The organism is Pseudomonas sp. GXZC (genome assembly GCF_026967615.1).
Lineage (GTDB): Bacteria > Pseudomonadota > Gammaproteobacteria > Pseudomonadales > Pseudomonadaceae > Aquipseudomonas > Aquipseudomonas azotoformans_A.
This window is the reverse complement of sequence record NZ_CP114115.1, coordinates 5,800,922-5,857,675: the sequence shown is the minus strand read 5'-3', so window position 1 is coordinate 5,857,675 and position 56,754 is coordinate 5,800,922. Positions and strand designations below refer to the sequence as shown.

The following is a 56,754-nucleotide window of genomic DNA, read 5'->3' as shown; positions in this document are numbered from 1 at the left end:
GATGAGTCTTGTTTGCAGTTGTCCGGAGAAAGTGCAATTCCTAAAATGTGCTCCACAATAAGTGACGAAATTAAAAAGAAATGGGGGGTTAAAGATGTCTAGCAGTCGAGAGTTAAGGTCAAGAAGCACAACTATATATATAGTGATTTCGATGCTCCTAGTTGCGCTGGGAATCGCCGCTACTCTTTGGGGTGGTGCAAGTGTGCCAGATGAAGTAATCGGTTCTACACTATTTGTTCAGCGATCAGTAGTTATGTTTTCTTTAGGTACCTCATTGTTGGCTGCAGGCGTGGTTAGCTTAGGTTTTGCTGTGACAAGGCATTACGATGATAAGGATTCAACAAAAATTCAGGATGGATTGACAAGATATGAAAGTCTTCTGCTGACATTTAAAGATTCCCTTGATAGCGTTGAAACGGTAAGTAGAGGTGCTGCAAAAAGGTGTGTATTTGAAAGTGCAATTAGTCCAGTTTTTCGAAAAGCTCTTGAGGCTGGCTGTCGTCGCGATGCTGCGAGTGTGGACGTTGTTGGACTTAAGTTGAGTCGATTTCTGATCGAGCAACTTGACTATCTTAAGCAATATTCTATTATTCATCCGGTGCAGGTAAGAATGTTGCTGCAAGAACCAGACACAAGTGAGTTTAAATTGTTATGCCAGCTTGAGTCTAAAAATGAAGTCGAAGTAAAAAAAGATATTGCTAAGAGTCTGCGGATGTTAACTAATCTGGATAACTCTGGGGCGGCACTAAACTTCCGTTTTGGAGGTTTGGCCATCTCTGTTAAGTTTTACTCAGGTTTTCAGCCCGTAGCCTTTTTTCGTGTGAACGATACAGTATCTGTGCGACCGCGCATTCGCGCTCAGGGAGCTGGAACTCTTTTTTATGAAACATATAAGCAGAGTGAAGGCAGAGAGTACTATGGTCTTTTTACCAATCATTTCGATAATTGTTGGGATGAATCGAAGGCTAAAGTGCCTGATTCTATTGAAGTGTTGCTTGAGCGTGTAAGAGATGAAAATGCAGGTATGGTATGAAGGAAGCTAAAGTAAATGCGTTTGGCAGATTGCATTTTGGTTTGGTCAATCTTTCGGAGGTTGGTGAGTATATGAACGGCGGGGCGGGCGCGATGATCTCGCCTCCGGTCTTCTCAGTGACTGCTTCTAATAGCTCTAAATTCATTGTTTCTCCTATTCAATATGAAGAGGAGGTACGTGATTTATGTCGTTGTTTAAATGTTACTTCTGGGCTTAATGTCCGTGTAGATCTAGATGCGCGCATGTGTCAACACGTGGGTTTAGGGTTCCATACGCAGTTAAGGTTAGCCATCGCGACGGCAATTCTATTTGCGCTAGATTTAAATATTGATACTGTGAGTTTATCCAAGACTGTGATGCGTGGAGGAACCTCAGGTATAGGCTCATTAGGTTTTTGGTTTGGAGGCTTAATATTTGATCGTGGTCGAAAAAGAACTGCAATTGATAATTTGTTTTTGCCATCATCAATGACCAAAGATTATGATATTTCTCCTCTGGTTTATCATAAAAATAAACTTCCATTCTGTCTGGTAATCGTTAAGCCTGCTTTTTGGGAGAATATTTATGGTGAAAAAGAAAAGGATTTATTCGAAAAGTTAACGCCTATACCAGAAAGTGAGGCTCATAAGTGTAGTGCATTGATATTTGGCGATCTGAAACAGGCGGTTGACCGTGAGGATTTTAATGGATTCTGCCAAACTCTAGATGGTATGTCCTTCGCCGGATTCAAAAAAAGAGAGATCGCTTATCGTGGGGAACGTCTTGCGGAGATTTTTGAATTAATGAGAAAGTCGGGCTTGAGTGGTGTAGGTATGAGCTCTTGGGGGCCCATATGTTTTGGTTTTATACTAAATCAAGAAGACGCTGAAAGCGTAGCTCAGCGGCTTAAGTGTCACACTCTAATTGAAGATGCATGGGTTGCCGAGTTTGCAACTGGTGCAACGGTTCAGATTGATAATGGTGATGTAGTATCTGTACTTGAAAAAGCAACTTTTAGAGGTTGTGAATTTTAATGCTTTTTTCGACGTTATATTGCACCCTGTTTGGGGCCGCCTAATTCATATAAATTTTCTAGGTCGCGCAGTTGAAGCTAACTTAAAACTGCACCTAGGTTGATGTGTCCACTTCGGAAAAATCACTGTTTTTTTAGATGGATAGCACACCAGTTTATGTCAGCTGCTCGCGAGATTACTGATCGCCTTAGCCAGCGCATTTTGCGCAGAGACTTAAGGATGCTCTGAAGTAGCAGCCTATTTTTCGGCTACTGAGCAATCGGCGCTTTCAAAAAAACGGCGTAACCGCTCCATGAACCCCACATTCGGGTTTCGGTCCTGCGTGGTATTTTTTATGGTTTTATCGATTCCATCAACTCTATATGCTTCGTTTTATAAGGTCTTGAGTGGTCGATTGATAATAGAGAGGGAGTGGTCCCGCAGCGCTGCATGAAAAAACCGGCTTAAGCCGGTTTTTTCATGCCCACGCGAATACCTGAAACAACACGTTGATCAAAAATCGTAACGCACGTTCGCCGTGAAGGTGTCAGCGTCGAAACCACTGCTGGTCAGGTAGTTGTACGTGCCTCCTACGCTCCAGGCGCCAACGCGGTAGTTTGCGCCCAGTCCCAGCTCGTAGCTGTCGCGCGCCGGCGTTGCGCCGGTGGTGGTGAAGGGGGTGCCGCCGAGCACAAAAGTGGAGGTGGTGTTGGCCTTGTCGCCGATGAAGTCGTGCCAGGCCATCAGCTTGGCTTCCGGTTCGAAGCTGCCCACACCCAGGTCAAACGCGGCAGCCAGGCGAGCGCCCAGGCCCATTTCGCCGATTTCATAGCGCTGGCTGCCGACGTTGAGGGCCGCTGAGCTGCCTTTTTCACGGTACGAATCAATCGAGATGTTGGCATAGCGCGCACCGACCTGTGGTTCCAGCAGCCACTGCTTGTCGAGCTGGAACGTATAGCCTGCCAGCGCGTTGACGCCGAAGATCTCACTGTCGTAGTCGGCCTTGGCACGGGTACCGGCGATGTAGCGTTTGGATTCGTTGTCGTTCCAGCCGTACATCAGCGAGGTGTCGACAAAGAAGTTGTCGCGGGCCCAGTTGCCGTACAAGGTCAGTGCGTGGCCGCTGACGTCGGTCTTGCTACCCAGGTCGGATTTGACGTCGCTGGTCATGTAGCTGTAAGCCAGGCCCACGGTTGTCTGGGCATTGAGCTTGCCGTCGGCACCCACGGCAATACCGTGGGTGTTGGCGTCGTAGCCGTCGATACCGTGGCGGCTGTCCTGGTTGGCATCGCTCGACAGCGCTTGCAGCCATACGCCTTGTTCTGCCAGGACGTCACCGGAGGACAGACCGCTACGCGCGTTGCTGGCGCGGCGGTTGATGGCACCTGCGACCAGGTTCTGGCTGTTGGTGGCGGCGTTGACCGCTCCACGGCTGACGTCCGGGCTCAGGGTTTCGGCCAGTTTGGCCAGCTCTTGGCTGGTGGCGGCGTTGGCGAACTGCTGGAATACCGGGTCGCTTTCGTCCATCAGGCCCATGACCGTGTTCTTGAACGGCTGGATGGTATTCACCGCGTTGCGCGAACCACGGGCAACCAGCAGGTCTTGCGTGATCGCCTCATCACTGCGGGTGGCCACCAGGGCTTTCACGTCCTGGCCTTCAATGCCGAAGTTCTTCACCTCGAGCAGCGCCGAGGAGGACACCACGGACAGGTTCTGCGGGGCTTCCCAGGTACCGGAATTGATGAGGGTGTAGCGGGTGCCCCCGGCCGAGGTGCGGAAGTCGTCGGAGCGTGCCTGCAATTCGATCTGGCTGCCGGGCGAGAAGAAGGTATTGCCGGTGACTTTCAGGATCGGCGTATTCGGCAGTGTGGTGTTATCCAGCAGCAGGCGCAGGCGCGCAGTGTTGCTGTCCATGTCGAGGTTGCCCACTATCGTGGTCTGCGGGCGAAGCAGTGTCAGGCGGCCACCGTCGATATCGACGAAGCCGGCGCGGATGGTCGAGCCATCGAACATCGCGTCCCCTTGCACCAGCACACCGCTCAGGCCCAGCAGGTCGCCCTTGACCTGACCACCCTGCCAGTAGAAATACGACGGGGAGCTATTGTCGTCCGCCAGAATGGCTGCGGTGCCGCCCTCGATCAGGCCACCTGTCTGCCTGATCGAGAAGATCCTGAAGCCGTCGGAGGTGTCGAGACTGCGAAAGCGGATACCGATCCCGTCGGCGGAGATAGTCCCGCTGTTGTTGATATCACTCAGGAAGGGCGCGCCTGTCATCTGGCCCGTAAAGAGTGCCTTCTCGATGTCGATCCCCTCAGAGTCGATACCCCGCGCGATGATAGTGCCCGAGTTATTGATGCGCGCCTGGGTCGAGGTGATCAGCATGCCTTCGGCATTTGCGCCCGTCACAGTGATGTTGCCGTTGTTGTTCACTTCACCCGCGATCTTCGCCTGGTACAGGTCCAGCCCGACGACGGCGTTGCCACTCACCGTAATGTCGCCGTTATTGATCAGGTCGCCACCGACGTTGGAGTTGAGGGTCATGGCGATACCCGACGGGAACTCGGTGGGGTTCGCAGCCGTTCGGTTGATGTGGCCCTGGTTGACCAGGTTGCCCGCCAAGGTCACGTTGGTCAGCTCCACACCTGCGTTTTGCGACGTTCCGGTGAAGGTGGCGTTATTGAAAACATCACCGAAGCTGCTGTAGGCCCCTGTGCTCAGGTCGTAGTTGAAGTCGGGTGCGGGTGCGGCATGGGCCGTGGCAGTGGTCGCCGCGACGGACAGCGCCAACAACGAGCGGCGCAGGTGGGAAGTGTTCAAGGCAGTATCCTTACAGGGCAGAAACTGGCAGGGAACAACCCACGCGTCAGCGTCTGTTTTAGGCATCCCTGCCAGCTTGTCAGTGAATGGCTGATTCAAGCGCGTGCAAACTTACACGATGCGTGTAGGACAATTCATTACAAAAAGGATCGGTGAAGAAAAAAAAGCATAAAAAATGCGACGTCGCCGTGATTTTTTGTAGTCGTACGGGGTGGTTCAGCGGGCCTGTTTACCCTCAGTCTCAGGATCTCCATGGGTTAATGGCGTTTTAACCCATCGGCTCCAAGCCGCTTCCCACCCTTTATCATGGCTTGCTCCCCGTATATGGACGTATTCGGAGAAGGGCGAACCAAGCGCCTGTTGGTACCTATCCGCCAGCCCACTTGGAATAATCGGGTCTGCTTCGCCGATGAGATGACGCTGGGGTAACAAGGCGAGCCGCTCACGGTAGTCCAGCGGATCCAGGGAGCCGTCGAGTGGCGACAATCCTTTCATCGTCGCCCACAAGCGTGGGCTGAGGTTGCCAGCCAGGGTTTGCACCTGGGTCACATCATTGCGCTGCGCCGCTAACAACAAGGCGAGAGCGGCGCCACCTGAATACCCCACGAGTTCAAACTCGCTATTCCCGTACCGTTGTTTTAATTGGTCCAGCGCCTTGCTGAGGCGAGTGACCACTTCCTGAGAAAATCGACGGTTGGTCCAGAGTGCCGACTGACAGGCTGCAGCCATGACGAACTGGCAGGGGCGTGCCAGGTACGCATTCGGCGTCGGGTCATCGACCGCCAGCCGTGGTACCAACAGATTGTGCGGGCTCGGATCCAGGCTGGGTTGGGTGGCCGTTGACCAGGCATGGCCATCGCCTTCCAGGTAGACCCGCAGGCGCGTTATCTTTTCTGCACTTTGCGGCGCAAGTATGAGGAGGGGAAAGTCGCGCCCCGGCAGGACCTCTACTTGCCGGCCGCGCTCTTGCGCCAGTTGTTGCAGTACCTCGCGCGGCGACTGGCAGGCGACAAGGAGCGTGCTGAACACCAGGAACCAGGTTTTGTAGAAACCAACCAATATCTGTCGATAGCGCAAGTGTCTATTCATCATAGGGAGCTGTCGGCATTGGCGGCGTAGTTCCAGGTTAAGTCTGAGCGGAGGCGGCGGCAGGTTTGTATTTCTGGTGTGTGAACGCTCAGCTAAGAACCCTGTGCGCATAAAGCGCTATTCACAATGAAGTGCATCATATATGGTGCATTCATGCGGAATTATTAATTTTTGCATTGTATTGGATGCAATTTGATATGAACGATTTAGGATTGCTGATCAAAAGCCTCCGCAAAGCCGCAGGCCTCTCACAAACCCAGCTCGCGCAACGGCATGGCATGAGTCGCGCCACTATCTCCGGGATTGAGAACAATACCATCCCGGAAGTGGGAATTCGCAAGGTCGCAGCCATTCTTGAGGGCTTGGGATATGAGTTGACCGCCATTCCCAAACGTCGGCGCATGACCCTTGATGAGCTGAAATCGGAGAACATCCATGACCCGTCAAAGTGAGCGGCTCTATATCGGTGCTGGCGGCGTGCCTGCTGGGACGCTCGGGCGGGGCGGGGAGAACCGGCGCGATACGGTTTTCTCGTATAACGAAACGGTCGGCGAAGAGAATGCCGTTTCTCTGACGATGCCGGTGCGCCTGGAGAGTTACAACTGGGAGTACGGGATCCATCCTCTGTTCGAGATGCACATCCCCGAGGGGCATCTCAAGGATGAGCTGGTGCGACGCTTCAGCAAATCAGTGCGCGGCTTTGACGACTTCGCTTTGCTTGGGATTGTAGGTCCACACCAGTTGGGACGTATCAGCGTTGCTCATGACGCGGGTGGTGAGTCATTGCCTGAGGTCAAGCTCTCCGAGCTGTTGGTCTATGACGGGGCGAAAGATCTGTTTGACGACCTTCTGAAAACCTACGCAGCCTACTCGGGAGTGTCGGGTGTTCAACCCAAGGTTTTGGTGCGCGATGTTGACGACATGGCCCCCGGTATTGAGCGTCTCACCCATCGGGGCGCGACTCACTTGGTGAAGGCGTTCAATGAATCTGACTTTCCACAGTTGGCGGCCAATGAGTTTTTCTGCATGCGGGCTGCATTCCATTGCGGCCTTGAGGTGCCTGAATTCCAGCTCAGCCAGCACGGGAAATTCCTGGTGGTGAAACGGTTCGACATCAGTGAAAACGACTACCTTGGATTTGAAGATATGTGCGTTTTATCGGGATGGGGAACTGCGAAGAAGTACGACGGAAGCTACCAGGGATGCGCGAAGCTGATCAGGTCATTTGTCACGCCAAGCCGTGTCACCAGAACGCTGGAAGACTTCTTCTTGATGGTGGCGCTTTCTGCCGGCATCCAGAACGGTGACGCACACCTGAAAAACTACGGCTTGTTGTACGAGAATTGCGCAGAGGACGCGGACGTTTGGCTGGCACCTGCTTACGATCTGGTGACCACTACCGTGTACAGCAGCAATGACATAATGGGCTTGCTGCTCGGCGGTTCGAAGGCCTGGCCGAAGCGCAAGATGCTGGTCCAGTTCGGACGCAGTGCGTGCAGTTTGACCGAAGCCCGCTGCAACGAACTGCTGGCCAGAGTGCAGGACGGAATGACCCGCGCGATGACGGAGCTTTCAGAATACCGAAGCACTCATCCAGCGTTCGAGGTGGTTGGGGAGAAGATGACCGCAGCCTGGTCGGCAGGGCTGGCGAAAAGCATCGCAGTGCAATGATCTTCCCGACGGATGCTTACCGTCGCGCAATATCCGAAAAGTAAAACTTATCCAACGTATGCCGCGACTCGGTGTATTCAAACTGCCGGCCATCCTGCAAAAACGTCTGGTTACTCACCACGATCACATGGCTCTGACCTTCGAGGTCGAGGTGTGTCTGGTCGTCCTTGCCGCGTGGCAGGGCCTCGATGGTGCGTTGGGCGTAGGCGATTTGCAGCTGCAACGTCTGTTCGATAAATGCGTAGATCGACTGTTCGGCAATCGAGCGGTCCAACCCCGGGATCACCTCCGCGACGAAGTGGTTGATGTCGAGGATCACCCGTTTGCCGCCGATGCGCCGTACCCGTTTGATGCGGGTGATCAGGGTGCCGGGTTCGGCTTCGATGTGTTGCAGCAGCGAACCTTCCAGCGGGAACTGCGTGAATTCGACCACTTCGGTGCGTACGTCATCACCCAGGTCGGCGTGGGTTTCGTGGAAGCTGACGATGCCGCCCAGTTGGAACTCGATTGGGTTGGGTGACAACACGAAGGTGCCCTTGCCGTGGATCTTTTGCGCAAACCCACGCTCCTGCAACTGCTCGATGGCCCGACGCACGGTGCCTCGGCTGGCCTGGTAGCTGTCCATCAGTTCGGTTTCGGAGGGAAGGCGTGTGCCGCGCTGCAGGCGTTCGGTGGTGATGCTGGCAAGCAGATCCGTGTAGATCTGGTTGTATTTGCTCATGGGGATGGCTCTGTGCCTTTGCGTTCAGGCAGGAACCTTAGTGGCATGGCTAGGGTTTGTCCATTCGACCTACAGTCAGCCAAGTCCTACACGGAATAAACTTTTTCAAACTCGTCTGTACGAGTTGTTGCTTTAACTCGTACAGACGAGTACTTTTGCCCTCGGCGTGCTGCCAATGACTGCCCCCCAAATAAAAAAATCAAAGTGGAAACCAAGCATGAGCCACGACTATTCGACTATCGCCCGCGAGATTCTCGAGAACCTCGGGGGCACAGACAACCTTGAGCAAGCTGCCCACTGCGTCACCCGCCTGCGCCTGGCGCTGAAGGACCCAAGCCTGGTCAACGGCAGCGCGTTGAACCAGGTGGATCTGGTCAAGGGCTCGTTCTTTACCGGCGGCCTGTTCCAGGTGGTCATCGGCCCCGGTGAAGTAGAGAAGGTCTACGCCGCCCTGCGCGAGCAGACCGGCCTCGCCGCCGCCACCATCGCCGACGTGAAGAAGAAGGGCGCCGACAAGACCAACGCCATGCAGCGTCTGGTGCGGGTGTTCTCCGACGTGTTCATGCCGATCCTGCCCGCGCTGATCATTGCCGGCCTGTTGATGGGCGTGAACAACCTGATGGGCGCCAAGGGTATGTTCATCGAGGGCCAGACGCTGCTCGAGGCCTATCCGAACCTGGATGGCCTGTGGAGCCTGATCAACCTGATGGCCAACACCTCGTTCGTGTTCCTGCCAGCGCTGGTGGGCTGGTCGGCGGCCAAGCGCTTTGGCGGCAGTGAAATCCTCGGCATCGTGCTTGGCCTGATGCTGGTGCATCCAGACCTGCTCAACGCCTGGAACTACGGCAAGGCGGTCGCCGGTCTCGACGGCCAGAGCCTGCCGTACTTCGATATTTTCGGTTGGTTCAAGATTGAGAAAGTGGGCTACCAGGGGCAGATCCTGCCGATCCTGATGGCCGCCTATGTGATGAGCGTGATCGAGAAATGGCTGCGGGCGCGAGTGCCCAACGCGATTCAATTGCTGGTCGTGCCGATCACCACCATCGTCGTCACCGGCGTGCTTGCGCTGGCGATCATCGGTCCGATAACGCGTCACCTGGGCATCCTGATCACCGAAGGGGTGGTCACCTTGTTCGACCTGGCACCGATGGTCGGCGGCGCGATTTTCGGTCTGCTGTATGCACCGCTGGTCATCACCGGCATGCACCACATGTTCCTCGCCGTGGACCTGCAGCTTATTTCTACTCAGGGCGGCACCTTCATCTGGCCGATGATCGTCATGTCCAACCTGGCCCAAGGCAGCGCCGCGCTCGGCGTGTTCTACATGACCCGCAACGCGCGGGACAAAAGCATGGCGTCCACTTCTGCGATTTCTGCGTACTTCGGCATCACCGAGCCGGCGATGTTCGGCGTGAACCTGCGCTTCAAGTTCCCGTTCTATGCCGCGCTGCTGGGCTCGGCACTGGGCAGCATTTTCCTCTCGCTGAACAAGGTGCAGGCCTCGGCCATTGGCGTCGGTGGCTTGCCTGGCTTCATCTCGATCATTCCGCAGTACATCCCGAGCTTTGTGATCGGGATGGTCATCGCGATCGTGGTGCCGTTTGTTCTGACCTGTGCGTTGAGCATGAAGATCGTGCGCCCTGGTTATCGCGTCGCCTGAACCAGCGCTTTCACATTGAAGGAGTCCACCATGCAAGACTGGCAACACTCGGTGATCTATCAGATCTACCCCAAAAGCTTCCACAGCCACGCGGGTAATGCCACCGGTGACCTGCTGGGCATCGTGGACAAACTCGACTACCTCAAATGGCTGGGCGTCGACTGCCTGTGGATCACCCCGTTCCTGCGCTCGCCGCAACGCGACAACGGCTACGACATCAGCGACTACTACGCCATCGATCCCAGCTACGGCACCATGGCCGATTGCGACCTGCTGATCAGCGAAGCCGGCAAGCGCGGCATCAAGTTGATGCTGGATATCGTGGTCAACCACACCTCCATCGAACACGAATGGTTCCAGCAAGCACGCAGTAGCCTCGACAACCCCTACCGCGACTTCTACATCTGGCGCGACCAGCCGAACAACTGGGAATCCAAGTTCGGCGGTTCGGCCTGGGAGTACGAGGCGCAAACCGGCCAGTACTTCCTGCACCTGTTCGACCACACCCAGGCCGACCTCAATTGGGACAACCCCAAGGTGCGCGCCGAAGTGTTCAAGCTGATGCGCTTCTGGCGCGACAAGGGCGTGGGGGGGTTCCGCCTGGATGTGATCAACCTGATCTCCAAACCCGCCGACTTCCCCGAAGACAACACCGACGGCCGCCGTTTCTACACCGACGGCCCGAACGTGCACCAATACCTGCAGGAAATGCACCGTGAAGTCTTCGAAGGACATGACCTGATCAACGTCGGCGAGATGTCATCCACCAGCCTGGAACACTGCATCCGCTACTCGCGGCCAGAGTCGAAAGAGCTGTCGATGACGTTCAACTTTCATCACCTGAAAGTCGATTACCCGAACCTGCAGAAGTGGGTGAAGGCCGACTTCGACTTCCTGCAACTCAAGCAGATCTTCTCTGACTGGCAGTTGGGCATGCAGGCCGGTGGCGGTTGGAACGCGCTGTTCTGGTGTAACCACGACCAGCCACGGGTGGTCTCGCGTTTCGGCAATGACGGCGAGCATCGGGTGGTCTCGGCCAAGATGCTCGCGACGGCGCTGCACTTCCTCCAGGGCACGCCATATGTGTACCAGGGCGAAGAGCTGGGCATGACCAATCCGGGCTTTGACAGCATCTCGCAGTACCGTGATGTGGAGACCTTGAACATCTTCCGTCTCAAGCGCGATGCGGGGGAGTCCGAGGCGTCGAGCATGGCGGCGATCATGCAGAAGTCCCGCGACAACGGCCGTACGCCGATGCAGTGGAGTGCCGGGGAAAACGCCGGTTTCAGCAGCGGTAAACCGTGGATCGGTATTCCGGCCAACGCGGCGCAGATCAACGTCGAAAGCCAATTGGATGACCCGGATTCAGTGCTGCATCACTACCGCGCGCTGATCGCCTTGCGTCGTCGCGAACCGCTGATCCAGGAAGGCGTGTATCGCCAACTGTTGCAAGACCATTTGCAAGTCTGGGCCTACCTGCGCGAGGGCCATGGCGAGCGCCTGCTGGTGCTGAACAACTTCTACGGCACGCCGTGCGAAATCCAGCTGCCGGACAACCTGATCAACCCGGCCTGCGAACAGCGCTTGCTGATCAGCAACTACCCCGACTGCCCGCAACGCACCGCCACGGTAACGCTGCGCCCCTACGAATCGTTTGTGCTGCACCTCAAGGACTGAGACCTGCTGCAACCCCGTGTGGGAGCACGGGGCGCTTCAAAAATCATAATAAAAATATCGGAGTGCTTCATGAAAACAACTATAAAGCTGGGCCTCGTTGCGTCTTGTCTGAGCCTGCCGTTTGGCGCTCAAGCCCTGGAATTTGCCGGTTACCTGCGCAGCGGCGCGGGCACCTCGACGGGCAGCGGTCCACAGCAATGTTTCCAACTGCCGGGGGCGCAATCCAAATACCGCCTGGGTAACGAATGCGAACAGTACGCCGAGCTGGAACTGCGCCAGGACCTGCTCACCCTCGATGACGGTTCGGTACTCAGCGTCGATGCCATGGCGTCGCTCTACAACAAGTACGACCGCGCGCTGAAGTTCCAGGGCGAGAACAACGGCTCGGCGCGCATGCCGCAGATGTATGCGCAGTGGTCCAACCTGCCCAGCCTCAATGGCGGTTCGCTGTGGGCCGGCCGGCGTTACTACAAACGAAACGACATCCATATCTCCGACTTCTACTACTGGAACCAGAGTGCCACGGGCGGCGGTATCGAGGACGTGCTGATCGGCGACCTCAAGTACAGCTACGCGATTTCCCGCAAGGACAACCTGTACCAGAAGGAATACGCCACCCGTCACGACTTCAACGTCGCGGGCTTCAAGACCAACCCCGGCGGCGAGCTGGAACTGGGCTTGAGCTATATCGAAAAAGCCGGCGGGCGTGATACCAACAGCGGTTGGGCGATCACCGCGCAGCACGTGCAAAAACCTTTCCTCGGTGGCAAGAACAAGTTCGCCTTGCAGTACGGCGAAGGCCCCGGCACCGGCCTGGGCTACACCGGCAACACCTTCCTCGACAACAGCAGCAAAAGTTACCGCGCCGTGGAGTTTTTCGATTGGCAGGTGACCCCGCGTTTCGGTGGTCAGGTCGAAGCGGTGTACCAGAAGGACATCCGTCCTGGCAGCCAGGACCAGACCTGGATGTCCATCGGCGTGCGCCCGGCGTATGCCATCAGCGAGCAATTCAAACTGGTCACCGAGCTTGGGCATGACCAGGTCGATGCCACGGGCGGCACCCGCAAGCTGAGCAAATTTACCTTCGCTCCCACATGGTCGCCCAAAGGCCCGGATTTCTGGGCACGGCCGGAAGTGCGCTTGTACTACACCTATGCAACCTGGAACGAAGCGGCCAAGCGTGCGGCGAATGAATTGGCGGCGGGGTCGGCGTTGTCCGATACCGGCTCCTATGGCACGGCGCGGCATGGGTCGAACGTTGGTGTGCAGGTTGAGTACTGGTGGAAGTAATCCTTCCTCCGCTCAATGATATCTACAGAACAAAACAGCAGGTGAAGTCATGACCACAACTCAACCCCTGGAATTGCTGGCGCCCTTGTCGGGTGTGCTGCTGGCGCTGGACAAGGTGCCGGACCCGGTGTTCTCCAGCCGCCTGATCGGCGATGGCCTGTGCATCGACCCCACGTCGCAGACGCTGTGCGCGCCGCTGGCGGGGGTGATCAGCAACATCCAGGACAGTGGGCATGCGGTCAGTGTCACCGCTGACAACGGCGTTCAGGTGCTGATGCATATCGGCCTGGACACCGTGAACCTGGCAGGCCAGGGCTTCACCCGGCTGGTGCAGGAAGGCCAGCGGGTGGAGGCCGGGCAGCCGTTGATCGAATTCGATGCCGACTACGTGGCGCTCAACGCACGCAGTTTGCTGACCTTGATGCTGGTGGTCAGCGGCGAGCCCTTCAGCCTGTTGGCGGATGGCCTGGTGGAAACGGGCCAGCCGCTGTTGCAGTTGTCCCCAGGTGAGGCCGTGCAAGCAGCGGACGAAGAGGAGGGCGATGCACTGTTCTCCAAGCCGCTGATCTTGCCCAACGCCAACGGCCTGCACGCGCGCCCGGCAGCGGTATTCGCGCAGGCGGCGAAAGGTTTCAACGCCAGCATCTACCTGCACAAGCAAACCCAGAGCGCCAACGCCAAATCGCTGGTGGCGATCATGGCGTTGCAAACCGTTCAGGGCGATACCTTGCAAGTGAGCGCGGCGGGCGAGGACGCCGAGGCGGCGATCAAGGCGCTGGTGGTCTTGTTGGCTGAAGGCTGTGGCGAGGTGGTAGCGAGTGTTGCCGAGCCAGCCGCAACGCAGTCGTCGGCGACCTTGCTGCGGGGCGTGTGTGCATCGCCGGGCTCGGCGTTTGGCCAGGTCGTTCAAGTGACCGAGCCCGAACTGGTCATCACGCAGCAAGGCGTGGGCGAAGCAGCGGAACGTGCGGCTTTGACCCGTGGCCTGCTCGCCGCCACTGAAGCGTTGCAGGTGTTGCAGGACAAAGCGGCTGGCAGCGCCCAGGCCGAGATTTTCCGCGCCCATCAGGAACTGCTCGAAGACCCGACCTTGCTGGAACACGCCCACCGCCTGCTGGCGGAAGGCAAGAGCGCGGCCTTTGCCTGGAACAGTGCGACGCTCGCGACCGTCAAGCTCTTCCAGGGATTGGGCAACGCGCTGATCGCTGAGCGTGCGGCAGACCTGACGGACGTCGGCCAGCGCGTGCTGAAACTGATCCTGGGTATCCAAGACAGCGCCTGGGACTTGCCGGAGCGCGCGATCCTCATCGCCGAACAACTGACCCCTTCACAGACCGCCAGTCTGGACACACGCAAGGTGCTGGGGTTTGTCACTGTCGGGGGCGGCGCGACCAGCCACGTCGCAATCCTCGCCCGCGCCCTGGGCCTGCCGGCTATTTGTGGTGTTCCGGCCCAGGTGTTGGCGGTGGCCAATGGCAAGCAGGTGCTGCTCGACGCCGACAAAGGCGAGCTGCACCTGGAGCCGAACCTGGCCGAAATCGAGCAACTGGAGGTTGCGCGTCAACAACAGGGGCTGCGCCATCAGCGCGATGTGGCGCAGGCCTCGTTACCCGCCACGACCCGTGACGGCCACCACGTTGAAGTCACTGCCAACGTGGCGTCGTTGCAGGAAGTCGAGCAGTCCCTGACCCTCGGTGGTGAAGGCGTCGGCCTGTTGCGCTCGGAGTTCCTCTACCTGGATCGCAACCGTGCCCCAAGTCCTGACGAACAGGCCGCGACCTACACCGCTATCGCCCGTGCCCTGGGTACCGAGCGCAACCTGGTGGTGCGCACCCTCGACGTCGGTGGCGACAAACCCTTGGCCTATGTGCCGATGGACGCCGAGACCAACCCCTTCCTAGGTCTGCGCGGCATTCGTTTGTGCTTGGAGCGTCCGGAACTGTTGCGCGAACAATTCCGCGCGATCCTCGCCAGCGCTGGTTTTGCGCGGCTGCATATCATGTTGCCGATGGTCAGCCTGCTCTCGGAGCTGCACCTGGCGCGAAAAATCCTTGAAGAGGAAGCGTTGGTGCTGGGGCTCACCGAGTTGCCAAAGCTGGGCATCATGATTGAAGTGCCGTCCGCCGCGCTGATGGCGGATGTGTTCGCGCCCCATGTGGATTTCTTCTCCATCGGCACCAACGACCTGACCCAGTACACGCTGGCGATGGACCGCGACCACCCGCGCCTGGCCAGCCAGGCCGACAGTTTCCACCCGGCGGTGCTGCGCCTGATTGCCACCACCGTCAAGGCGGCCCACGCCCATGGCAAGTGGGTGGGTGTGTGCGGCGCGTTGGCGTCCGAAGCGTTGGCCGTGCCCGTGCTGATCGGGTTGGGTGTGGACGAGTTGTCGGTCAGCGTGCCGTTGATCCCCACCATCAAGGCCACCGTGCGCGAGCTGGACCTGGCCGACTGCCAGATCATCGCCCGCCAGGTCCTGGGCCTGGAAGAAGCCGCCCAGGTGCGTGAGGCCTTGCGCCAGTATCACGCGGCTACCGTTGAAACCTCACCTGTCGTGGAGCACTGAATATGTTCGAGAAATTACAGCGGGCGTTCTGGAAAGCCCTGACACCGGATTTGATTGCCGAGACGGTCGTTGCGCCAACGCAGAACCTGCTGTCGGCCGAGGTGCTGAATGCGTTGGGTGGGGCGGATAACCTCAAGTCGCAGCAGCGTGTGGCGCTGACGCGGGTGAGGGTGCAGTTGCAGGATGCGGCGAAGGTGGATGTTGCGGCGTTGAAGGCGGCGGGTGTGCCGGGGGTGATGATGCTGACGGGCGGGATGGTGCATCTGCTCACCGGCCTCTAAACCAAATGAAGATCAAACTGTGAAGGGGCTTTATGTAGTGAACGGGCTTGTTGTGGTGAGCGGGCTTGCCCCGCGCTGGGCTGCGAAGCGGCCCCAATAGGATCGCTGTATTTTCTGATAAGGCTGGGTGGCAGGTTTTAGGGCGGCTTCGCCACCCAGCGCGGGGCAAGCCCGCTCACCACACAAGCCCGCACACATAGGTTCGGTCGTGTGCTTACAGTTTCGGGTTGTCTTCTGGCGGCTTGGTCTTATCCACACCCGGCACATGCAGATTGCCTTCGACCACCTGGTTGCCTTCCAGCTGCGGCTGGGTCACCCAGGTGAGAATGTCGTAGTAGCGCCGGATGTTCGCCACGAAGTGCACCGGCTCACCGCCGCGGGCGTAACCGTAGCGCGTCTTGCTGTACCACTGTTTCTGCGACAGACGCGGCAGCATCTTCTTCACGTCCAGCCACTTGTTCGGGTTCAGACCTTCGCGCTTGGCCAAGGTGCGCGCATCTTCCAGGTGACCGGTGCCGACGTTGTAGGCCGCCAGGGCAAACCAAGTGCGATCCGGCTCGGCGATGCTGTCGTCCAGTTCATCCTTGATCTTGGCCAGGTACTTGGCGCCGCCCATGATGCTTTGCTTGGGGTCCAGGCGGTTGGACACGCCCATCGCCTGGGCGGTGTTCTGGGTCAGCATCATCAGGCCGCGTACGCCGGTCTTGGAAGTGACGGCCGGTTGCCACAGCGATTCCTGATAGCCGATGGCAGCCAGCAGGCGCCAATCGACCTTTTCTTCCTTGGCATAGGCGCGGAAGTGTTTCTCGTACTTGGGCAAACGCTGCTGCAGGTGCTGGGCGAAGGTGTAGGCGCCTACATAGCCGAGAACATCGACATGCCCGTAGTAGCGGTCTTTCAGACGCTGCAACGTGCCGTTCTTCTCGACTTTATCCAGGTAACTGTTGATCTCGTTGAGCAGGCTGTTGTCTTCGCCGGCGGCCACGGCCCAGCTCTGGTTGCTGGCGTTGCCGAGGTCGAACGCCACGCGCACGTTGGGGAAGTACACCTGGTTCATCGCCACTTCGTTGGAGTCCACCAGGGTCAGGTCGATTTGCCCTTCGTCCACCATGCGCAACAGGTCGACCACCTCAACGGCGTCGGATTCTTCGTATTCAATCGCAGGGTTCTGCTTTTTAAGCTCTGCCAGTTGCTCGGCGTGAGTACTGCCCTTGAGCACCATGATCTTCTTGCCCACCAGATCGGCCGCGTTGGTCGGACGCGACTGGCCGTTGCGGTAGATGATCTGCGGGGTAACTTCTAGATAAGGGTGGGAGAAACGCACTTGCGTCTGGCGCTGCTCGCTGCTGACCAGGCCGGCGGCTGCGAGAACCGGGCCATTGGGTTTGCCCAGTTGGCCGAACAGGTCGTCGAGATTGTCGGCGGTCTCGATCTCAAGCTTCACGCCCAGGTCATCGGCAAAGCGCTTGACCAGTTCGTATTCGAAACCGGTTTCGCCGTTGCGGTCCTGGAAATAGGTCGCCGGACTGTTCCGGGTGACCACCCGCAATACGCCATCCTCCTTGATTCGCTCGAGCGTGCTGGGTTTATCAACACAGGCGCTGAGCATCAGGAAGAGTCCGGTGGCGATGAGCCATTTGGCGCATCGCGGGCGCAAAGCAGTTGGGGAGAACATCTGCGCAGTATACGCAAACGGCCCACGGCGCCATATCTCGACAGCGCGGGTCTTGTCTGCTAGCGCCGGCAAAACTGTGCTGCAGCCCGCAGAAACGGGGCTTGGCGCGCGATTGTGACGGTTAAAATAACTGCGCCGAATGCCGGGTATACCCCCTCGAAAGGGGTGTAATCCGGCCAACTGACGTCCGGCAGCAGCCACCGGTAGCGTTTCGGGTGCCGTTGGCGGCGGTTTACGCTAGAATGCACGGCCTCAAAGCACACCCCCTTCCCGAGGCTGTCCCGAAGATGTTGATCCTGCGCGGCGCTCCTGCCCTTTCTGCCTTTCGCCACAGCAAACTCCTTGAGCAACTGAGCCAAAAGGTTCCAGCTGTTACAGGCCTGTACGCTGAATTTGCTCACTTCGCCGACGTTACCGGCGTGTTGACCGCCGACGAACAGCAAGTGCTGGCACGCCTTCTGAAGTACGGCCCAAGCGTTCCGGTTCAAGAGCCTAATGGCCGCTTGTTCCTGGTTCTGCCGCGGTTCGGCACCATCTCGCCCTGGTCGAGCAAGGCCAGCGATATCGCCCGCAACTGCGGCCTGGAAAAAATCCAGCGCCTGGAGCGTGGTATCGCGTTCTACGTCGCCGGCCAGTTCAGCGATGCCGAAGCCGAGCTGATCGCCAGCAGCCTGCACGACCGCATGACCCAGATCATCGTCAGCCAGCTGGAACAGGCTGCCGGCCTGTTCAGCCACGCCGAACCCAAGCCGCTCACCGCGATTGACGTGCTCGGCGGTGGCCGCGCCGCCCTCGAGAAGGCCAACACCGAATTGGGCCTGGCCCTGGCCGAAGACGAGATCGACTACCTGGTCAACGCCTTCAACGGCTTGAAGCGCAACCCGCACGACATCGAACTGATGATGTTTGCCCAGGCCAACTCCGAGCACTGCCGTCACAAGATCTTCAACGCCAGTTGGGACATCGACGGCGAAAGCCAGGAAAAAAGCCTGTTCGGCATGATCAAGAACACCTACGTGATGCACAGCGAAGGCGTTCTGTCGGCTTATAAGGACAACGCCTCGGTGATCGTCGGCTCCGTCGCCGGTCGTTTCTTCCCGGACCCTGAGACCCGCCAGTACGGCGCGGTGCAGGAGCCGGTGCACATCCTGATGAAGGTCGAGACCCACAACCACCCGACCGCGATTGCCCCGTTCCCTGGCGCAGCCACCGGTTCCGGCGGCGAAATCCGTGACGAAGGTGCGACCGGCCGCGGCGCCAAGCCAAAGGCAGGCCTGACCGGTTTCACCGTGTCCAACCTGCAGATTCCAGGCTTCGAACAGCCATGGGAAGTGCCGTACGGCAAGCCTGAGCGCATCGTCACCGCGCTGGACATCATGATCGAGGGCCCGCTGGGCGGCGCCGCGTTCAACAACGAATTCGGCCGTCCTGCGCTGACCGGTTACTTCCGTACCTTCGAACAATCCATCACCACCCCGCGTGGCGATGAAGTGCGCGGTTACCACAAGCCGATCATGTTGGCCGGCGGCATGGGCAACATCCGTGAAGAACACGTCAAGAAAGGCGAGATCCTGGTCGGCTCCAAGCTGATCGTGCTCGGCGGCCCGGCGATGCTGATCGGCCTGGGCGGCGGCGCGGCTTCCTCCATGGCCACCGGCACCAGCTCGGCGGACCTGGACTTCGCTTCCGTACAGCGCGAAAACCCAGAGATGGAGCGTCGCTGCCAGGAAGTCATCGACCGTTGCTGGCAGTTGGGTGACAAGAACCCGATCAGCTTCATCCACGACGTCGGCGCCGGTGGCTTGTCCAACGCCTTCCCGGAACTGGTCAATGATGGCGACCGTGGTGGCCGTTTTGAACTGCGCAACATTCCAAACGACGAGCCGGGCATGGCCCCGCACGAAATCTGGAGCAACGAATCCCAGGAACGCTACGTGCTGGCCGTTGGCGCAGAAGACTTCGCACGCTTCCAGGCCATCTGCGAACGCGAGCGTTGCCCGTTTGCAGTAGTTGGCGAAGCCACTGCCGAGCCACAGCTGACGGTTACCGACAGCCACTTCGGCAACAGCCCGGTGGACATGCCGCTCGAAGTGCTGCTGGGCAAAGCCCCGCGCATGCACCGTTCGGCCGTGCGTGAAGCCGAGCTGGGCGATGACTTCGACCCAAGCAAGCTTGAACTGGCCGACAGCATCGAGCGCGTGCTGCACCACCCGGCCGTGGCGAGCAAAAGCTTCCTGATCACCATCGGCGACCGCACCATCACTGGCCTGGTTGCCCGTGACCAAATGGTCGGCCCGTGGCAGGTTCCGGTGGCCGACGTTGCCGTCACCGCCACCAGCTTTGACGTCTACACCGGCGAAGCCATGGCCATGGGCGAGCGCACGCCGCTGGCCCTGCTCGATGCTCCGGCGTCGGGCCGCATGGCCATTGGTGAAACCCTCACCAACATCGCTGCTTCGCGTATCGGTAAATTGTCTGACATCAAACTGTCGGCCAACTGGATGTCCGCTGCCGGTCACCCGGGTGAAGACGCCCGCCTGTACGACACCGTCAAGGCTGTCGGCATGGAGCTGTGCCCGGAGCTGGGCATCACCATTCCGGTGGGCAAGGACTCCATGTCCATGGCCACCCGTTGGAACGAAGACGGCGTCGACAAGACGGTCACCTCGCCGCTGTCGCTGATCGTCACCGGTTTCGCACCGGTCACCGACATCCGCCAGACCCTGACCCCGCAACTGCGCATGGACAAGGGCACCACCGATCTGATCCTGATCGACCTGGGCCGTGGCCAGAACCGCATGGGCGCGTCCATCTTGGCGCAAACCCATGGCAAGCTCGGCAGCCAGGCACCGGACGTCGATGACGCCGAAGACCTGAAAGCCTTCTTCGCCGTGATCCAGGGCCTCAACGCCGACGGTCACCTGCTGTCCTACCACGACCGTTCCGACGGTGGTTTGCTGACCAGCGTTGTCGAGATGGCCTTCGCCGGTCACTGCGGCCTGAACATCGTGCTCGACAGCGTTGCCGAGGATGCTTCCGAGATCAACGGCATCCTGTTCAACGAAGAGTTGGGCGCGGTGATCCAGGTTCGCCAGGACGCTACCCCGGACGTACTCGCCCAATTCAGCGCCGCTGGCCTGGACGACTGCGTGGCCGTGATCGGCCAGCCGATCAACAACGGCGAGATCAACATCTCGTTCAATGGTGACACGGTGTTTGCCGGCCAGCGTCGTCTGCTGCAACGTCAGTGGGCCGAGACCAGCTACCAGATCCAACGCCTGCGTGACAACGCCGACTGCGCCGAGCAGGAATTCGACGTGATCCTGGAAGAAGACAATCCAGGCCTGAGCACCAAGCTCAGCTTCGACGTCAACCAGGACATCGCCGCGCCTTACATCAAGAAAGGCATCCGCCCACAGGTTGCCGTACTGCGTGAGCAGGGCGTCAACGGCCAGGTGGAAATGGCGGCCGCGTTCGACCGCGCCGGCTTCAATGCGATCGACGTGCACATGAGCGACATCCTCGCCGGTCGCGTTGACCTCAACGAGTTCAAAGGCCTGGTAGCCTGCGGCGGTTTCTCCTACGGCGACGTGCTGGGTGCCGGTGAAGGCTGGGCCAAGTCGGCCTTGTTCAACAGCCGTGCCCGCGATGCGTTCCAAGGCTTCTTCGAGCGCAACGACAGCTTCACCCTGGGTGTGTGCAACGGTTGCCAGATGATGTCCAACCTCAGCGAACTGATTCCGGGCAGCGAGTTCTGGCCGCACTTCGTGCGTAACCGTTCCGAGCAGTTCGAAGCCCGTGTCGCCATGGTGCAGGTGCAAGAGTCCAACTCGATCTTCCTGCAAGGCATGGCCGGTTCGCGCATGCCAATCGCCATCGCCCACGGTGAAGGCCATGCCGAGTTCGAAAGCGAAGAAGCCTTGCTGGAAGCCGACCTGTCCGGTTGCGTGGCCATGCGTTTCGTCGACAACCACGGCAAGGTCACCGAGAGCTACCCGGCCAACCCGAACGGCTCGCCGCGCGGGATCACCGGCCTCACCAGCCGCGACGGCCGCGTGACCATCATGATGCCGCACCCGGAGCGTGTATTCCGCGCCGTGCAGAACTCGTGGCGCCCGGAAGAGTGGAACGAAGACGGCGCCTGGATGCGCATGTTCCGCAACGCCCGCGTGTGGGTGAACTAAGACGATGTACAAGCTCGCCTTCTTTGTGCCCGCAAGCCATGTGGAGACGGTGAAAACCGCCGTCTTCGCAGCCGGCGGCGGGCGCATCGGCAACTACGACAGCTGCGCCTGGCAAGTGCTGGGCCAGGGCCAATTCCGCGCGATGGACGGCAGTCAGCCGTTTATTGGGCAGGTGGGCCAGGTTGAAGTGGTTGAGGAGTGGAAGGTGGAGCTGGTGGTGGCGGATGAGTTGATTGTGGCTGTTGTGGCTGCGCTCAAACTCAGTCACCCGTATGAGACACCGGCGTATGAGGTGTGGCAGTTGGCGGATTTTTGATTCGCTCGCTGCAAAAACAAGAAACCCGCTGGGCCAGTTTGGTCAGCGGGTTTTTTGTTGGCTGTGAAATCCATCGCCGGCGTGCCGGAGATTGCTTGCGTACAGGTGCCTCGGACCTTTCCGACAGACCTTTCAGGTTGTCCCTCGGAACCTGGGTCAATAGCCTTCTTCGGTCGCTGTCGGCTCAGTGATCGGGATCTGATTTCAAGGCCCGTCCAGCAATATTGCTCTCGGGTCTGATATTCAATGATGGAATTGCCTGATAACGTCGCTCCGCGCCTAAACACCAGTAGTGCACTAGGGAAAGCCCTGGTTTCAATGTTCAAATCCATCGAAGTGGAATTGATGCTTGAAGGGGCTGGACCTGGCTCGGTCAAGGTCATTGTCTTCGGCGGTTGCGCTGTTCATTTATACACGCACCACCGTATTTCCACGGATGTTGATGCGGAGATTTATTGCGCGAGTTTTCGAAATAAGCTGCGCCTTCAGACACTGTTGGCGGAATTTCCAGAGCAGTTTTTTGATGAGCGATCTGGGCGCGTCATGGAACTGAACTACGACCTCCAATACAACACTAGCTTTGGCCCGCTGCACGAAGATTATTGGGAACGAAGTCTTCCCCTGGACGAGTTTCCTGCACAATCCGCATTGCACTTGCATATAGCAGCTCCTATCGACATTGCTATCTCCAAATTGGCTAGAGCTACCGATCAGGATGTAAGCGATATCAAGGCACTGCTCAGGGCGGGCTTCATCGTGACCGCTGAGCTCCGTCGGCTGGCGCTGCAGGCGATTGATATGTATGTTGGCAACAAAGAGCCACCCAGATCCATTCTGAACACTATTTTGCACGATTATCTGGAGACAGCAGATGGCGAAGCCTTTTAACGCTCCCGTCCTCTCGTCCGCGTTGGATACGCTGGTTAAAAGTCCTTTGAATCAGGCCGATGATGAGGCGCTGGTGTGTGCCGCGAAGGCTGTCTGGTACTCGGACGCGAACCTTGTCGGTGAAGTGAAAAACTTTTTAGATGCTCACTCCAGCGAATTGGAACTTCGTCGTGCAGGGTATCTGCTGGAGCGCTTCACACGCTTTTCGTGTGTAACGGATAGTCGGATTTTAGAAGCGTTGCACGCTATTGAGCTGTTTTCGGCGACCGCTTCCAAACAGGATGTGAAGCCTTTGGGCGTTGTTGCACTGCGCAGCCGCCGTGATGAACTGGCGGTGTCCTGGGGGCTGAGTGAGGGGTTGGGTTTGAAGGTTCAAGCGCTGATGCCTTTTCAGACCCGCCATTACGAAGCGGAGCAACGTGGGGCGTCTGCCTAGGCGCTGATTGCGATTAAAGAACCCGGCTTAGGCCGGGTTTTTGCTGTGTGCCTGTGGCGAGGGAGCAAGCTCCCTCGCCACAGAGTGATCAGGCGTTGATCGGGCGGGCGACCAACCGCTCCAGTGCTTCCCCCAACCCCGACGCCTTGTCACCAATCAACAAGTGCCAAACACCGCTATCCAGTTGGCTAACGCCTTGGCAACCCAGCGCAGTCAGGTCAGCTTCAGACAACACCGAATCATCCCCCAACTTCACCCGTAACCGGGTCATCGCCACCGCTTCCAACTGGCGAACATTTCCCCGGCCACCCAACGCATTCAGCCATTTCTCGGCTTCCTGCACATTCACCGTCACCGGCTTATCCACTGGCGCAACCGCCACCGGTGCACTGGCAACAAACGACGGCATGGCCAGGCGAATCTCATCAGCAATGCTATCGGCCATCGGCCCCACCACCACCTGCAAACTCCCGCCATTCCCCGGCCGCACCACCGCCATGGCACCCAGCGCTTTCAACTCCGCATCCACGGCCTTGTTGCGATCAACCATGTCCAAGCGCAGACGCGTCGTGCATGCCCCCACGCTCAGCAGGTTCTCTGCCCCGCCCAAGGCCTGGATGTAGGCCGTGGCGCGCTGGTTATCCGTCATCACCTCAGCCTGCACCACCTGGATGTCTTCACGCCCCGGCGTTTTCAGGTTGAAGCGGCGAATGCAGTAGTTGAACACGCTGTAATAGATCAGCGCATAGGCCAAACCAACCGGGAATACCAGCCAGCCGTTGGTGGACTTGCCCCAACCCAGCACCATGTCGATAAACCCACCGGAGAAGGTAAACCCGAGGTGGATATTCAGCATATTGGTGACCGCCATCGACAGGCCGGTCAGCACCGCATGGATCAGGTACAGGAACGGCGCCAGGAACATGAAGGCGAACTCAATCGGCTCGGTCACCCCGGTCAGGAACGAAGTCAGCGCCATCGACAGGAAAATCCCGCCCATCACTTTACGGCGCTCCGGCAATGCATTGCGGTACATCGCCAAACACGCAGCCGGCAGGCCAAACAGCATCACGGGAAACATGCCGGTCATGAACTGGCCGCCTTTCGGGTCACCCGCGAAGTAACGCGTCAGGTCACCGGTGACTACCGCGCCGGTCACCGGGTCAGTGAAGGTGCCGAATACAAACCAGGCCATATTGTTGAGGATGTGGTGCAGGCCGGTGACGATCAGCAGGCGGTTGAACACGCCAAACACAAACGCACCCAGGCTGCCGCTTTCCATCAACAACACGCCGAAGCTGTTGATGCCGTGCTGGATCGGCGGCCAGATCAAACCAAAGATCACGCCCAATCCGACCGCACTGAACCCGGTGACGATCGGCACAAACCGTCGCCCACCAAAGAACGCCAGGTACTCCGGCAGCTTGATGTCCTTGAAGCGGTTGTACAGCCCGCCCGCCATCAGGCCACTGGCGATACCGGCAAGCATGCCCATGTTGATGGACGTGTCCATCACCTTGAGCGTGGAGACCATCACCAAGTATCCAATCGCACCCGCCAAACCGGCCGTGCCGTTGTTGTCGCGGGCAAACCCCACGGCGATGCCGATAGCAAAGATCAGCGCCAGGTTGGCGAAGATCGCCTGCCCGGCGTCGTGCATCACCGCGATGTTCAAAAGATCGGTGTCACCCAGGCGCAGCAAGAGGCCGGCGATCGGTAGGATCGCAATCGGCAGCATCAGTGCACGGCCCAGGCGTTGCAGGCCTTCGATGAAATGTTGGTACATGGCGAGTCTCCTTTTTTCTTGTTGTTGTCAGCTCAGCGGCCAGTGGTGTTGACAGGCCTGGCGAACGGCCTTGGCGCTGCTCAGGTCGAGCAGGCCTTGGCTCAATTGCCGGCATTGCGCCGCGTCCAGGTGGCGGACGCGGTCCTTGATCTCTCCAATCTGCGGCGGGCTCACCGACAGCTCGCTGACCCCCAGGCCGACCAGCACCGGCGTGGCGAGCGGATCGGAGGCGAGGGCGCCACACACACCGACCCATCGCCCGTGTTTCGCAGCCCCAGTGCAAGTCTGCGCGATCAGCCGCAGCAGCGCCGGGTGCAGCGCATCGACGCGCGCGGCGAGGCCGGCGTGGTCGCGGTCCATGGCCAGGGTGTATTGGGACAGGTCATTGGTGCCGATGGACAGGAAGTCCGCGTGCTTGGCCAACTGCTCGGCCATCAGCGCGGCGGCGGGGACTTCGATCATCACGCCCAGTTCGGGGCGTTGGGTCAGTTCCAGCTCTACGCACAACTCATCCAGGCGCTGGCGGATCTGCAGCAGCTCATCCACCTCACTGACCATCGGCAGCAGGATGCGGCAGCGCTCCAGTGGGGAGACCTGCAGCAGCGCACGCAGTTGCTGGTCGAGCACTTCCGGGCGCACCTGGGCCAGGCGAATGCCGCGCAGGCCCAGCACCGGATTCGCTTCGACTGGCAGCGGCAGGTAATCGAGTTGCTTGTCGCCGCCCACGTCGATGGTGCGGATGATCACCGACTTGTCGCCCATCGCATCGAGCACTGCCTGATAGGCGTGGCGTTGTTCCTGTTCATCCGGTGCAGTGCGGCGGTCGACGAAGAGAAACTCAGTGCGAAGCAGGCCGACGCCATCTGCGCCGTTTTCAAAGGCTACTTGGGCTTCGGCACTGGAGGCGACGTTGGCGGCGACTTCGATGGTCACGCCATCAGTGGTGCGCGCCGGCTGTTGGGCCTGGGCCTGTTGCTGCTGGCGACGCAGTTTCTGTGCGTCGCGAATCTGGTGCACTTCGGCGTGGCGTGCGTCGCTGGGCGCCAGTTCCAGGCGGCCGTTGGCGGCGTCCAGCACTACGCGTTGGCCTTGGGGCACGTCGAGGACTTCGGCGCCCAACGCAACCACGCAGGGCAAGCCTTTGCCGCGCGCCAGGATCGCCACGTGGGAGGTGGCGCCGCCTTCGGCCATGCAAATGCCGACGGCCTGTTGCGCGCTCAGTTGCAGCAGGTCAGACGGGGTCAGTTCATGGGCGCTGACAATCGACCCGGCGGGCAATTCGAAATGCCAGGCTTCACCCAGCAACGCACGCAGTACCCGTTGTTGCAAATCCCGCAGATCGTTGGCGCGTTCGGCAAACAGCGGTTTGCCCAGGGCCAGCAGTACCGCGCATTGCGCCTGGATTGCATCGCGCCAGGCGTGAGTGGCTGCGCTGCCTTGTTCAATGGAACCGGTCGCGGCTTCCAGCAAGTTAGGGTCTTCCATCAGCGCGAGGTGGGCGGCGAAGATGTCTTCTTCTTCGACGTTCTTGCGCTGGCGTGCTTGATCCAGAGTCATGCGGATTTCGCCGCGTACTTGCTCCAGGGCGGTGTCCAGGCGTTGCAGTTGTTCGTCGGCGGCGTGGTTGCCAGTGTCTGCCGGCAGTTCGATACCGGTCAGGCGGAACAACGGTCCGCAGACCAGGCCCGGTGCAGCGCACACGCCTTGCAACACGCCGGCCTCGGTGTTTGCCCGACGAGGTGCAGCAATAACAGGCGTGTGGTGTTCTTCCTTGATGGCGGCGGACAACGCCGCGACCAAGGCCTGCAACGCGGCGTCGGCATCTTTGCCGCGACAGCTCACACGTACCTCATCCCCTTCGCCAATACCCAGGCCCAGCAAGCCAATCAGGCTGTCACACGAAGCGGATTTGTCACCGAAATGCAGCTGCGCCTGGCTGCTGAAACCCTGGGCCGTCTTGCGGATCAACGCCGCCGGGCGCGCATGCAAACCGCCGCGATGGGTGATGCGCACGCTGGCGCTGACTTCAGCGTCCGAGTTATCCACAGCGGTTTGAACCGCTGCCGTCGAACGCGCCACGACCTGCAACAACGGCTCACCCACCTTAACCGATTGCCCGGCTACCGAACGCAATTCAAAGCGCTCGCCATTGGTCAGGATGATCAGGCTGACCAGGCTCTTGCACTGGCGCGCAATGCGGTCCAGGTCAAACTGCACCAACGCCTGGCCCTTGCTCACCCGTGCGCCTTCCTTCACCAGTAAGGCAAAGCCTTCGCCATTCAGTTCCACCGTATCGATGCCCACATGCATCAACACCTCGGCACCGTTCTCGGCGCGAATCGTCAGGGCGTGCCCGGTGCGTGCGACATGGATGATCACGCCGTCACAGGGTGCATGCAGGCAATCGTTCAGGGGGTCGATGGCAATACCATCGCCCATGGCGCCGCTTGCGAACACTTCGTCGGGAACGTTGCCCAGGGTCAGTACGGGCCCGCTTAACGGGGCGCTGAGGGTCAATTGATTATTGTTGTAGGACATGGGCACGGTACTCATCAGGAAAGCGCGACTCAGTGAGTGCGGGTAACTTTGCTCAGGTGTCGCGGCTGGTCCGGGTCCATGCCCCGGGCCTCTGCCAAACCTGCCGCCATCACGTAGAAACTCTGGATCGCCAGGATCGGGTCAAGGGTCGGGTGTTCGGCGCGGCTCAGGGTCAGGTCGCGCTCGACGATATCGTCCGGCGCAGCCAGCAATACGCGGGCGCCGCGTTGGCGCATGTCGGCGGCCAGGCTCAGCAGGCCGGCCTGCTCGGCGCCGCGCGGGGCGAACACCAGCAAGGGGTAGTTGTCACCGATCAAAGCCATCGGTCCGTGGCGCACCTCCGCGCTGCTGAAGGCTTCGGCCTGGATCGCTGAGGTTTCCTTGAGCTTGAGCGCAGCTTCCTGGGCGATGGCAAAACCGGCGCCACGACCGATGACCATTAATTGCTGGCAGTCGCGCAGGGCGTCGATGGCAACCGTCCAATCTTGCTGGGCGGCGGCACGCAGGTCATCGGGCAGGGCGCGGCAGGCTTGTAGCAACGCGGTTTCCTGATTCCAGTGGCCGATCAACTGCGCGCTGGCGCTGAGGGTGGCGATAAAACTTTTGGTCGCGGCCACGCTGTGTTCCGGCCCGGCGCACAGCGGCACATGGAATTCGCAGGCGGCTTCCAAGGGCGAGTCTTCGGCGTTGACCAGCGAAATACTCAGGGCCCCGCGCTTGCGTAGCAGACGCAGGCTGTTCACCAAGTCCGGACTTTGCCCCGACTGGGAGAAGCCAAACGCCACCTGGCCGCTGACTTTCATCGGCGCTTGCAACAAGGTCACCACTGACATCGGCAACGACGCCACCGGAATGCCGACGTGCTGCATGGTCAGGTAGGCGAAATAGCTGGCGGCATGGTCCGAGCTGCCACGGGCGATGGTCATCGCCACTTGCGGCGGCTGGCGGCGCAGGCGGCCGGCGATTTCTTCCAACGCCGGGTCCAGGCGTTGCAGTTGGGCGGCGACGGCGTCGCAGGAGGCCAGGGCCTCTTCAAGCATTTTTGAAGTCAATGGTTTCTCCTTCGACCATTACGTCGGTGAGTGTCAGGGAGCGGTCCAGGCGCACGCAGTCGGCAAAGCTGCCGGGGTGCAGGCGGCCGCGTTCTTCCAGGCCCAGGTAGTCCGCAGGAAATTGCGACAGGCGTTGTGAGGCTTCGCTGATGGGCAGGCCGATCTTCACCAGGTTGCGCAGCGCCTGGTCCATGGTCAGCGTGCTGCCGGCCAAGGTGCCGTCGGCCAGACGCACGCCGCCCAGGCATTTGGTCACGGTGTGGCTGCCCAGCTTGTACTCACCGTCGGGCATGCCGGCAGCGGCGGTGGAATCGGTGACGCAATACAGGCACGGGATCGAGCGCAAGGCCACGCGCATGGCGCCGGGGTGCACGTGGAGCAGATCCGGGATCAATTCGGCGTATTGGGCGTGGGCCAACGCGGCGCCGACGATGCCCGGCTCGCGGTGATGCAACGGGCTCATCGCGTTATACAAATGGGTGAAGCTGGTGGCACCGGCGGCGAGGGCGGCGACGCCTTCTTCGTAGCTGCCCAGGGTGTGGCCGATCTGCATGCGCACGCCGCGTTCGCTGAGGGCGCGAATCAGGGCATCGTGGCCGGCGATTTCCGGTGCGATGGTGATCACGCGGATCGGCGCCAGGCGCAGGTAGGCTTCCACTTCGGCCATCAACGCGGTGTGGGCGAAGTTGGGTTGGGCGCCGAGTTTTCCGGGATTGATGTAGGGCCCTTCCAGATGCACGCCGAGTACACGCGCGCTGCCGGTAGGACGTTGCTCGCAGAAGGTGCCGAGCTGGCCGAGTACACGGGAGATTTCCTCCACCGGAGCGGTCATGGTGGTGGCCAGCAACGAGGTGGTGCCAAAGCGCACGTGGGTGCGGGTGATGGTTTCGAACGCATCGCGGCCTTCCATGATGTCCGCGCCGCCACCGCCGTGCACGTGCAGGTCGATAAAGCCCGGCAGCAGGTAGGGCAGGTCGTTGTCAGTCGGGTCGCAAGGCGTACCTTCAATGGCGACCACTTTGCCGTGTTCGTGCACCAGGCGGCCGCGAATCCAGCCGCTGGGCGTGAGGATGTTGTCTTCGGACATGGGCAGTTCTCTAAATTCGCAGTTCAGCGGAATAGTCGTGGCGACGCAGTTCTGCGACGAAGTCGTAGTAGTCGTTGCGGCAATAGGTGTCGGTGATTTCGATCGGGGTGTTGTCGGCGGTGTAGCCGACCCGGGTCATCAGCAGCATGGCGGTGCCGGGGGCGATGCCAACCAGCTTGGCAAACTCGTCCGAGGCGTTGATCGCCTGGATATGCTGCAGGGCGCGCACCACCGGTTTGCCAATGCCTTCCAGGTATTCGTACAGCGAGTGGCCGATGGCTTGTGGCTGTGGCAGCACCGAGGCGGGCATGGTGGTCATTTCAATCGCCATCACCGTGTCGTCCGCCTTACGCAAGCGTTTCAGACGTGCCACTTTGTCGGCGGGCGACAGGCCCAGGCGGATCATCTCTTCGTGGGTCGGCTGGGTCAGCTCACGCTCCAGCCATTGGGAGCTGGGCACAAAACCCTTGAGCCGCAGCATCTCGCTGAACCCCGACAGGCGCGACAGCGGCTGTTCCAAACGTGGCGAAATATAGGTGCCGGAACCTTGGTTGCGGCGGATCAGCCCTTGGGCAAACAACACTTCCAACGCCTTGCGTGCGGTGACGCGCGAAATGCTCAATTGCTCGCTGAGTACGCGTTCTGACGGCAGTGCCTGCTCGGACGTCCACTGGCCGGCGTGGATCGCCGCTTCCAGTTTGCGCGCCAATTGCAGGTACAGCGGCGTGGATTGTTTGTCGTCGGGGCGCAGGGCCAGGATGGGATTCATCGTTCAGGTTTCCGATGCGGTTATTGGAGTGTTGTCGCCCGGTATGGGCCGGAAATTAATACCACTTAAATACCATGTCAATGCGGCCAAAACGGTGCAAGCATTGGTTTCAGGGCCCCGCAATGGGGCCTGGTATCAAGTGGTATTAGAGAGGTTTTTATTGCGCGCAGAACGGCGCAGCCCGCGGGGGTGAACTGGTATTCACTGGCGGGCGCAGGGCAGGGTAGGAATTTTTTTTCGAATTATTTTACGAACGGTACGGGATTACGGACGAATCTCGATGAGGGTGCCGTCTTTGACCAGGTTCCACACTTCGCGCATGTCCACGTTGCGCATGCCGATGCAGCCGTCGGTCCAGTCCAGGGTGTGGAACCACTGTTCCGGGTAATCCTCGGTGTCGGGGGTGCCGTGGATCATGATCATGCTACCGGGCTTCACGCCTTCGCGGCGAGCGCGGGCGGCGTCGCTGATGTTCGGGTAGGAGATGTGCATGGCCAGGTTGAAGCGGTCGCTGGTCTTGCGCCAGTCGATCCAGTACAGGCCCTCTGGCGTGCGGCGGTCGCCCTCGATCAGCTTGTGGCCCTTGGGGTTCTTGCCCAGGGAAATGCGGTAGGTCTTGAACGGTTTGCCGTCGTTGATCAACTGCAACTGATGGGCGGACTTGAGCACCAGGACTTTTTCCACAGGCTTGCCGCCCAGGGTTTGCACCGTGGAAGCCGATGACAGGGTAGCGAACGACAGGCAGATGAAAGCAAGCACCCAACGCATCAAAGACGGTATCCCTCGTGTCATGGCGCGTGCTTGCCCATGGGTGGCACGGCCTCGCTGCGCACCGGGAACGACTGTTGCCTGCGGTCAGCGAAAAAGTATTCCAGGGTACGTCCGACCGTGCGGAACGCCAGCTCGGACCAGGGGATGTCGGCTTCGTCGAACAGCTGCACTTCCAGGCTTTCGGGGCCGGCGGCGAAGTCCAGGTCGAGCAGCTCGGCGCGGTAGAAAATGTGCACCTGGTTGATGTGCGGCACGTCGATCAGCGTGTAGATGTTCAGGTTGTGCACGCGGGCGCAGGCTTCTTCCTGGGTTTCGCGCATGGCGGCCTGTTCCACGGTCTCGCCGTTTTCCATGAAGCCTGCGGGCAGGGTCCAGTAGCCCAGGCGCGGCTCGATGGCGCGGCGGCACAGCAGCACTTTATCGCCCCACACTGGCACGGTGCCGGCGACGATATTGGGGTTCTGGTAGTGGATGGTCGAGCAGTGATCACACACAAAGCGCAGGCGGCCGTCGCCTTCGGGGATGCGTTGGGTAACCGGTTTACCGCACTGGCTGCAGAAATTCATGCTGGGGTTCCTGGAAAGTGCGTCTATCTTGGCGTGACGGGCAGGGCGCTGCAACAAGTTGTCGTTTAGCGACACGGCGCGGGTTTTGGGGTTGGGCACCCGCGAGCTTTGGTGCATGATGCAAGGTAGCCAACAGACCGAGATGACTCATGCTGGACGAGCTACTTCGCCGGGTAAGCAATCACACCCCCCATACGCTTGAGACCGACGGGCGTTTCCCCGAGGCCGCGGTGCTGGTGCCGATTACCCGCAGTGACGAACCTGAGCTGATCCTGACCCTGCGCGCCAGTGGCCTGTCGACCCATGGTGGCGAAGTGGCTTTTCCCGGTGGACGCCGTGATCCAGAAGACCCGGACCTGATTTTCACCGCGCTACGTGAAGCGGAAGAAGAGATCGGCCTGCCGCCCGGCCTGGTGGAAGTCATCGGCCCACTGAGCCCGTTGATCTCTCTGCATGGCATTCGGGTTACGCCGTATGTCGGCGTCATCCCCGATTACGTCGAATACCTGGCCAACGATGCCGAAATTGCTGCCGTCTTCAGTGTGCCTTTGGACTTCTTCCGACAGGACCCGCGCGAACATACCCACAGGATCGATTACCAGGGCCGTAGTTGGTATGTGCCGAGCTATCGATTCGGCGAATACAAGATCTGGGGGCTGACGGCGATCATGATCGTCGAGTTGATCAACCTGCTCTATGACGACGCCCAGATCAGCCTGCACCAGCCCCCCAAGAGTTTCATCAACATCTAAGCCATCGCTTGAATGGCAACGCCGTGAGGAAACACCATGAAATACCGCTTGGGCGACGCCCGCGTCGAGACGCATCCACACAGCTGGGTGGCACCGAATGCCACGCTGGTGGGCAAGGTCAAGCTGGAGGAGGGCGCCAACGTCTGGTTCAACGCGGTGTTGCGTGGCGACAACGAACTGATCCTGATTGGCAAGAACAGCAACGTGCAGGACGGCAGCGTGATGCACACCGACATGGGCTACCCGCTGACCCTGGGCACCGGCGTGACCATCGGCCATAACGCCATGTTGCACGGTTGCACGGTGGATGATTACAGCCTGATCGGCATCAACGCGGTGATCCTCAATGGCGCCAAGATCGGCAAGCATTGCATCATCGGCGCCAATTCGCTGATTGGCGAAGGTAAGGAAATTCCCGATGGCTCGTTGGTGATGGGCTCACCGGGCAAGGTGGTGCGTGAATTGACCGATGCGCAGAAGCGTATGCTTGAAGCCAGCGCCGCGCACTATGTACACAACTCGCAGCGTTATGCGCGTGACCTGGTCGAGCAGGAAGAATGAACCCGACTGAACGCCCCGTCGCCTCGCCGTGCGTGAGCATTTGTGCGCTGGACGATGACGATATTTGCACCGGCTGCCAGCGCACGGTGGATGAGATTACGCGTTGGAGCCGCATGGACAATGCCGAGCGCCGAGTGGTGTTGGGGTTGTGCCATGAGCGGGCGAAGGCGAGTGGGTTGGTGTGGATGATTCCCGGGAAATCTGGTGCCTGAAAGACCGCTATCGCAGGCAAGCCAGCTCCCACATTTGAAGGTATTCACAATTCAAACTGTGGGAGCTGGCTTGCCTGCGATGAGGCCCTCCCAGACGACATATTTCCAAATGTGAAGTAACCTGTGCCCCTTGTTCACAGGTCCACTTTCCCATGCTCTTCCTGATCGCCTACATCAGCAGCGTCGTGCTGATCAACTTCGCCTTCTCCACCGCCCCGCACCTGGACGTCATCTGGTCCGCCTGGGGCGGCCTGGTCTTTATCCTGCGCGACATGGTGCAAACCCGCTTCGGCCACGGCGCGATCATCGCCATGCTGGCCGCGCTGGTGCTGTCGTACGTGACGTCCGACCCGGCCATTGCCCTGGCCAGCGCCACGGCGTTCGCGGTGTCCGAGTGCATCGACTGGCTGGTGTTCAGCATCACCAAGCGCCCGCTGCACGACCGCCTGTGGATAAGTTCGGCGCTGAGTATTCCTCTCGATACCTTCATCTTCTTCGGCTTGATCGGCGCGCTCACTCCAGCGGTAGCGGGCACCGCGCTGGTGTCGAAATTCGCCGGGGTCACGGTGGTGTGGCTGATCATGGCCTGGCGCATCCGCAAGCGCGCCGTCGCCAACTGAGGCCAATTGCTGCAGTTCATGTAAAATGCCGGCCTTTCTCCCAATGATCCGCTCCCCTGAGGACCTGAGATGACCCGAATCGGAACTCCATTGTCGCCAACCGCGACCCGCGTTTTGCTGTGTGGCTGCGGTGAGCTGGGCAAGGAAGTGGTAATCGAACTGCAACGCCTGGGCGTTGAAGTGATTGCCGTGGATCGCTACGCCAATGCGCCGGCCATGCAGGTGGCGCACCGTAGCCACGTTATCAACATGCTCGACGGCGCCGCGCTGCGTGCGGTGATCGAAGCCGAGAAGCCGCACTTCATCGTGCCGGAAATCGAGGCCATCGCCACCGCCACCCTGGTAGAGCTGGAAGCCGAAGGCTTCACCGTGATCCCGACCGCACGCGCCACCTCGCTGACCATGAATCGTGAAGGCATCCGCCGCTTGGCCGCTGAAGAGCTGGACCTGCCGACCTCGCCGTACCACTTCGCCGATACGTTCGAAGACTACAGCAAGGCCGTGCAAGACCTGGGCTTCCCTTGCGTGGTCAAGCCGGTGATGAGTTCGTCGGGCAAGGGCCAGAGCCTGCTGCGCAGTGCCGACGACGTGCAGAAAGCCTGGGACTACGCCCAAGAAGGCGGCCGTGCCGGTAAAGGCCGCGTGATCATTGAAGGCTTTATCGATTTCGACTACGAAATTACTTTGTTGACCGTGCGTCACATCGGCGGCACCACGTTCTGTGCACCGGTTGGCCACCGTCAGGAGAAGGGCGACTACCAGGAATCCTGGCAGCCGCAGGCCATGAGCCCGATTGCCCTGGCCGAATCCGAGCGCGTCGCCAAAGCGGTGACCGAGGCCCTGGGCGGTCGTGGTCTGTTTGGCGTTGAGCTGTTCATCAAGGGTGATCAGGTGTGGTTCAGCGAAGTCTCGCCGCGCCCGCATGACACCGGTTTGGTGACCCTGATTTCCCAGGACCTGTCGCAGTTCGCGCTGCACGCGCGCGCCATCCTGGGCTTGCCGATCCCGTTGATCCGTCAGTTCGGGCCTTCGGCTTCGGCGGTGATTTTGGTGGAAGGGCAGTCGACCCAGACCGCGTTCGCCAACCTCGGCGCTGCGCTGAGCGAGCCGGACACGGCGTTGCGTCTGTTTGGTAAGCCGGAAGTGAATGGTCAGCGTCGGATGGGTGTGGCGTTGGCGCGGGATGCGTCGATTGAAGCGGCTCGGGCTAAAGCGACCCGTGCTTCGAAGGCTGTTGTTGTAGAGCTGTAACCGCGTCGCGTCTATCGCCGGCAAACCAGCTCCTGTAGGAGCCGGCTTGCCGGCGATAGCGATCTATCAGGCGACCTTGTTCAAATCGTTATCCCGCGTCTCTTTCAGGCACAGCACAGCAATCAAGCTGAGCAACGCTGCCGCCGACACATACCCACCGACATAACTCAGCCCACCCATCGCCACCAGCTTGGTCGCGAAGAACGGTGCGGCCGACGCGCCCACAATCCCACCCAGGTTATACGCCGCCGAAGCGCCGGTATAACGCACGCGAGTCGGGAACAGTTCTGGCAGCATGGCGCCCATCGGCGCGAAGGTCACGCCCATCAGGAACAGCTCCAGCGCCAGGAACAAAGCCACGGCCCAGGTCGAGCCGTGGGTCAGCAACGGCTCCATGGTGAAGCCCGACAGGATCGCCAGGATCGCGCCGACGATCAGCACCGGCTTGCGCCCGTAGCGGTCGCTGGCCAACGCCGCCAATGGCGTCGCCAGTCCCATGAACAGCACCGCAAAGCACAGCAGGCCGAGGAAGGTCTCGCGGCTGTAGCCCAGGGTTGAAACGCCATAACTCAGGGAAAACGCGGTGGTGATGTAGAACAGCGCGTAACACACCACCATCGACGCAGCGCCCAGCAACACCGGCAGCCAATGCTGGCTGAACAATTCCACCAGCGGCACCTTGACCGGCGCTTCCTTGGCGACGGCGTTGGCGAACACCGGCGTTTCATGCAGCTTCAGCCGTGCATACAGGCCAACCATCACCAGCGCAGCGCTGAGGATGAACGGGATGCGCCAGCCCCAGCTGCGGAATTGTTCGTCGTTCAGGCTCATGGCCAGGATCAGGAACAGACCGTTGGCCGCCAGGAAGCCGATCGAAGGGCCCAGCTGCGGGAACATGCCAAACCAGGCACGTTTGCCCTTGGGCGCATTCTCGGTCGCCAGCAGCGCCGCGCCGCCCCATTCACCGCCCAAGCCCAGGCCCTGGCCAAAACGCAGCACACACAAGAGGATCGGCGCCCAAGCCCCGATGCTGTCATAGCCGGGCAGTAAGCCAATCAGCGTGGTACACACGCCCATCAGCAGCAAGGACGCCACCAGTGTGGACTTACGCCCGATGCGGTCGCCAAAGTGGCCGAACAGCGCCGAACCCAGCGGGCGGGCGATAAAGGCGATACCAAAGGTCAGGAACGACGCCAGCATCTGTGCGGTGCCGGAGGTCTGCGGGAAGAACACCGGGCCGATCACCAGCGCAGCGGCCGTGGCGTAGATATAGAAGTCGTAGAACTCGATGGCGGTGCCGACGATGCTTGCCGTGGCAACCCGTGCAGTCGAGTTGGTCGGGGCGGCGGCGGGCGCGGCCTCGTTATACGTGGTGCTCATGGTGGTGTCCCTGATGGTCATTGCGCGTTTGGACGCGGATTATTATTGGTCGAACACCCATGGATCAGGGTTGTGCGCGGGAAGGCTCGGGATGGGAGCGAACACCGGTCAGACACGATAAAGCGGTGCCTGGACACGCTGGGTGCGGGTAGCACGCGGTCGGGCGCGGCTCTGGTAAGCCGCCCCGATTATAGGAAGGGGTTTGCGGATCCAACAAGGGGGTTAAACGGCGACCGGCATCCGGCTGGTGTGCCAGATCAGCACCTTGCTCACGCGGTTGTCCTCGGTCTCGAGGATTTCCAGGCGATAGCGCCCGATTTTCAGGCACACCGCGCAATCCGGAATGGTCTCCAGTGCTTCGGTGACCAGGCCATTGAGGGTCTTGGGGCCGTCGCTGGGCAGGTGCCAGTTCAGGCTTTTGTTCAGCTCGCGGATCGAGGCGGCGCCATCGATGATGTAGCGGCCGTCCGGCTGGGGCTCGATGTGCGGGTTGTCGGCACTCTGTTCGCTTTCGAATTCGCCGACGATTTCTTCGAGGATATCTTCCAGGGTCACGATACCCAGCACTTCGCCGTATTCATCCACCACCATGCCCAGGCGCCGCTGCTGCTTGTGGAAGTTCAGCAGTTGCAGTTGCAGGGGCGTGCTTTCCGGGACGAAGTAGGGTTCGTGGCAGGCGGCGAGCAAGGCCTCTTTGGTCAGGCTGGCATCGGGCAGCAGGTGTTGGATCTGCCGGGTATTGAGCACCGCCTGGACCTGGTTGATGTCACTGTGGAACACCGGCAGGCGCGTGCGCTGGGAGGTGCGCAGTTGCTCGATGATTTCTTCGATCGAGTCATCCAGGTTGATGCCGTCCACTTCGCTGCGCGGTACCAGGATGTCGTTGACGGTGATGTTGTCCAGGGCGTGGATGCCGGGCATGCCTGGGGTGCGGCCTTCGTCGGATTCGGCTTCCGGCTCGTCGTCATGGTCGGGCAGCGGTTCGTCGCTCTTTTTCACGATGCCGGATTTACGTGCGAACGGGCGCAGCAGCAACAGGCTGATGCCATTGAGCAGCCAGGCCAGCGGGTAAAGGATTTTCAGCGGCACGCCCAACAGCGTATTGCCAAAGCCCAGCACGGCCTGCGGATGGCGGACGGCGAGGGCGCGGGGCAGGTAGTCGGCCAGAATCAGCAGAATCGCGCAGGAGATCATCCAGCCCAGCCAAGGCCCGTTCTGCGCCCAGGCGTAAATGGCCAACAGCGTGCAGAGGATCACCACGGCGGCGCGACACAGGCTGTTGCACAAGATCAGGCTGTTACGCGGGAAGCTCAGGCGGGCGGCGGCCTTGTCGCCTTGGCGTGTGCCGGGGCGCAGGGCCAGCAGGTGTTGTTGCGCGGCTTCGATGGCGGTGAACAGTGCGGCCCATAAGACCAGCAGGGCGATTACCGCGAGCATCGGCTCCAGGGGCAAGTTGTCCATGATCGCTGGCCGTCAGATATGCAGGATGTATTCGCGGACCAGCTTGCTGCCGAAATAGGCCAGCATCAGCAGGCAGAAACCGGCCAGGGTCCAGCGGATCGCCTTGTGCCCGCGCCAGCCGAGGCGGTTGCGGCCCCACAGCAACACGCTGAACACCACCCAGGCCAGGCACGCCAGCAGGGTCTTGTGCACCAGGTGCTGGGCGAACAGGTTTTCGACGAACAGCCAGCCGGAGATCAGCGACAGCGACAGCAGCGTCCAACCGGCCCACAGGAAGCCGAACAGCAGGCTTTCCATGGTTTGCAGCGGTGGGAAGTTCTTGATCAGCCCCGAGGGGTGCTTGTGCTTGAGCTGGTGGTCTTGCAGCAGCAGGAGCAGGGCCTGGAACACCGCGATGGTGAACATGCCGTAGGCCAGGATCGACAGCAGGATATGCGCGAGGATGCCCGGTTCTTCATCAATCACCTGCACCGTGCCGGTCGGGGCGAATTGCGCCATCAGCACCGTCAGCATGCCCAGCGGGAATAGCAGCACCAGCAGGTTCTCGACAGGAATCCGGTAGCAAGCCAGCAGGGTCAATGCGATGACGGCGGCCGCGATCAGGCTGGCGGCGCTGAAAAAATCCAGGCCCAGGCCGACGGGGGTCATCAAATGGGTAAACAGGCTGGCAGCATGGGCCAGCAGGGCGAGCACACCCAAGCCGACGAGCAGGCGTTTGTCCGCCTTGGCGCCTTGGGCCAGACGAGTGCCCTGGTAGAGAGTCGCAGCGGCATACAAAAGGGCGGCGGCGAGGCTGGGTAGCAAACTGGGTGACAAAGGGAGCATAAATCCTGTTAGGCAAGCCCGAAAGGCGCTGAGTTTGGCATACCCCCGCGTAACACGAAAGACTCTCAAGCCAGACAGCGGGTGTGCATGACGGCAGTCTTCGCTATAATCCGCGACCTGCCCACGCCGCAGGCTCGCCGAGCGCTGTTTTTAATAGCGATTTACCACAGCCTGGGCCGCCATTACCTCGGTCTATGAATAGGGCCTGAAAGGATCGCGCATGTTTGAAAATCTGACTGACCGTCTCTCGCAGACGCTGCGCCATGTCACCGGCAAGGCCAAGCTGACCGAGGACAATATTAAAGATACCCTGCGCGAAGTGCGCATGGCGTTGCTGGAAGCCGACGTCGCCTTGCCGGTGGTGAAGGACTTCGTCAACTCGGTCAAAGAGCGCGCGGTGGGCACCGAAGTGTCCCGCAGCCTGACACCGGGCCAGGCGTTTGTGAAGATTGTCCAGGCCGAACTCGAAAGCCTGATGGGCGCGGCCAACGAAGATTTGAACCTCAGCGCCGTGCCACCGGCCGTGGTGCTGATGGCCGGTCTGCAGGGTGCGGGTAAGACCACCACCGCTGGCAAGCTGGCGCGCTTCCTTAAAGAGCGCAAGAAGAAGTCCGTGATGGTGGTGTCGGCTGACGTCTACCGTCCGGCGGCCATCAAGCAGCTGGAAATGCTCGCAGGCGAAGTGGGCGTGACCTTCTTCCCGTCCGACCTGAGCCAGAAGCCGGTCGACATCGCGAACGCGGCTATTAAAGAAGCCAAGCTGAAGTTCATCGACGTGGTCATCGTCGATACCGCCGGTCGCCTGCACATCGACGAAGAGATGATGGGCGAGATCAAGGCGCTGCATGCCGCGATCAACCCGGTCGAGACGCTGTTCGTGGTCGACGCCATGACCGGCCAGGATGCGGCCAACACCGCCAAGGCCTTCGGCGACGCGCTGCCGCTGACCGGTGTGATCCTGACCAAGGTCGACGGTGACGCCCGTGGCGGTGCCGCGCTTTCGGTACGTGCCATCACCGGCAAGCCGATCAAGTTCATCGGTATGGGCGAGAAGAGCGAAGCGCTCGAACCGTTCCACCCGGAGCGTATCGCCTCGCGCATCCTCGGCATGGGCGACGTGCTCAGCCTGATCGAACAGGCCGAAGCCACCCTCGACAAGGACAAGGCCGATAAACTGGCCAAGAAGCTGAAGAAGGGCAAGGGCTTCGACCTCGAAGACTTCCGCGACCAGCTGCAACAGATGAAGAATATGGGCGGCCTCGGCGGCCTGATGGACAAGCTGCCGAACATCGGCGGCGTGAACCTGGCGCAGATGGGCAATGCCCAGGGGGCGGCAGAGAAGCAGTTCAAGCAGATGGAAGCCATCATCAATTCCATGACCCCGGCCGAGCGCCGCGACCCTGAGCTGATCAGCGGTTCGCGCAAACGTCGGATCGCCATGGGTTCCGGCACCCAGGTGCAGGACATCGGTCGCTTGATCAAGCAGCACAAGCAGATGCAGAAGATGATGAAGAAATTCTCCGCAAAAGGCGGAATGGCCAAGATGATGCGCGGCATGGGCGGTATGTTGCCCGGCGGCGGCATGCCCAAAATGTAAAGAATTCGAGCAAAAGCCCGCTTTTGCTCCGACCCACAAGGACGTGGGATCTCCAGCAAACCCGCCGTTGGCGGGCGCTGACTCGCCGTTTTAACCGACGGCTCTATAGCAGATCTGAGTGGCACGCTGATAGGCGCCAGAAAAAGACATTTGCAAAAGTCCGGATATTCCTTAGAATATGCGGCCTTTCGGGCACCTATGCCCGCTGTGCATTTAGATTTGCAGCACCGACTACAGGAACGATGTTCACATGCTAACAATCCGTCTTGCCCTTGGCGGCTCCAAAAAGCGCCCGTTTTACCACTTGACCGTAACCGACAGCCGCAACCCGCGTGACGGTTCGCACAAGGAACAGGTTGGTTTCTTCAACCCTGTTGCTCGTGGTCAAGAAGTTCGTCTGTCCGTGAACCAAGAGCGCGTAGCCTACTGGCTGAGCGTGGGTGCACAGCCATCCGAGCGCGTTGCAAAACTGTTGAAGGACTCGGCTAAGGCCGCAGCCTGAGCAATATGAACGCGACGCCAGCTGTTGCTGATGATTTGATCGTTATCGGCAAGATTTACTCTGTTCATGGCGTTCGCGGCGAAGTGAAGGTGTATTCCTTTACTGATCCGACTGAAAACCTGTTGCAGTACAAGACCTGGACGCTCAAGCGCGAAGGGAGTGTGAAGCAGGTTGAGCTGGTCAGTGGACGCGGGAGCGACAAGTTCCTGGTCGCAAAGCTCAAGGGTCTTGATGACCGTGAAGAAGCTCGTCTTCTGGCCGGTTATGAGATCTGCGTGCCGCGAGACCTGTTCCCTGAATTGACCGACGGCGAGTACTACTGGTACCAGCTGGAAGGTCTGAAGGTTATTGATCAACTCGGGCAATTGTTCGGGAAAATCGATCATCTTCTGGAAACCGGCGCCAATGATGTAATGGTGGTCAAGCCTTGCGCTGGCAGTCTGGATGATCGCGAACGCCTGTTGCCCTATACGGCGCAATGCGTGTTGGCCGTCGACCTGGTCGCGGGCGAAATGAAGGTGGAATGGGACGCGGACTTCTAAGCGTGGCTAATTTGCGCATTGAAGTGATCAGTTTGTTTCCCGAGATGTTTTCCGCCATCAGCGAGTACGGCATCACCAGTCGGGCGGTGAAACAGGGGCTGTTGCAGCTCACCTGTTGGAACCCGCGAGACTACACGACGGATCGACATCACACTGTAGACGATCGCCCATTTGGCGGTGGTCCGGGCATGGTGATGAAGATCAAGCCCCTGGAAGACGCGTTGGTTCAGGCCAAGGCTGCCGCCGGGGAGAAGGCGAAGGTAATTTACCTGTCCCCTCAAGGCCGTCAGCTGAAACAGGCTGGGGTCCGCGAACTGGCGAATGAGGAAGCACTGATCCTGATTGCCGGTCGCTATGAAGGCATTGACGAGCGGTTTATTGAAGCTCATGTCGATGAAGAGTGGTCGATTGGGGACTATGTCCTGTCCGGCGGCGAGCTGCCGGCGATGGTCCTGATAGATGCGGTTACACGACTGCTGCCTGGAGCTTTAGGGCATGCGGACTCCGCGGAGGAAGATTCCTTCACGGATGGTTTGCTGGATTGCCCGCACTACACCCGACCGGAGGTGTATGCGGATCAGCGTGTTCCCGACGTATTGCTAAGTGGCAATCACGCACACATCCGGCGTTGGCGTTTACAGCAGTCCCTTGGTCGGACCTATGAACGACGCGCCGATCTTCTGGAAAGCCGCTCGCTTTCTGGAGAAGAGAAGAAGCTGCTCGAGGAATACATCCTCGCGCGGGACGATAGTTAACAACGTATCGATGGTAGGTCCATTGACTTACCTTAGGAGCACAGCATGACTAACAAAATCATCCTTGCACTCGAAGCAGAGCAGATGACCAAAGAGATCCCTACCTTTGCCCCGGGCGACACCATTGTCGTTCAGGTGAAAGTGAAGGAAGGCGACCGTTCGCGTCTGCAAGCGTTCGAAGGCGTGGTAATCGCCAAGCGTAACCGTGGTGTGAACAGTGCTTTCACTGTTCGTAAAATCTCCAACGGTGTTGGCGTAGAGCGTACTTTCCAGACCTACAGCCCGCAAATCGACAGCATGGCCGTCAAGCGTCGCGGTGACGTACGTAAAGCCAAGCTGTACTACCTGCGTGACCTGTCCGGTAAAGCAGCTCGCATCAAGGAAAAACTGGCTTAAGTCCAGCTTCCCGATGCAGAAAAAAGCAGCCTACGGGCTGCTTTTTTGTGCCTGAAATTTGTCTATCTGCCGGTATTTGTCCATGACCACCCGCCTCGAAGAAATCCAGCGCCGCACCGACCTGTCCGTGACCCACGTGACCAAGGCCGTGTTCCCGCCGACCACCAACCACCACAACACCTTGTTTGGCGGCACCGCCTTGGCCTGGATGGATGAAGTGTCGTTCATCACGGCCACCCGTTTCTGCCGCCTGCCGCTGGTGACGGTCTCCACCGACCGCATCGACTTCAACCACGCGATCCCGGCCGGCTCCATCGTTGAGCTGATCGGCCGCGTGATCAAGGTCGGCAACACCAGCCTCAAGGTTGAAGTGGAAGTGTTCGTCGAGAGCATGAGCGCCGATGGTCGCGAGAAGGCGATCCAGGGCGTGTTCAGCTTTGTCGCGATTGACGCCGACAAACGCCCGGTGCCGGTATTGCCTGGGTTTGCCGACTGATCAGCCGGTTGTGTGGTTCTCGGGTTGGATCACGGCTAGCAAGGTCCAACCGGCTATGGGCTTCACACTGCTGTCCGGGGTGACCACATGCACCCACCCGCTGACATCTCGGGCAAACAGCAGCGTGGCGCGTTCCCCATGGAGCGTTTGGTATTGCTCCCAGCCGAAGCCCTCTGTGAGATGCGTGCTATACAGCTCGGCGCCTTGGCCCAATAGGCTGGCGAGCTTGGTGTAACTCAAGGGTTGACTGCCCAGCAACTGGCCACGGTGTTCATGGCTGGCTCGGTGTTTATCGGTGCGGCGGCTCTCCTGGCTGCTGCTCAGGGTGAACAGGCGGTGGCCGAAGTCGTGACGAAAACGCATCGCGGCCAGGGTATTCAGTTCGCCGGACGGGGAGAGCGCCAGCAAATGCCCAAGCCCAACCAGGTCCAGGTGCGATTCGGCATGCTGGGAGGCCGGGTTGCCGAAATAGGTGGGAAGCCCTTCCATCCGACTGGCGCGGATATTTTCCCAGCTTGAGTCCGTCAGCAGCACGCGGCTGCCAAGTTGCTGCAAGGCCTTGCCAAGGATGCGGGCCGGGCCGTTCGCGCCGACGATCAGGAAGCCGCTGGGCGCAGGCTCGGCGACTTTCAGCAGGCGGGCCAAGGGGCGTGCGGTCGCACTTTGCAGCACCACGGTGCCGATGATCACCGCAAAGGTCAGTGGCACCAACAGCAGCGCACCGGCGTGCCCGGCTTCATCCAGGCGAATCGCAAAGATTGCCGACACCGCAGCCGCCACAATCCCGCGCGGGGCGATCCATGCCAGCAGCGCGCGCTCCCGCCAATTCAGTTTCGAGCCGACGGTCGACAGCGCGACGTTCAGAGGGCGGGCGATGAATTGAATGATCAGCAACAGGATCAGTACGAACGGTCCCAGCGCAATCAAGGCGTTCAAGTCCAGGCGTGCCGCCAGCAGGATAAACAGGCCGGAAATCAGCAGCACGCTGAGGTTCTCCTTGAAGTGCAGAATGTGCCGCACATCCACGCCCTTCATGTTGGCCATCCACATGCCCATCAGGGTCACCGCCAGCAAGCCGGATTCATGCATCACTTCGTTTGAGGCGATAAATACCCCCAGCACCCCGGCCAGCGTCGCCAAGTTATGCAGGTATTCCGGCAACCACTGGCGCCGCATGATCTGCCCCAATACCCAGCCGCCAGCTATCCCGAACAGGCTACCGCAGACGATCACCCCGCCGAAGGTCAGCAGGCTATGGCTCAAGCCATCGCCGGAAGCACGGCTGATGATGAAGCTGTACACCACGACGGCCAGCAGGGCGCCGATAGGGTCAATGACAATGCCTTCCCAGCGCAGGATGTTGGCGATGGAGGCCTTGGGGCGCACCACGCGCAACATGGGAACGATGACGGTCGGGCCTGTGACCAAGGTCAGCGTGCCGAACAGCAGTGCGAGCATCCAGTCGAAACCCAGCAGCCAGTGAGTCGCCAAGGTGATCACCGCCCAGGTCGACAGCGCGCCAAGCGTGACCAGGCGATGCACCACGCTGCCGATTTCCTTCCATTCCGACAGGTGCAGGGTCAGGCTGCCTTCAAACAGAATCAGCGCCACCGCCAGCGACACCAGTGGCATCAGCAGAGGGCCGAACATTTCCTGTGGGTCGAGCCAGCCCAGTATCGGTCCTGCCAGAATCCCGCTCAGTAACAGGAACAGAATGGCCGGCAGTTTCAGGCGCCAGGCCAGCCATTGGCAGCCGAGTGCGGCCACGCCAATGCCGCCAAAGGCCAGCAAAATCTGTTGTTCGTTCATTAAAGCTTCCTGTTCCTTGAAGTAGCGGGCTATGAAAGACTAGTGACCCTAATCACAGTTCACTAATTAATTGCCGCAAAGCCCCGTGCCGCGTCGCTTGAGTGCCCATGCCTGCCATTGATCACCTGCTTATCGACCGTTTTCTCGACGCCCTCTGGCTGGAAAAAGGCCTGTCGGACAATACGCGCCAGGCCTACCGCAGTGACCTGGCCCTGTTCAACGGTTGGCTGCAGGAGAAAAACCTCGAGCTGATCAATGCTGGGCGCGAGCTGATTCTCGACCACCTGGCCTGGCGCCTTGAGCAAAACTACAAGCCACGTTCCACGGCGAGATTTCTCTCCGGAGTGCGTGGCTTTTATCGCTATCTGTTGCGTGAAAAGTTGATAGCGGTGGATCCGACTCTACAAGTCGACATGCCGCAATTAGGTAGGCCTCTTCCTAAGTCTCTGTCAGAAACTGACGTGGAGGCCTTACTGGCCGCCCCCGACCTCAGCGAAGCCATCGGCCAACGCGACCGCGCCATGCTGGAGGTTCTATACGCCTGTGGCCTGCGGGTGACCGAGTTGATCAGCCTGACCCTGGAGCAAGTCAACCTGCGCCAGGGCGTGCTGCGGGTGATGGGCAAGGGCAGCAAGGAAAGGCTGGTGCCCATGGGCGAGGAGGCGATTGTGTGGGTCGAGCGCTATATGCGTGATGCTCGCAGTGAGCTGCTGGGCGGACGGCCCAGCGACGTATTGTTTCCCAGCCTGCGCGGCGAGCAGATGACGCGGCAGACCTTCTGGCATCGCATCAAGCACCAGGCCAAGGTCGCGGGGATCGGCAAGACCTTGTCGCCGCACACCTTGCGCCATGCCTTCGCCACGCATTTGCTCAACCACGGTGCGGATTTGCGCGTGGTGCAGATGCTGCTCGGCCACAGCGACTTATCCACAACCCAGATCTACACCCACGTTGCCCGAGCCCGTTTGCAGGATATGCACGCCAAGCACCACCCGCGCGGCTGAAAACCGCCAATTTATCCCGCCACGGGCTGCCCTGCGGCCCAACTGTGGTAGGCTTTGCCGGTTAGCAAAGGGGACGGCACAAACCTGTGTTTTCAGTTCAGTATTCTTGCTCCCGTCCCTGCATCTGCCTTCAGGAGTTCCCATGCGCTTGACCCAGATTATTGCCGCCGCAGCCATTGCGTTGGTTTCCACCTTTGCGTTTGCCGATGACGCTGCCGAGCAGACCATCCGCAAGAGCCTGGCCAACCTGCAACTCGATACCCCGATCGAAAGCATCAGCGCCAGCCCGATGGCCGGCCTGTATGAAGTCAAGCTCAAGGGCAGCCGCGTGCTGTACGCCAGTGCCGACGGCCAGTACATCGTCCAGGGCTACCTGTTCCAGTTGAAGGACGGCAAGCCGGTCAACCTCACCGAGAAAGCCGAGCGCCTGGGCGTGTCCAAGCTGATCAACGGCATCCCGGTAGCGGAAACCGTGGTTTACCCGGCCATCGGCGAGACCAAGACCCACATCACCGTGTTCACAGACACCACCTGCCCGTACTGCCACAAGCTGCACGCCGAAGTGCCGGCGCTGAACAAGCTGGGCGTGGAAGTCCGCTACGTGGCGTTCCCGCGCCAGGGCCTGGGTTCGCCGGGTGATGAGCAGCTGCAAGCGGTGTGGTGCTCGGCTGACAAGAAAGCCGCCATGGACAAGATGGTCGATGGCAAGGAAATCAAGGCGGCCAAATGTGCCAACCCGGTTTCCAAGCAGTTCGCGTTGGGTCAGTCCATCGGCGTGAACGGTACACCGGCCATCGTTTTGGCTGACGGCCAAGTGATTCCGGGCTACCAGCCGGCACCACAAGTTGCCAAACTGGCGCTCAGTGCCAAATAAATCAGTATCGTCGAAACGTCGACGATCAAGGCTCGCTGACACGTCGGCGGGTCTTTAATTGCAAGCCGCAGTCGTGCGGCTGTTTTCCACGGCCGACCTAGCGTCGGCCGTTTCATGGGGAGTTCTTCAGTGAAACCGGTCAAAGTAGGCATCTGTGGGTTGGGGACCGTCGGTGGCGGCACCTTTAACGTACTTCAGCGTAACGCTGAGGAAATTTCCCGCCGTGCAGGTCGCGGGATTGAAGTGGCGCAAATTGCCACGCGTTCGCCAAAGCCTCAGTTCGAAACGACCGGTATTGCGATTACCAACGATGTCTTCGCCGTTGCCACCAACCCTGAAATCGATATCGTCATCGAGCTGGTCGGCGGCTACACCGTGGCCCGTGAGCTGGTGCTCAAGGCCATCGAGAACGGCAAGCACGTGGTCACCGCCAACAAGGCGCTGATCGCCGTGCACGGCAACGAGATCTTCGCCAAGGCGCGTGAGAAGGGTGTGATCGTCGCGTTCGAAGCCGCCGTGGCCGGTGGCATCCCGGTAATCAAGGCGATCCGTGAAGGCCTGTCCGCCAACCGCATCAACTGGGTGGCCGGTATCATCAACGGCACCGGTAACTTCATCCTTACCGAAATGCGCGAGAAGGGCCGTACCTTCGAAGACGTGCTGGCCGAAGCCCAAGCCCTGGGTTACGCCGAAGCCGACCCGACCTTCGACGTAGAAGGCATCGATGCGGCGCACAAGCTGACCATCCTGGCCTCTATTGCCTTTGGTATTCCGCTGCAGTTCGACAAGGCCTACACCGAAGGCATCACCAAGCTGACCACCGCCGACGTGAACTACGCCGAAGCCCTGGGCTACCGCATCAAGCACCTCGGTGTGGCGCGCAGCACTCCAGCCGGTATCGAGCTGCGTGTGCACCCGACCCTGATCCCGGCCGACCGCCTGATCGCCAACGTCAATGGCGTGATGAACGCCGTGATGGTCAACGGTGACGCCGCCGGTTCGACCCTGTTCTACGGCGCCGGCGCCGGCATGGAGCCGACCGCTTCGTCGGTGATCGCCGACCTGGTGGACGTGGTTCGCGCCATGACCAGCGACCCGGAAAACCGCGTACCGCACCTGGCCTTCCAGCCGGATTCGCTGTCGGCCCACCCGATTTTGCCGATCGAGGCCTGTGAAAGCGCCTACTACCTGCGCATCCAGGCCCAGGATCATCCGGGCGTGTTGGCCCAGGTCGCGAGCATCCTGTCGGAGCGCGGTATCAACATAGAGTCGATCATGCAGAAGGAAGTCGAGGAGCAAAACGGCCAGGTGCCGATGATCCTGCTGACGCACCGCGTGCTCGAACAGCACATCAATGATGCCATCGCTGCCCTGGAAGCCCTGCAAGGCGTGGTCGGCCCGGTGGTGCGGATTCGCGTCGAACACCTGAACTAATGGTTTTGCTGCAAGGGCCCCGCAGGTTCGGCGGCCCTTGTCCAAGAATGCTCTAGAGGAGCCAGTCATGCGTTATATCAGCACCCGCGGCCAGGCACCGGCCCTGAATTTCGAAGACGTTTTACTGGCAGGCCTTGCCACTGACGGCGGCCTGTACGTGCCGGAAAACCTGCCGCGCTTCACCCAGGAAGAGATCGCCTCGTGGGCCGGCCTGCCGTACCACGAGCTGGCGTTCCGCGTGATGCGCCCGTTCGTCACCGGCAGCATTCCGGATGCGGATTTCAAGAAGATTCTGGAAGAGACCTATGGCGTGTTTTCCCACAACGCCATCGCACCGCTGCGCCAATTGAACGGTAACGAATGGGTACTGGAACTGTTCCACGGCCCAACCCTGGCGTTCAAGGATTTCGCCCTGCAACTGCTGGGTCGCCTGCTCGATTACGTGCTGGAGAAGCGCGGCGAGCGCGTGGTGATCATCGGCGCCACCTCCGGTGACACCGGTTCGGCCGCCATCGAAGGGTGCAAGCACTGCGAAAACGTCGACATCTTCATCCTGCACCCGCACAAGCGCGTATCGGAAGTGCAGCGTCGCCAGATGACCACCATCTTTGGTGAGAACATCCACAACATCGCCATCGAAGGCAACTTCGATGACTGCCAGGAAATGGTCAAGAACAGCTTCGCTGACCAGAGCTTCCTGAAGGGCACACGCCTGGTAGCGGTGAACTCGATCAACTGGGCGCGGATCATGGCCCAGATCGTCTACTACTTCCATGCATCCCTGCAGTTGGGCGGCCCGGCGCGTTCGGTATCGTTCTCGGTGCCGACCGGCAACTTCGGCGACATCTTCGCCGGTTACCTGGCGCGCAACATGGGCCTGCCGATCAACCAGTTGATCGTCGCCACCAACCGCAACGACATCCTGCACCGCTTCATGAGCGGCAACCAGTACGTCAAGGAAACCCTGCACGCCACGCTGTCGCCGTCCATGGACATCATGGTCTCGTCGAACTTCGAGCGCCTGCTGTTCGACATGCATGGCCGCAACGGCGCAGCGATTGCCGGCCTGATGGACTCCTTCAAGAGCGGTGGCGGTTTCAGCGTGGAAGAAGAGCGCTGGACCGAAACCCGCAAGCTGTTCGATTCCCTGGCCGTTGACGATGCTCAGACCTGCGAAACCATCGCAGAAGTCTACGCCCAGACCGGTGAGCTGCTGGACCCGCACACCGCTATCGGTGTGAAGGCCGCCCGCGAATGCCGTCGCAGCCTGGACATCCCGATGGTGATCCTGGGCACCGCCCACCCGGTCAAATTCCCGGAAGCGGTGGAGAAGGCCGGCGTTGGCAAGGCGCTGGAATTGCCGGTGCACCTGACTGATTTGTTTGAGCGTGAAGAGCGTTGCACCGTATTGGCCAATGACTTGAAGGCTGTGCAGGCGTTTGTCAGCCAGCATGGCAACCGTGGTAAGCCGTTGTAAGGCGCACCGCGCAGACAAAAACGCCGCTTTCCCTTCCTTGGGTCAGCGGCGTTTTTTGTTTCTGGCAGGCCGGGTCAAGCGTTACGAGAATAGTTTCTGAGCGACGACGATTACGGTGCCGACTGCGGCATAGAATCCCGTCGCGATACCCACTGGGTACCAGAAAGTCTCACAGGTTATCTTCAGGGACTCTTTATTGAGTTTGTTCTGCTCTGCATTCATACGTGCTATTTCAGCAAAAATACGTGATACCTCGGCGTGCATTCTGTCTGTCGATGTCTGCTGTTCATTTTGTTCCGCCATCTTGATCATCCTTCGTAGTAACGGCCTTTTGACATGCGCTTTTGCCTGCACCGCAGCACCACCAGCGCCTACCGAGTATAGGATTCATCTCTGGCCCCAGCCCTCGGCCAACCCCAAAACAGCTGCCCATTGCGTAAGCAGTTATGTGCCGCCGTTTTTTCCCTGTCATGTTGCAAGCGCATGCTGGAATCCGTCACCCCCTGACGGCCCCATAAAGACGATAAAGCGAACTTTCCTACGTCACAAACAGTCACTTAGGATAGATGCAGCTCCCGTTGAAACGATTGTTCCCGAACTATTGAGTGGTGATCGAGATGGAAAGTATCAGCCTATTGCTCGAAGAAGCACTGAGCCCTTATCAGGTTACGCTGACCACCTCTGGTGTGCAGGACGAGTGCCTGGTAACCGTGAAGAATCCTGCTGGCGCCATCGTGGTCGAACGTGAAGTCGACCGCGCCCAATTGATGGACAAGCGCGTGCTGGTGGATGTTGTGGACTGTCTGCTACGCGACATTAAAATCGCTGAAGGGCGCCTGGAGCCCTCGGTCATCGCGGCCTTGCGCAACGCAGCCCAGACCCGCAGCGCCACTGCCGCATGAAGAATTGTTTAACTGTGGAAACTTCCTACAACGTGGCCGGTCAGATTTCGTAACAGCAAGAGCAAACATTGTGCTCCGGTGTTTGTGCCTTGTTGTACTGGTCTTTGTAGGCCACGTTTAACCCCGAAGTGTCTCCCCACGCTTCGGGGTTTCTTTTTGCCCGCGATTTGTCACGGCTCCGGCGAGTCCTGGAAAAAGCTTGGGTTATCGCGCAGATACTGTTCGCGCATGACCGGGTCCAGCCATGAGGCGTAGGACTGCTGTACCTGCTCCTGTGGGATCTCGTGCAATACCTGGTTGATCCGTTCGATGGCCTGGCGTCCCTGAGGCGTGTCCGAACAGCCGATATGCGTGTGCTGGTAAGGTGCCGAGCCTTGGATGGGGTAAAAGATCAGGTCGTCCGAGGCGATGCCCTGTTGCATCGCGTGATAGCGGATTTCCGGCCAATAACCCAACACCGCCTCAAGCCTGCCCAGGCGCTGCATCTGCAACAGGCTACCCAGGGCGTCGTTACCGTAATGCAGTGCGAGCTTGTGCGCATCGGCGTGCTTGAGCCGTTCATCGATGACAGGCCCGTAGCTGCGCTCTGCGATGGCACCCACCCGGGTTTTGTGGGCATCAAGGAACGTCTGCAGGTCAAACTGGCCTTGCGTGATGTAGGGCGCCATGGCTTCTTGCTGGTTACGCCGCACCGTGACGCCATTGCTGGCGACCACAAATGCCTGGCTGGAAAACACGATGTATCTGGCCCGCTCGGCCGTCCACAGCAATGAGGGGTCACAGGTGAACGTGGGCTCACGCAGCATTTGCATGCCCCGCGCGCGATTGACGTGCAGCACCTGGTGCCGATATTCCGGCAGGCGTTGGATGAGTATCGGCAGCAACTGATCCAGCGCGCCCTGGCCTTTGCTTGGGCCTTCGAAAATGGTCAGTGGCGGCAAGTCGCGCAATAACCACACCAGCGTGTCTTCTGCGCTGGCGATCGGGGCCCAGGCGAGTAGGGCACTCAGGCAAAGCTGAGTAAGCCTGCGTCCCATCAGATCGCGCCTGCCTCACGTAAACGCGCAATCGCGGCAACGTCGTAACCCAGCCCGCCCAGCACCACACTGTTATGTTCACCCAACTGCGGCCCAACCCACTCGCAGCTGCCCGGCGTGTCCGACAGCTTGGGCACGATGCCGGGCATCTTGAAGTCTTTGCCGCCAGGCAACTTGGCCTTGAGGAACATCTCCCTGGCCAGGAATTGCGGGTCGCCGAGCATGTCCTCGGCGCTGTAGATGCGGCTGGCGGGTACTTCGGCTTTGTTCAGGATCTCTATCACCTGATCCAGCGGTAGCGAATTCACCCAGCGATCAATCACGCCGTACAGTTCATCACGGCGGCTATCGCGCCCGTCATTGCTGGCAAGTACAGGATCGTTGGCCAAATCCTCACGGCCAATAGCGGACATGAAGCGCTTGAAAATCGCATCGCCGTTGGCGCCAATCTGCACATGCTTGCCATCGGCGCTGGTGTGGATCGAGGAGGGCGTGATACCGGGCATGATGTTGCCGGTGCGTTCGCGAATAAAGCCAAACACGTCGAACTCCGGGATCATGCTTTCCATCATGGCGAAGATGGCTTCGTACAGCGCCACATCCACCACCTGGCCCAGGCCGCCGTTGACTTCGCGATGACGCAGCGCCATCAACGCACCAATCACCGCCCACAGCGCGGCGATCGAGTCACCGATGGAAATACCGGTGCGGACCGGCGGGCGGTCTTCAAAGCCGGTGATGTAGCGCAAGCCGCCCATGGATTCGCCCACGGCGCCAAAGCCGGGTTGGTCTTTCATCGGCCCGGTCTGGCCAAAGCCGGAGAGGCGCACCATCACCAGCTTGGGGTTGAGGGCGTGCAGGGTTTCCCAGCTCAGGCCGAGTTTCTCCAGCACGCCGGGGCGGAAATTCTCGATCAGGATGTCGGCGTCGGCCAGCAACTGCTTGAGGATGGCCAGGCCGTCCGGGTGCTTGAGGTTCAGCGTCAGCGACTGCTTGTTGCGCGCCTGCACGAACCACCACAGCGACGTGCCCTCGTACAGCTTGCGCCATTTGCGCAGGGGGTCGCCGCCGTCGGGCGATTCGACCTTGATCACCTCAGCGCCGAATTCCGCGCAGATACGTGAGGCAAACGGGCCGGCGATCAGGGTGCCGAGTTCGATGACTTTCAGTCCGGCAAGCGGTTTGGCGTTGAACGGCATGAGGATCCTTGTTTGCGCAAGAGCGGTAATGTGATGCCTTTTAACATAGGCGGGCAGGCCAGGGATAAGGATGATGCAGCGCACGATTCGTTGAATGACCCCGCCATCGGTTAGACTGGCCGCCTTTCCCTGTCTCTAGAAGCCCGTTCATGGCCCAGCCGTCCACGACCTACAAATTCGAACTCAACCTCACCGACCTTGATCGCTCGGTGTACGAGAGTGTCAAACAGACCATCGCCCGCCATCCGTCGGAAACGGAAGAGCGCATGACTGTGCGCCTGCTGGCCTACGCCCTCTGGTACAACGAGCAGCTGTCGTTCGGGCGCGGACTGTCAGATGTAGACGAGCCAGCCCTGTGGGAAAAAAGCCTGGATGATCGGGTCCTGCACTGGATCGAAGTCGGCCAGCCCGATGCCGACCGCCTCACCTGGTGCTCGCGTCGCACCGAGCGCACCAGCCTGCTGGCCTACGGCAGCTTGCGCGTTTGGGAAGGCAAGGTCGTGCCGGTAGCGAATAACCTGAAAAACGTACACATCGCCGCCGTGCCTCAGGAAGTCCTCGAGACCCTGGCCAAGGACATGCCCCGCGTCATCAAGTGGGACGTGATGATCAGCGAAGGCACGATGTTTGTCACCGACGACCGTGGCCAGCATGAAGTGCAGTTGCAGTGGTTGGTCGGCGAACGCGGTTGATTGGATCGCCGCCGGTCACCTGTTTTATTTCCGTATCAGAAGAGAAGTCTCCGTCACACCATGCGCATCGATCCTCGCCCGTTACCCGCCGTCCTGCCGTTTCTCGGTGAATTGCCACCGCTGTTGACCCGTCTCTACGCCGCGCGCGGGGTGCAGTCCGAGGCTGAGCTGGATAAAAGCCTGGCGCGGTTGATTCCCTACCAGCAGCTCAAGGGGATCGACGCGGCGGTGGACTTGCTGGTGACCGCGCTGGAGCAGCGCCAGCGCATCCTTATCGTGGGTGACTTTGACGCCGATGGCGCCACGGCCAGCACCGTGGGCACCCTGGGCCTGCGTTTGCTCGGTGCGGCCCATGTTGACTATCTGGTGCCCAATCGTTTCGAGTACGGCTATGGCCTGACCCCGGAAATCGTTGCAGTCGCCCTGCAGCGTGAGCCGCAATTGCTGATCACTGTGGACAACGGCATTTCCAGCGTCGAAGGCGTGGCGGCGGCGAAAGCGGCGGGGTTGCAGGTGTTGGTGACGGACCACCACTTGCCCGGCGATGAGTTGCCGGCGGCGGATGCCATCGTCAACCCGAACCAGCCTGGCTGCGAATTCCCGAGCAAAGCACTGGCCGGTGTCGGCGTGATCTTTTATGTGCTGATGGCCCTGCGCGCGCGCCTGCGCAGCTTGGGCTGGTACGAGAATAAGCCTCAACCCAACATCGGTGAATTGCTCGACCTGGTTGCCCTGGGCAGCGTCGCCGACGTGGTGCCCCTGGATGCCAACAACCGCATCCTCGTGCATCAGGGCCTGGAGCGTATCCGCGCCGGCCGTGCGCGGCCAGGGATCAAGGCGATCCTGGAAGTGGCCAAGCGCGATGCCGCGCGTATCACCTCAACCGACCTGGGATTTATCCTCGGGCCACGCCTGAACGCTGCCGGTCGTCTGGATGACATGAGCCTGGGCATCGAATGCCTGCTCACCACCGACGTTGCCGCGGCGCGGGAAATGGCCGCGCAACTGGACGGCATGAACCAGGACCGCAAATCCATCGAGCAAGGCATGCAGCGCGAAGCCCTGGCCCAGCTCAAGGACTTGCCGGTGGAGTCGATGCCTTACGGCTTGTGCCTGTTTGATCCGGAATGGCACCAGGGCGTGATCGGGATTCTCGCGTCGCGTATGAAAGAACGTTACTTTCGCCCGACCATCGCCTTCGCCGACGCCGGTGATGGCTTGCTCAAGGGCTCAGGGCGCTCTGTGCAGGGGTTTCATATCCGTGATGCGCTGGCGGTGGTTGCGAGCCAGCATCCCAACCTGATCGCCAAATACGGCGGTCACGCCATGGCGGCAGGGCTGACGTTGCCCGAAGAAAACTTCCCGCTGTTTGCCGAAGCCTTTGATGCTGAAGTGCGTCGCCAATTGCGTGAAGAAGACCTGACCGGTCGGCTGCTGTCGGACGGCACTCTGGCGGTGGAAGAATTTCACCTGGAACTGGCCCACGCGCTGCGGCATGCCGGGCCGTGGGGGCAGCACTTTCCCGAGCCGGTCTTTCACGGTGTATTCCAGTTGGTGGAGCAGCGCGTGGTGGGTGAGCGTCACCTGAAGGTGGTGCTCAAGACTGAATGCGGTTCGGTGAAGCTCGATGGCATTGCGTTTGGGGTGGACCGTGAGGTCTGGCCGAACCCGACCGTGCGTTGGGTGGAATTGGCTTACAAGCTGGATGTGAACGAGTTTCGTGGGAATGAGACTGTGCAGTTGATGATTGCCCACATCGAACCGCGCTAAATCTCAGCGGTTTTTTTATGGTGAGCGGGCTTGTTGTGGTGAGCGGGCTTGCCCCGCGTTGGGTGGCGAAGCCGCCCTGATAAAAACGCCGCATTCTGTCAGGCAGAATGCGGCGTTTGGTTTTAGGGCCGCTGCGCAGCCCAGCGCGGGGCAAGCCCGCTCACTACATTGGGGGAGCCTATTCGGCTTTGGCCTGGTGTTTGACGATGATATCCACCAACCGCTTGGCCAGCGCCGGGTAGTTCTCATCGAAGTGATGCCCACCTGGCAGCTTCAGCGCTTCACCCACGGCCGTCTTATCCGTGCAACCGCTCTCGTCGACCTCTTCCGCACCGTAGATGCACACCACTTTCTCAGGTGGCAACTTGGCCATTTCTGGCCCAGTGGCGGCTTCCTTACCAGCGTTGCCCAACCAGCCTTCCACTTCAATCTCGAAGCTGCCCGTGCGCGCAAACGCCAGAAGGATGATTGCGTCCACACGCTGCTGCTCGTTTTCCGGCATACGGTTGTAGATGGCCGGCAACACATCGGCGCCGAACGAATAACCGGTCAATACGAAGCGCTTGGTGCCCCATTTCTGACGGTAGTGCTGCATCAGTTCGGTGAGGTCCTTGGCGCTCTGTTCCGGGGTCTTGTGCTGCCAGTAGTAGCGCAGGGTGTCGATACCCACCACCGGGTAGCCGATCTTGGCCATCTCGCCCGCCACGTCGCGGTCCAGGTCACGCCAGCCGCCATCACCGGAGAGGAACAGGGTGACGGTATCTTTGGCTTGGCCGGCCGGCACTTCAACCACCGGAATCGCCAGGCCGCCGTTGTCCGAACCCACCAGTTGCTTGCGCAACTCGTTGTTCAGTACTTGCGGGTAGTGAATGTCGTAGTCGCTGATGCTGGTGGTGGCACGCGGTGTGTCGCGTACGAAACTGGCAGCATCATCCTCAGGGTTGTCGTTCCAGGCCACCAGCCAATTGCCGTGGGCGGCCGTTTTCGGCAGCGGGTCCTTGCAACCTTCCTGGGTCATGGCGAAACCGACGGAGATGGCGTTGGCCTTGTCGTCGTTCTGAGCGGCCAGCCAGCGCCATGCCAGGCTTGCACCAGGGCCGATACCGCTGACCAGCGTCGCGGGGCCCTTGAGCTGGCCCAGGGCGCTTTGCAGCGCTTGTTCCTGCAGCTTGCAGTCGTCCTTGGGCAGGATTACCTGAATGATCTGCGCCTTGCCGCCTTGGCTCAAGGCAATCAGTTGGCTGTCGGTCAGTACATCGGCGGCCATCACGGCCACGGCCACGCGGGCTTTGGCCGTGCCGTACGGGGTGACGCGGGTCATCACCGAACCATCGGCCTGGG

Annotated in this window: 51 protein-coding genes (2 of these 51 only partly in view); 32 read left to right on the top strand and 19 right to left on the bottom strand. The window is 60.0% G+C overall.

Annotation, left to right across the window (positions count from 1 at the left end):
- The 3 genes in view from OZ428_RS27675 to OZ428_RS27665 are tightly spaced (at most 49 nt apart) and all read left to right on the top strand, a layout consistent with a single transcriptional unit that may run on beyond the window.
- Positions 1–102, top strand: the end of a protein-coding gene (locus OZ428_RS27675) for a hypothetical protein (protein WP_269131941.1). It extends 444 nt beyond the left edge of the window; the window shows 102 of its 546 coding nt (coding positions 445–546); its start codon lies off the left edge, out of view; it ends in the stop codon at positions 100–102.
- Positions 103–151: 49 nt separating this feature from the next.
- Positions 152–1,033, top strand: a complete 882-nt coding sequence (locus OZ428_RS27670; protein ID WP_269131940.1) for a hypothetical protein — start codon at positions 152–154, stop codon at positions 1,031–1,033.
- Complete coding sequence (locus OZ428_RS27665) at positions 1,030–2,046, top strand: beta-ribofuranosylaminobenzene 5'-phosphate synthase family protein (RefSeq protein ID WP_269131938.1); 1,017 nt, start codon at positions 1,030–1,032, stop codon at positions 2,044–2,046. Before OZ428_RS27670 ends, OZ428_RS27665 begins: the two co-directional genes overlap by 4 nt.
- 492 nt (positions 2,047–2,538) lie before the next feature.
- Here the strand turns inward: OZ428_RS27665 and OZ428_RS27660 are convergent, their stop codons facing one another.
- Positions 2,539–4,842, bottom strand: a complete 2,304-nt coding sequence (locus OZ428_RS27660; protein WP_269131936.1) for an autotransporter family protein — start codon at positions 4,840–4,842, stop codon at positions 2,539–2,541.
- Positions 4,843–5,058: 216 nt separating this feature from the next.
- The gene (locus OZ428_RS27655; RefSeq protein WP_269134229.1) at positions 5,059–5,931 is read right to left on the bottom strand and encodes an alpha/beta hydrolase; all 873 of its coding nucleotides are present in this window, start codon (positions 5,929–5,931) and stop codon (positions 5,059–5,061) included.
- A 197-nt stretch (positions 5,932–6,128) separates the two neighbouring features.
- On the opposite strand from OZ428_RS27655, the gene OZ428_RS27650 reads away from it, so the two are divergent.
- Positions 6,129–6,383 carry a helix-turn-helix domain-containing protein gene (locus OZ428_RS27650; protein ID WP_061433982.1) on the top strand — a complete coding sequence of 85 codons (255 nt, stop codon included), beginning with the start codon at positions 6,129–6,131 and terminating at the stop codon, positions 6,381–6,383.
- Positions 6,367–7,602 (top strand): type II toxin-antitoxin system HipA family toxin, encoded by a 1,236-nt coding sequence (locus OZ428_RS27645; RefSeq protein ID WP_269131935.1) that lies wholly within the window; start codon positions 6,367–6,369, stop codon positions 7,600–7,602. The genes OZ428_RS27650 and OZ428_RS27645 overlap by 17 nt, the downstream gene beginning before the upstream one ends.
- A 16-nt stretch (positions 7,603–7,618) precedes the next feature.
- Here the strand turns inward: OZ428_RS27645 and treR are convergent, their stop codons facing one another.
- On the bottom strand, positions 7,619–8,323 hold the full coding sequence (treR, locus tag OZ428_RS27640) for a trehalose operon repressor (RefSeq protein ID WP_033898611.1): 705 nt from the start codon (positions 8,321–8,323) through the stop codon (positions 7,619–7,621).
- Between the two features lie 217 nt (positions 8,324–8,540).
- On the opposite strand from treR, the gene treP reads away from it, so the two are divergent.
- The 5 genes from treP to OZ428_RS27615 all read left to right on the top strand — a co-directional run bounded on the left by treP (position 8,541) and on the right by OZ428_RS27615 (position 15,797).
- Positions 8,541–9,983: a PTS system trehalose-specific EIIBC component gene (gene treP / locus OZ428_RS27635; protein ID WP_269131934.1), complete on the top strand. Its 1,443-nt coding sequence runs from the start codon at positions 8,541–8,543 to the stop codon at positions 9,981–9,983.
- 30 nt (positions 9,984–10,013) lie between these two features.
- A complete protein-coding gene (gene treC / locus OZ428_RS27630) occupies positions 10,014–11,660 on the top strand; it encodes an alpha,alpha-phosphotrehalase (protein ID WP_269131933.1) in 1,647 nt (548 codons plus the stop codon).
- A gap of 69 nt (positions 11,661–11,729) precedes the next feature.
- Positions 11,730–12,950: a maltoporin gene (locus OZ428_RS27625; RefSeq protein WP_038848766.1), complete on the top strand. Its 1,221-nt coding sequence runs from the start codon at positions 11,730–11,732 to the stop codon at positions 12,948–12,950.
- A gap of 49 nt (positions 12,951–12,999) precedes the next feature.
- Positions 13,000–15,516, top strand: a complete 2,517-nt coding sequence (gene ptsP / locus OZ428_RS27620; RefSeq protein WP_269131932.1) for a phosphoenolpyruvate--protein phosphotransferase — start codon at positions 13,000–13,002, stop codon at positions 15,514–15,516.
- A 2-nt stretch (positions 15,517–15,518) separates the two neighbouring features.
- Entirely contained in the window at positions 15,519–15,797 is a 279-nt protein-coding gene (locus tag OZ428_RS27615) for a PTS transporter subunit EIIB (RefSeq protein ID WP_269131931.1), read from the top strand.
- A gap of 214 nt (positions 15,798–16,011) precedes the next feature.
- On the opposite strand, the gene mltF is transcribed toward OZ428_RS27615, so the two are convergent.
- Positions 16,012–17,472: a membrane-bound lytic murein transglycosylase MltF gene (mltF, locus tag OZ428_RS27610; RefSeq protein ID WP_033898602.1), complete on the bottom strand. Its 1,461-nt coding sequence runs from the start codon at positions 17,470–17,472 to the stop codon at positions 16,012–16,014.
- A 287-nt stretch (positions 17,473–17,759) separates the two neighbouring features.
- Here mltF and purL point away from each other — a divergent pair, with 287 nt between their 5' ends.
- From purL to OZ428_RS27590, 4 genes are all read left to right on the top strand, one after another.
- Positions 17,760–21,656, top strand: a complete 3,897-nt coding sequence (gene purL, locus OZ428_RS27605; protein ID WP_038848646.1) for a phosphoribosylformylglycinamidine synthase — start codon at positions 17,760–17,762, stop codon at positions 21,654–21,656.
- A gap of 4 nt (positions 21,657–21,660) precedes the next feature.
- A complete protein-coding gene (locus OZ428_RS27600) occupies positions 21,661–21,972 on the top strand; it encodes an NGG1p interacting factor NIF3 (RefSeq protein ID WP_169985217.1) in 312 nt (103 codons plus the stop codon).
- Between the two features lie 246 nt (positions 21,973–22,218).
- The gene (locus tag OZ428_RS27595) at positions 22,219–22,860 is read left to right on the top strand and encodes a DUF6036 family nucleotidyltransferase (RefSeq protein ID WP_256348888.1); all 642 of its coding nucleotides are present in this window, start codon (positions 22,219–22,221) and stop codon (positions 22,858–22,860) included.
- Entirely contained in the window at positions 22,844–23,296 is a 453-nt protein-coding gene (locus OZ428_RS27590; RefSeq protein WP_177112452.1) for a hypothetical protein, read from the top strand. Before OZ428_RS27595 ends, OZ428_RS27590 begins: the two co-directional genes overlap by 17 nt.
- Before the next feature lie 88 nt (positions 23,297–23,384).
- Here OZ428_RS27590 and nagE read toward each other — a convergent pair whose 3' ends face one another.
- The 7 genes from nagE to OZ428_RS27555 form a co-directional block, all read right to left on the bottom strand.
- Positions 23,385–25,082 carry an N-acetylglucosamine-specific PTS transporter subunit IIBC gene (nagE, locus tag OZ428_RS27585; protein WP_269131930.1) on the bottom strand — a complete coding sequence of 566 codons (1,698 nt, stop codon included), beginning with the start codon at positions 25,080–25,082 and terminating at the stop codon, positions 23,385–23,387.
- Positions 25,083–25,109: 27 nt separating this feature from the next.
- On the bottom strand, positions 25,110–27,620 hold the full coding sequence (ptsP, locus tag OZ428_RS27580; protein ID WP_269131929.1) for a phosphoenolpyruvate--protein phosphotransferase: 2,511 nt from the start codon (positions 27,618–27,620) through the stop codon (positions 25,110–25,112).
- A gap of 29 nt (positions 27,621–27,649) precedes the next feature.
- Positions 27,650–28,672: an SIS domain-containing protein gene (locus OZ428_RS27575; protein WP_269131928.1), complete on the bottom strand. Its 1,023-nt coding sequence runs from the start codon at positions 28,670–28,672 to the stop codon at positions 27,650–27,652.
- Positions 28,653–29,759 (bottom strand): N-acetylglucosamine-6-phosphate deacetylase, encoded by a 1,107-nt coding sequence (gene nagA / locus OZ428_RS27570; RefSeq protein WP_269131927.1) that lies wholly within the window; start codon positions 29,757–29,759, stop codon positions 28,653–28,655. The genes OZ428_RS27575 and nagA overlap by 20 nt, the downstream gene beginning before the upstream one ends.
- Positions 29,760–29,769: 10 nt before the next feature.
- Positions 29,770–30,528, bottom strand: coding sequence for a GntR family transcriptional regulator (locus OZ428_RS27565; RefSeq protein WP_016977704.1), 759 nt, complete (start codon positions 30,526–30,528; stop codon positions 29,770–29,772).
- Between the two features lie 264 nt (positions 30,529–30,792).
- Positions 30,793–31,296, bottom strand: a complete 504-nt coding sequence (locus OZ428_RS27560; RefSeq protein WP_269131926.1) for a L,D-transpeptidase family protein — start codon at positions 31,294–31,296, stop codon at positions 30,793–30,795.
- A 20-nt stretch (positions 31,297–31,316) separates the two neighbouring features.
- Positions 31,317–31,865 (bottom strand): NUDIX hydrolase, encoded by a 549-nt coding sequence (locus OZ428_RS27555; protein ID WP_269131925.1) that lies wholly within the window; start codon positions 31,863–31,865, stop codon positions 31,317–31,319.
- A gap of 149 nt (positions 31,866–32,014) precedes the next feature.
- Here OZ428_RS27555 and OZ428_RS27550 point away from each other — a divergent pair, with 149 nt between their 5' ends.
- From OZ428_RS27550 to purT, 5 genes are all read left to right on the top strand, one after another.
- Positions 32,015–32,617, top strand: coding sequence for a CoA pyrophosphatase (locus tag OZ428_RS27550; RefSeq protein WP_033898592.1), 603 nt, complete (start codon positions 32,015–32,017; stop codon positions 32,615–32,617).
- Positions 32,618–32,653: 36 nt separating this feature from the next.
- Positions 32,654–33,178, top strand: coding sequence for a gamma carbonic anhydrase family protein (locus OZ428_RS27545; protein WP_028617818.1), 525 nt, complete (start codon positions 32,654–32,656; stop codon positions 33,176–33,178).
- Positions 33,175–33,390: a DUF1289 domain-containing protein gene (locus tag OZ428_RS27540; RefSeq protein WP_269131924.1), complete on the top strand. Its 216-nt coding sequence runs from the start codon at positions 33,175–33,177 to the stop codon at positions 33,388–33,390. Before OZ428_RS27545 ends, OZ428_RS27540 begins: the two co-directional genes overlap by 4 nt.
- 152 nt (positions 33,391–33,542) lie before the next feature.
- A complete protein-coding gene (locus OZ428_RS27535) occupies positions 33,543–34,010 on the top strand; it encodes a VUT family protein (RefSeq protein ID WP_015885703.1) in 468 nt (155 codons plus the stop codon).
- Positions 34,011–34,079: 69 nt separating this feature from the next.
- Positions 34,080–35,261 (top strand): formate-dependent phosphoribosylglycinamide formyltransferase, encoded by a 1,182-nt coding sequence (purT, locus tag OZ428_RS27530; protein WP_178955256.1) that lies wholly within the window; start codon positions 34,080–34,082, stop codon positions 35,259–35,261.
- A gap of 66 nt (positions 35,262–35,327) precedes the next feature.
- Here the strand turns inward: purT and OZ428_RS27525 are convergent, their stop codons facing one another.
- The 3 genes from OZ428_RS27525 to OZ428_RS27515 form a co-directional block, all read right to left on the bottom strand.
- The gene (locus OZ428_RS27525) at positions 35,328–36,641 is read right to left on the bottom strand and encodes an MFS transporter (protein WP_061433966.1); all 1,314 of its coding nucleotides are present in this window, start codon (positions 36,639–36,641) and stop codon (positions 35,328–35,330) included.
- Positions 36,642–36,863: 222 nt separating this feature from the next.
- The gene (locus OZ428_RS27520; protein ID WP_269131923.1) at positions 36,864–38,102 is read right to left on the bottom strand and encodes a transporter associated domain-containing protein; all 1,239 of its coding nucleotides are present in this window, start codon (positions 38,100–38,102) and stop codon (positions 36,864–36,866) included.
- Between the two features lie 12 nt (positions 38,103–38,114).
- Complete coding sequence (locus tag OZ428_RS27515; protein ID WP_425504243.1) at positions 38,115–38,927, bottom strand: cytochrome C assembly family protein; 813 nt, start codon at positions 38,925–38,927, stop codon at positions 38,115–38,117.
- 220 nt (positions 38,928–39,147) lie between these two features.
- Between OZ428_RS27515 and ffh the strand changes: the two genes are divergently transcribed.
- From ffh to OZ428_RS27485, 6 genes are all read left to right on the top strand, one after another.
- On the top strand, positions 39,148–40,524 hold the full coding sequence (gene ffh / locus OZ428_RS27510) for a signal recognition particle protein (RefSeq protein WP_003193965.1): 1,377 nt from the start codon (positions 39,148–39,150) through the stop codon (positions 40,522–40,524).
- Positions 40,525–40,774: 250 nt separating this feature from the next.
- Positions 40,775–41,026 carry a 30S ribosomal protein S16 gene (gene rpsP / locus OZ428_RS27505; protein WP_003175899.1) on the top strand — a complete coding sequence of 84 codons (252 nt, stop codon included), beginning with the start codon at positions 40,775–40,777 and terminating at the stop codon, positions 41,024–41,026.
- 5 nt (positions 41,027–41,031) lie between these two features.
- Positions 41,032–41,568 (top strand): ribosome maturation factor RimM, encoded by a 537-nt coding sequence (gene rimM / locus OZ428_RS27500; RefSeq protein ID WP_033898585.1) that lies wholly within the window; start codon positions 41,032–41,034, stop codon positions 41,566–41,568.
- Positions 41,550–42,323, top strand: coding sequence for a tRNA (guanosine(37)-N1)-methyltransferase TrmD (gene trmD, locus OZ428_RS27495; RefSeq protein ID WP_016977714.1), 774 nt, complete (start codon positions 41,550–41,552; stop codon positions 42,321–42,323). The genes rimM and trmD overlap by 19 nt, the downstream gene beginning before the upstream one ends.
- Positions 42,324–42,368: 45 nt before the next feature.
- Positions 42,369–42,719, top strand: a complete 351-nt coding sequence (rplS, locus tag OZ428_RS27490) for a 50S ribosomal protein L19 (RefSeq protein WP_003175895.1) — start codon at positions 42,369–42,371, stop codon at positions 42,717–42,719.
- Between the two features lie 82 nt (positions 42,720–42,801).
- A complete protein-coding gene (locus OZ428_RS27485; RefSeq protein ID WP_016977715.1) occupies positions 42,802–43,215 on the top strand; it encodes an acyl-CoA thioesterase in 414 nt (137 codons plus the stop codon).
- On the opposite strand, the gene OZ428_RS27480 is transcribed toward OZ428_RS27485, so the two are convergent.
- Positions 43,216–45,024, bottom strand: a complete 1,809-nt coding sequence (locus tag OZ428_RS27480) for a cation:proton antiporter (protein WP_269131922.1) — start codon at positions 45,022–45,024, stop codon at positions 43,216–43,218.
- A 107-nt stretch (positions 45,025–45,131) separates the two neighbouring features.
- On the opposite strand from OZ428_RS27480, the gene xerD reads away from it, so the two are divergent.
- From xerD to thrC, 4 genes are all read left to right on the top strand, one after another.
- A complete protein-coding gene (gene xerD, locus OZ428_RS27475; protein ID WP_016977717.1) occupies positions 45,132–46,028 on the top strand; it encodes a site-specific tyrosine recombinase XerD in 897 nt (298 codons plus the stop codon).
- 142 nt (positions 46,029–46,170) lie between these two features.
- Entirely contained in the window at positions 46,171–46,902 is a 732-nt protein-coding gene (locus OZ428_RS27470) for a thioredoxin fold domain-containing protein (protein ID WP_010207987.1), read from the top strand.
- Positions 46,903–47,031: 129 nt separating this feature from the next.
- Positions 47,032–48,336 carry a homoserine dehydrogenase gene (locus OZ428_RS27465; protein WP_010207988.1) on the top strand — a complete coding sequence of 435 codons (1,305 nt, stop codon included), beginning with the start codon at positions 47,032–47,034 and terminating at the stop codon, positions 48,334–48,336.
- A gap of 67 nt (positions 48,337–48,403) precedes the next feature.
- A complete protein-coding gene (gene thrC / locus OZ428_RS27460; RefSeq protein WP_269131921.1) occupies positions 48,404–49,813 on the top strand; it encodes a threonine synthase in 1,410 nt (469 codons plus the stop codon).
- A gap of 81 nt (positions 49,814–49,894) precedes the next feature.
- Here thrC and OZ428_RS27455 read toward each other — a convergent pair whose 3' ends face one another.
- The gene (locus OZ428_RS27455) at positions 49,895–50,116 is read right to left on the bottom strand and encodes a hypothetical protein (RefSeq protein WP_016971927.1); all 222 of its coding nucleotides are present in this window, start codon (positions 50,114–50,116) and stop codon (positions 49,895–49,897) included.
- A 314-nt stretch (positions 50,117–50,430) separates the two neighbouring features.
- Between OZ428_RS27455 and OZ428_RS27450 the strand changes: the two genes are divergently transcribed.
- On the top strand, positions 50,431–50,715 hold the full coding sequence (locus OZ428_RS27450; RefSeq protein WP_033898579.1) for a DUF3509 domain-containing protein: 285 nt from the start codon (positions 50,431–50,433) through the stop codon (positions 50,713–50,715).
- A gap of 170 nt (positions 50,716–50,885) precedes the next feature.
- On the opposite strand, the gene OZ428_RS27445 is transcribed toward OZ428_RS27450, so the two are convergent.
- Both OZ428_RS27445 and OZ428_RS27440 read right to left on the bottom strand, forming a co-directional pair.
- Positions 50,886–51,752, bottom strand: a complete 867-nt coding sequence (locus tag OZ428_RS27445) for a TIGR02285 family protein (protein ID WP_269131920.1) — start codon at positions 51,750–51,752, stop codon at positions 50,886–50,888.
- Positions 51,752–52,951, bottom strand: coding sequence for a CaiB/BaiF CoA transferase family protein (locus OZ428_RS27440; RefSeq protein ID WP_269131918.1), 1,200 nt, complete (start codon positions 52,949–52,951; stop codon positions 51,752–51,754). Before OZ428_RS27440 ends, OZ428_RS27445 begins: the two co-directional genes overlap by 1 nt.
- A 149-nt stretch (positions 52,952–53,100) precedes the next feature.
- On the opposite strand from OZ428_RS27440, the gene OZ428_RS27435 reads away from it, so the two are divergent.
- The gene (locus OZ428_RS27435; protein WP_016977727.1) at positions 53,101–53,643 is read left to right on the top strand and encodes a YaeQ family protein; all 543 of its coding nucleotides are present in this window, start codon (positions 53,101–53,103) and stop codon (positions 53,641–53,643) included.
- Positions 53,644–53,703: 60 nt separating this feature from the next.
- Positions 53,704–55,413 (top strand): single-stranded-DNA-specific exonuclease RecJ, encoded by a 1,710-nt coding sequence (gene recJ, locus OZ428_RS27430; RefSeq protein ID WP_269131917.1) that lies wholly within the window; start codon positions 53,704–53,706, stop codon positions 55,411–55,413.
- 178 nt (positions 55,414–55,591) lie between these two features.
- On the opposite strand, the gene OZ428_RS27425 is transcribed toward recJ, so the two are convergent.
- On the bottom strand, positions 55,592–56,754 hold the 3' portion of the coding sequence (locus OZ428_RS27425) for a virulence factor family protein (protein WP_269131916.1). It continues 118 nt past the right edge of the window; the window shows 1,163 of its 1,281 coding nt (coding positions 119–1,281); its start codon lies off the right edge, out of view; its stop codon occupies positions 55,592–55,594.

What these genes read in the sequence shown, in the direction of transcription:
- mltF (WP_033898602.1), bottom strand. Translation starts at nt 17,472, where the DNA reads ATGTTCTCCCCAACTGCTTTGCGCCCGCGATGCGCCAAATGGCTCATC.
- OZ428_RS27590 (WP_177112452.1), top strand. Translation starts at nt 22,844, where the DNA reads ATGGCGAAGCCTTTTAACGCTCCCGTCCTCTCGTCCGCGTTGGATACG.
- OZ428_RS27595 (WP_256348888.1), top strand. Translation starts at nt 22,219, where the DNA reads ATGATGGAATTGCCTGATAACGTCGCTCCGCGCCTAAACACCAGTAGT.
- OZ428_RS27540 (WP_269131924.1), top strand. Translation starts at nt 33,175, where the DNA reads ATGAACCCGACTGAACGCCCCGTCGCCTCGCCGTGCGTGAGCATTTGT.
- treC (WP_269131933.1), top strand. Translation starts at nt 10,014, where the DNA reads ATGCAAGACTGGCAACACTCGGTGATCTATCAGATCTACCCCAAAAGC.
- xerD (WP_016977717.1), top strand. Translation starts at nt 45,132, where the DNA reads ATGCCTGCCATTGATCACCTGCTTATCGACCGTTTTCTCGACGCCCTC.
- OZ428_RS27450 (WP_033898579.1), top strand. Translation starts at nt 50,431, where the DNA reads ATGGAAAGTATCAGCCTATTGCTCGAAGAAGCACTGAGCCCTTATCAG.
- OZ428_RS27560 (WP_269131926.1), bottom strand. Translation starts at nt 31,296, where the DNA reads ATGCGTTGGGTGCTTGCTTTCATCTGCCTGTCGTTCGCTACCCTGTCA.
- OZ428_RS27455 (WP_016971927.1), bottom strand. Translation starts at nt 50,116, where the DNA reads ATGGCGGAACAAAATGAACAGCAGACATCGACAGACAGAATGCACGCC.
- OZ428_RS27435 (WP_016977727.1), top strand. Translation starts at nt 53,101, where the DNA reads ATGGCCCAGCCGTCCACGACCTACAAATTCGAACTCAACCTCACCGAC.
- treR (WP_033898611.1), bottom strand. Translation starts at nt 8,323, where the DNA reads ATGAGCAAATACAACCAGATCTACACGGATCTGCTTGCCAGCATCACC.
- OZ428_RS27470 (WP_010207987.1), top strand. Translation starts at nt 46,171, where the DNA reads ATGCGCTTGACCCAGATTATTGCCGCCGCAGCCATTGCGTTGGTTTCC.
- OZ428_RS27520 (WP_269131923.1), bottom strand. Translation starts at nt 38,102, where the DNA reads ATGGACAACTTGCCCCTGGAGCCGATGCTCGCGGTAATCGCCCTGCTG.
- rplS (WP_003175895.1), top strand. Translation starts at nt 42,369, where the DNA reads ATGACTAACAAAATCATCCTTGCACTCGAAGCAGAGCAGATGACCAAA.
- ptsP (WP_269131929.1), bottom strand. Translation starts at nt 27,620, where the DNA reads ATGTCCTACAACAATAATCAATTGACCCTCAGCGCCCCGTTAAGCGGG.
- trmD (WP_016977714.1), top strand. Translation starts at nt 41,550, where the DNA reads ATGGGACGCGGACTTCTAAGCGTGGCTAATTTGCGCATTGAAGTGATC.
- OZ428_RS27600 (WP_169985217.1), top strand. Translation starts at nt 21,661, where the DNA reads ATGTACAAGCTCGCCTTCTTTGTGCCCGCAAGCCATGTGGAGACGGTG.
- OZ428_RS27565 (WP_016977704.1), bottom strand. Translation starts at nt 30,528, where the DNA reads ATGAATCCCATCCTGGCCCTGCGCCCCGACGACAAACAATCCACGCCG.
- treP (WP_269131934.1), top strand. Translation starts at nt 8,541, where the DNA reads ATGAGCCACGACTATTCGACTATCGCCCGCGAGATTCTCGAGAACCTC.
- OZ428_RS27650 (WP_061433982.1), top strand. Translation starts at nt 6,129, where the DNA reads ATGAACGATTTAGGATTGCTGATCAAAAGCCTCCGCAAAGCCGCAGGC.
- OZ428_RS27670 (WP_269131940.1), top strand. Translation starts at nt 152, where the DNA reads ATGCTCCTAGTTGCGCTGGGAATCGCCGCTACTCTTTGGGGTGGTGCA.
- OZ428_RS27645 (WP_269131935.1), top strand. Translation starts at nt 6,367, where the DNA reads ATGACCCGTCAAAGTGAGCGGCTCTATATCGGTGCTGGCGGCGTGCCT.
- purL (WP_038848646.1), top strand. Translation starts at nt 17,760, where the DNA reads ATGTTGATCCTGCGCGGCGCTCCTGCCCTTTCTGCCTTTCGCCACAGC.
- OZ428_RS27445 (WP_269131920.1), bottom strand. Translation starts at nt 51,752, where the DNA reads ATGGGACGCAGGCTTACTCAGCTTTGCCTGAGTGCCCTACTCGCCTGG.
- OZ428_RS27615 (WP_269131931.1), top strand. Translation starts at nt 15,519, where the DNA reads ATGTTCGAGAAATTACAGCGGGCGTTCTGGAAAGCCCTGACACCGGAT.
- ptsP (WP_269131932.1), top strand. Translation starts at nt 13,000, where the DNA reads ATGACCACAACTCAACCCCTGGAATTGCTGGCGCCCTTGTCGGGTGTG.
- OZ428_RS27665 (WP_269131938.1), top strand. Translation starts at nt 1,030, where the DNA reads ATGAAGGAAGCTAAAGTAAATGCGTTTGGCAGATTGCATTTTGGTTTG.
- OZ428_RS27555 (WP_269131925.1), bottom strand. Translation starts at nt 31,865, where the DNA reads ATGAATTTCTGCAGCCAGTGCGGTAAACCGGTTACCCAACGCATCCCC.
- OZ428_RS27550 (WP_033898592.1), top strand. Translation starts at nt 32,015, where the DNA reads ATGCTGGACGAGCTACTTCGCCGGGTAAGCAATCACACCCCCCATACG.
- OZ428_RS27480 (WP_269131922.1), bottom strand. Translation starts at nt 45,024, where the DNA reads ATGAACGAACAACAGATTTTGCTGGCCTTTGGCGGCATTGGCGTGGCC.
- recJ (WP_269131917.1), top strand. Translation starts at nt 53,704, where the DNA reads ATGCGCATCGATCCTCGCCCGTTACCCGCCGTCCTGCCGTTTCTCGGT.
- OZ428_RS27515 (WP_425504243.1), bottom strand. Translation starts at nt 38,927, where the DNA reads ATGCTCCCTTTGTCACCCAGTTTGCTACCCAGCCTCGCCGCCGCCCTT.
- OZ428_RS27625 (WP_038848766.1), top strand. Translation starts at nt 11,730, where the DNA reads ATGAAAACAACTATAAAGCTGGGCCTCGTTGCGTCTTGTCTGAGCCTG.
- OZ428_RS27535 (WP_015885703.1), top strand. Translation starts at nt 33,543, where the DNA reads ATGCTCTTCCTGATCGCCTACATCAGCAGCGTCGTGCTGATCAACTTC.
- nagE (WP_269131930.1), bottom strand. Translation starts at nt 25,082, where the DNA reads ATGTACCAACATTTCATCGAAGGCCTGCAACGCCTGGGCCGTGCACTG.
- OZ428_RS27655 (WP_269134229.1), bottom strand. Translation starts at nt 5,931, where the DNA reads ATGAATAGACACTTGCGCTATCGACAGATATTGGTTGGTTTCTACAAA.
- OZ428_RS27525 (WP_061433966.1), bottom strand. Translation starts at nt 36,641, where the DNA reads ATGAGCACCACGTATAACGAGGCCGCGCCCGCCGCCGCCCCGACCAAC.
- nagA (WP_269131927.1), bottom strand. Translation starts at nt 29,759, where the DNA reads ATGTCCGAAGACAACATCCTCACGCCCAGCGGCTGGATTCGCGGCCGC.
- ffh (WP_003193965.1), top strand. Translation starts at nt 39,148, where the DNA reads ATGTTTGAAAATCTGACTGACCGTCTCTCGCAGACGCTGCGCCATGTC.
- thrC (WP_269131921.1), top strand. Translation starts at nt 48,404, where the DNA reads ATGCGTTATATCAGCACCCGCGGCCAGGCACCGGCCCTGAATTTCGAA.
- OZ428_RS27485 (WP_016977715.1), top strand. Translation starts at nt 42,802, where the DNA reads ATGACCACCCGCCTCGAAGAAATCCAGCGCCGCACCGACCTGTCCGTG.
- rpsP (WP_003175899.1), top strand. Translation starts at nt 40,775, where the DNA reads ATGCTAACAATCCGTCTTGCCCTTGGCGGCTCCAAAAAGCGCCCGTTT.
- OZ428_RS27545 (WP_028617818.1), top strand. Translation starts at nt 32,654, where the DNA reads ATGAAATACCGCTTGGGCGACGCCCGCGTCGAGACGCATCCACACAGC.
- rimM (WP_033898585.1), top strand. Translation starts at nt 41,032, where the DNA reads ATGAACGCGACGCCAGCTGTTGCTGATGATTTGATCGTTATCGGCAAG.
- purT (WP_178955256.1), top strand. Translation starts at nt 34,080, where the DNA reads ATGACCCGAATCGGAACTCCATTGTCGCCAACCGCGACCCGCGTTTTG.
- OZ428_RS27440 (WP_269131918.1), bottom strand. Translation starts at nt 52,951, where the DNA reads ATGCCGTTCAACGCCAAACCGCTTGCCGGACTGAAAGTCATCGAACTC.